Source organism: Shimia litoralis (assembly GCF_005518135.1).
GTDB classification, from domain to species: Bacteria; Pseudomonadota; Alphaproteobacteria; order Rhodobacterales; family Rhodobacteraceae; genus Shimia_E; species Shimia_E litoralis.
Map to the genome: position 1 here is coordinate 1 of NZ_SULI01000018.1, position 57671 is coordinate 57671.

At 54.4% G+C, this 57671-nt stretch carries 48 protein-coding genes and 1 pseudogene (1 of these 49 running past the window's edge); 20 read left to right on the plus strand and 29 right to left on the minus strand.

Annotation, left to right across the window (positions count from 1 at the left end):
- Nucleotides 1–67, minus strand: a pseudogene (locus FAP39_RS17670) (GTP-binding protein); the annotation flags it as partial.
- Nucleotides 68–167: 100 nt separating this feature from the next.
- Nucleotides 168–779: a hypothetical protein gene (locus FAP39_RS13105; RefSeq protein WP_138016852.1), complete on the minus strand. Its 612-nt coding sequence runs from the start codon at nt 777–779 to the stop codon at nt 168–170.
- Nucleotides 780–927: 148 nt separating this feature from the next.
- On the opposite strand from FAP39_RS13105, the gene FAP39_RS13110 reads away from it, so the two are divergent.
- A complete protein-coding gene (locus FAP39_RS13110; RefSeq protein ID WP_138016853.1) occupies nt 928–2310 on the plus strand; it encodes a cytochrome P450 in 1383 nt (460 codons plus the stop codon).
- Nucleotides 2311–2338: 28 nt separating this feature from the next.
- On the opposite strand, the gene FAP39_RS13115 is transcribed toward FAP39_RS13110, so the two are convergent.
- The gene (locus FAP39_RS13115; RefSeq protein ID WP_138016854.1) at nt 2339–4678 is read right to left on the minus strand and encodes a DNA topoisomerase IV subunit A; all 2340 of its coding nucleotides are present in this window, start codon (nt 4676–4678) and stop codon (nt 2339–2341) included.
- 154 nt (nt 4679–4832) lie between these two features.
- Between FAP39_RS13115 and FAP39_RS13120 the strand changes: the two genes are divergently transcribed.
- Together FAP39_RS13120 and FAP39_RS13125 are read left to right on the plus strand one after the other, a co-directional pair.
- Nucleotides 4833–5465 carry an SH3 domain-containing protein gene (locus tag FAP39_RS13120; RefSeq protein WP_138016855.1) on the plus strand — a complete coding sequence of 211 codons (633 nt, stop codon included), beginning with the start codon at nt 4833–4835 and terminating at the stop codon, nt 5463–5465.
- Between the two features lie 58 nt (nt 5466–5523).
- On the plus strand, nt 5524–6357 hold the full coding sequence (locus tag FAP39_RS13125) for an SDR family oxidoreductase (RefSeq protein WP_138016856.1): 834 nt from the start codon (nt 5524–5526) through the stop codon (nt 6355–6357).
- On the opposite strand, the gene FAP39_RS13130 is transcribed toward FAP39_RS13125, so the two are convergent.
- Nucleotides 6354–7388, minus strand: a complete 1035-nt coding sequence (locus FAP39_RS13130; RefSeq protein WP_171006855.1) for an ATP-grasp fold amidoligase family protein — start codon at nt 7386–7388, stop codon at nt 6354–6356. The two genes, FAP39_RS13125 and FAP39_RS13130, sit on opposite strands and share 4 nt — an antisense overlap.
- Before the next feature lie 273 nt (nt 7389–7661).
- On the opposite strand from FAP39_RS13130, the gene FAP39_RS13135 reads away from it, so the two are divergent.
- Nucleotides 7662–7865, plus strand: a complete 204-nt coding sequence (locus FAP39_RS13135) for a twin transmembrane helix small protein (RefSeq protein ID WP_138016858.1) — start codon at nt 7662–7664, stop codon at nt 7863–7865.
- 4 nt (nt 7866–7869) lie between these two features.
- Nucleotides 7870–8442, plus strand: coding sequence for a cob(I)yrinic acid a,c-diamide adenosyltransferase (locus FAP39_RS13140; protein ID WP_138016859.1), 573 nt, complete (start codon nt 7870–7872; stop codon nt 8440–8442).
- 56 nt (nt 8443–8498) lie between these two features.
- Here the strand turns inward: FAP39_RS13140 and FAP39_RS13145 are convergent, their stop codons facing one another.
- Complete coding sequence (locus FAP39_RS13145; RefSeq protein WP_171006856.1) at nt 8499–9287, minus strand: enoyl-CoA hydratase/isomerase family protein; 789 nt, start codon at nt 9285–9287, stop codon at nt 8499–8501.
- Between the two features lie 287 nt (nt 9288–9574).
- On the opposite strand from FAP39_RS13145, the gene FAP39_RS13150 reads away from it, so the two are divergent.
- Nucleotides 9575–10333, plus strand: coding sequence for an electron transfer flavoprotein subunit beta/FixA family protein (locus tag FAP39_RS13150; protein WP_138016861.1), 759 nt, complete (start codon nt 9575–9577; stop codon nt 10331–10333).
- The gene (locus FAP39_RS13155) at nt 10333–11262 is read left to right on the plus strand and encodes an electron transfer flavoprotein subunit alpha/FixB family protein (protein ID WP_138016862.1); all 930 of its coding nucleotides are present in this window, start codon (nt 10333–10335) and stop codon (nt 11260–11262) included. Before FAP39_RS13150 ends, FAP39_RS13155 begins: the two co-directional genes overlap by 1 nt.
- Before the next feature lie 82 nt (nt 11263–11344).
- On the opposite strand, the gene FAP39_RS13160 is transcribed toward FAP39_RS13155, so the two are convergent.
- The 4 genes from FAP39_RS13160 to FAP39_RS13175 are packed head-to-tail and all read right to left on the minus strand — an operon-like array spanning nt 11345 to nt 17260.
- The gene (locus FAP39_RS13160) at nt 11345–12841 is read right to left on the minus strand and encodes a hypothetical protein (RefSeq protein ID WP_138016863.1); all 1497 of its coding nucleotides are present in this window, start codon (nt 12839–12841) and stop codon (nt 11345–11347) included.
- Complete coding sequence (locus FAP39_RS13165) at nt 12841–14451, minus strand: CHAT domain-containing protein (protein WP_171006857.1); 1611 nt, start codon at nt 14449–14451, stop codon at nt 12841–12843. Before FAP39_RS13165 ends, FAP39_RS13160 begins: the two co-directional genes overlap by 1 nt.
- Before the next feature lie 54 nt (nt 14452–14505).
- Complete coding sequence (locus FAP39_RS13170) at nt 14506–16593, minus strand: caspase family protein (protein WP_138016865.1); 2088 nt, start codon at nt 16591–16593, stop codon at nt 14506–14508.
- A 10-nt stretch (nt 16594–16603) separates the two neighbouring features.
- Complete coding sequence (locus FAP39_RS13175; RefSeq protein ID WP_138016866.1) at nt 16604–17260, minus strand: hypothetical protein; 657 nt, start codon at nt 17258–17260, stop codon at nt 16604–16606.
- 162 nt (nt 17261–17422) lie between these two features.
- Between FAP39_RS13175 and FAP39_RS13180 the strand changes: the two genes are divergently transcribed.
- The 6 genes from FAP39_RS13180 to FAP39_RS13205 all read left to right on the plus strand — a co-directional run bounded on the left by FAP39_RS13180 (nt 17423) and on the right by FAP39_RS13205 (nt 25576).
- Nucleotides 17423–18745 (plus strand): S1C family serine protease, encoded by a 1323-nt coding sequence (locus FAP39_RS13180; RefSeq protein WP_138016867.1) that lies wholly within the window; start codon nt 17423–17425, stop codon nt 18743–18745.
- Nucleotides 18746–18773: 28 nt separating this feature from the next.
- Nucleotides 18774–19469 (plus strand): response regulator transcription factor, encoded by a 696-nt coding sequence (locus tag FAP39_RS13185; RefSeq protein ID WP_138016868.1) that lies wholly within the window; start codon nt 18774–18776, stop codon nt 19467–19469.
- Nucleotides 19466–20842, plus strand: coding sequence for a sensor histidine kinase (locus FAP39_RS13190; protein WP_138016869.1), 1377 nt, complete (start codon nt 19466–19468; stop codon nt 20840–20842). Before FAP39_RS13185 ends, FAP39_RS13190 begins: the two co-directional genes overlap by 4 nt.
- Nucleotides 20843–20864: 22 nt before the next feature.
- Nucleotides 20865–22325 (plus strand): patatin-like phospholipase family protein, encoded by a 1461-nt coding sequence (locus FAP39_RS13195; RefSeq protein WP_171006858.1) that lies wholly within the window; start codon nt 20865–20867, stop codon nt 22323–22325.
- A 149-nt stretch (nt 22326–22474) separates the two neighbouring features.
- On the plus strand, nt 22475–24472 hold the full coding sequence (locus FAP39_RS13200; RefSeq protein WP_171006859.1) for a caspase family protein: 1998 nt from the start codon (nt 22475–22477) through the stop codon (nt 24470–24472).
- Between the two features lie 42 nt (nt 24473–24514).
- Nucleotides 24515–25576, plus strand: a complete 1062-nt coding sequence (locus FAP39_RS13205; protein ID WP_138016872.1) for a serine protease — start codon at nt 24515–24517, stop codon at nt 25574–25576.
- Between the two features lie 162 nt (nt 25577–25738).
- On the opposite strand, the gene FAP39_RS13210 is transcribed toward FAP39_RS13205, so the two are convergent.
- The 10 genes from FAP39_RS13210 to FAP39_RS13255 form a co-directional block, all read right to left on the minus strand.
- The gene (locus tag FAP39_RS13210; protein ID WP_138016873.1) at nt 25739–26449 is read right to left on the minus strand and encodes a hypothetical protein; all 711 of its coding nucleotides are present in this window, start codon (nt 26447–26449) and stop codon (nt 25739–25741) included.
- 169 nt (nt 26450–26618) lie between these two features.
- The gene (locus FAP39_RS13215) at nt 26619–30806 is read right to left on the minus strand and encodes a CHAT domain-containing protein (RefSeq protein ID WP_171006860.1); all 4188 of its coding nucleotides are present in this window, start codon (nt 30804–30806) and stop codon (nt 26619–26621) included.
- 172 nt (nt 30807–30978) lie between these two features.
- Nucleotides 30979–31815 carry a DUF6473 family protein gene (locus tag FAP39_RS13220; RefSeq protein ID WP_138016875.1) on the minus strand — a complete coding sequence of 279 codons (837 nt, stop codon included), beginning with the start codon at nt 31813–31815 and terminating at the stop codon, nt 30979–30981.
- 221 nt (nt 31816–32036) lie between these two features.
- Entirely contained in the window at nt 32037–32927 is an 891-nt protein-coding gene (locus FAP39_RS13225) for a lysophospholipid acyltransferase family protein (protein ID WP_138016876.1), read from the minus strand.
- A gap of 7 nt (nt 32928–32934) precedes the next feature.
- A complete protein-coding gene (locus FAP39_RS13230) occupies nt 32935–33213 on the minus strand; it encodes an HPr family phosphocarrier protein (protein ID WP_138016877.1) in 279 nt (92 codons plus the stop codon).
- A gap of 4 nt (nt 33214–33217) precedes the next feature.
- Nucleotides 33218–33610, minus strand: a complete 393-nt coding sequence (locus FAP39_RS13235; protein ID WP_138016878.1) for a PTS sugar transporter subunit IIA — start codon at nt 33608–33610, stop codon at nt 33218–33220.
- A 2-nt stretch (nt 33611–33612) separates the two neighbouring features.
- Nucleotides 33613–34542, minus strand: coding sequence for an RNase adapter RapZ (rapZ, locus tag FAP39_RS13240; protein WP_138016879.1), 930 nt, complete (start codon nt 34540–34542; stop codon nt 33613–33615).
- Between the two features lies 1 nt (nt 34543).
- The gene (locus FAP39_RS13245) at nt 34544–35014 is read right to left on the minus strand and encodes an HPr kinase/phosphorylase (protein WP_138016880.1); all 471 of its coding nucleotides are present in this window, start codon (nt 35012–35014) and stop codon (nt 34544–34546) included.
- A 4-nt stretch (nt 35015–35018) separates the two neighbouring features.
- Complete coding sequence (locus FAP39_RS13250; RefSeq protein WP_138016881.1) at nt 35019–36737, minus strand: sensor histidine kinase; 1719 nt, start codon at nt 36735–36737, stop codon at nt 35019–35021.
- Nucleotides 36738–36745: 8 nt separating this feature from the next.
- Nucleotides 36746–37447, minus strand: a complete 702-nt coding sequence (locus FAP39_RS13255; RefSeq protein WP_138016882.1) for a response regulator transcription factor — start codon at nt 37445–37447, stop codon at nt 36746–36748.
- Between the two features lie 360 nt (nt 37448–37807).
- Between FAP39_RS13255 and FAP39_RS13260 the strand changes: the two genes are divergently transcribed.
- Nucleotides 37808–39406 carry a phosphoenolpyruvate carboxykinase gene (locus tag FAP39_RS13260; protein ID WP_138016883.1) on the plus strand — a complete coding sequence of 533 codons (1599 nt, stop codon included), beginning with the start codon at nt 37808–37810 and terminating at the stop codon, nt 39404–39406.
- A gap of 252 nt (nt 39407–39658) precedes the next feature.
- On the opposite strand, the gene FAP39_RS13265 is transcribed toward FAP39_RS13260, so the two are convergent.
- Nucleotides 39659–40399 carry a class I SAM-dependent methyltransferase gene (locus FAP39_RS13265; protein ID WP_138016884.1) on the minus strand — a complete coding sequence of 247 codons (741 nt, stop codon included), beginning with the start codon at nt 40397–40399 and terminating at the stop codon, nt 39659–39661.
- 61 nt (nt 40400–40460) lie between these two features.
- Here FAP39_RS13265 and gloB point away from each other — a divergent pair, with 61 nt between their 5' ends.
- The 3 genes from gloB (at nt 40461) to FAP39_RS13280 (ending at nt 44675) form a co-directional block, all read left to right on the plus strand.
- Nucleotides 40461–41228, plus strand: a complete 768-nt coding sequence (gloB, locus tag FAP39_RS13270) for a hydroxyacylglutathione hydrolase (RefSeq protein WP_138016885.1) — start codon at nt 40461–40463, stop codon at nt 41226–41228.
- 175 nt (nt 41229–41403) lie between these two features.
- Complete coding sequence (clpA, locus tag FAP39_RS13275) at nt 41404–43725, plus strand: ATP-dependent Clp protease ATP-binding subunit ClpA (RefSeq protein ID WP_138016886.1); 2322 nt, start codon at nt 41404–41406, stop codon at nt 43723–43725.
- Nucleotides 43722–44675 carry a M23 family metallopeptidase gene (locus FAP39_RS13280; protein ID WP_138016887.1) on the plus strand — a complete coding sequence of 318 codons (954 nt, stop codon included), beginning with the start codon at nt 43722–43724 and terminating at the stop codon, nt 44673–44675. The genes clpA and FAP39_RS13280 overlap by 4 nt, the downstream gene beginning before the upstream one ends.
- Before the next feature lie 4 nt (nt 44676–44679).
- Here FAP39_RS13280 and FAP39_RS13285 read toward each other — a convergent pair whose 3' ends face one another.
- The 3 genes from FAP39_RS13285 to FAP39_RS13295 form a co-directional block, all read right to left on the minus strand.
- The gene (locus FAP39_RS13285; RefSeq protein ID WP_138016888.1) at nt 44680–46911 is read right to left on the minus strand and encodes a peptidoglycan -binding protein; all 2232 of its coding nucleotides are present in this window, start codon (nt 46909–46911) and stop codon (nt 44680–44682) included.
- Nucleotides 46912–48099: a biopolymer transporter ExbB gene (locus tag FAP39_RS13290; protein WP_138016889.1), complete on the minus strand. Its 1188-nt coding sequence runs from the start codon at nt 48097–48099 to the stop codon at nt 46912–46914.
- 93 nt (nt 48100–48192) lie between these two features.
- The gene (locus FAP39_RS13295) at nt 48193–48723 is read right to left on the minus strand and encodes a gamma-glutamylcyclotransferase (RefSeq protein ID WP_171006861.1); all 531 of its coding nucleotides are present in this window, start codon (nt 48721–48723) and stop codon (nt 48193–48195) included.
- 66 nt (nt 48724–48789) lie between these two features.
- Between FAP39_RS13295 and FAP39_RS13300 the strand changes: the two genes are divergently transcribed.
- On the plus strand, nt 48790–49785 hold the full coding sequence (locus tag FAP39_RS13300) for a DUF2125 domain-containing protein (RefSeq protein ID WP_138016890.1): 996 nt from the start codon (nt 48790–48792) through the stop codon (nt 49783–49785).
- Here FAP39_RS13300 and FAP39_RS13305 read toward each other — a convergent pair.
- The 6 genes from FAP39_RS13305 to FAP39_RS13330 form a co-directional block, all read right to left on the minus strand.
- Entirely contained in the window at nt 49782–50588 is an 807-nt protein-coding gene (locus tag FAP39_RS13305; RefSeq protein WP_246059147.1) for an extensin-like domain-containing protein, read from the minus strand. The genes FAP39_RS13300 and FAP39_RS13305 overlap by 4 nt on opposite strands.
- 38 nt (nt 50589–50626) lie before the next feature.
- On the minus strand, nt 50627–51553 hold the full coding sequence (locus tag FAP39_RS13310; protein WP_138016891.1) for a prephenate/arogenate dehydrogenase family protein: 927 nt from the start codon (nt 51551–51553) through the stop codon (nt 50627–50629).
- The gene (gene hisC / locus FAP39_RS13315) at nt 51550–52635 is read right to left on the minus strand and encodes a histidinol-phosphate transaminase (RefSeq protein WP_138016892.1); all 1086 of its coding nucleotides are present in this window, start codon (nt 52633–52635) and stop codon (nt 51550–51552) included. The genes FAP39_RS13310 and hisC overlap by 4 nt, the downstream gene beginning before the upstream one ends.
- A 337-nt stretch (nt 52636–52972) precedes the next feature.
- On the minus strand, nt 52973–53593 hold the full coding sequence (gene rpsD, locus FAP39_RS13320; protein ID WP_138016893.1) for a 30S ribosomal protein S4: 621 nt from the start codon (nt 53591–53593) through the stop codon (nt 52973–52975).
- A 239-nt stretch (nt 53594–53832) separates the two neighbouring features.
- Nucleotides 53833–54894, minus strand: coding sequence for a Hint domain-containing protein (locus FAP39_RS13325; protein WP_138016894.1), 1062 nt, complete (start codon nt 54892–54894; stop codon nt 53833–53835).
- 97 nt (nt 54895–54991) lie between these two features.
- Nucleotides 54992–55906 carry a lipid A-modifier LpxR family protein gene (locus FAP39_RS13330; RefSeq protein ID WP_138016895.1) on the minus strand — a complete coding sequence of 305 codons (915 nt, stop codon included), beginning with the start codon at nt 55904–55906 and terminating at the stop codon, nt 54992–54994.
- 257 nt (nt 55907–56163) lie between these two features.
- Between FAP39_RS13330 and gmd the strand changes: the two genes are divergently transcribed.
- Both gmd and FAP39_RS13340 read left to right on the plus strand, forming a co-directional pair.
- Nucleotides 56164–57285, plus strand: a complete 1122-nt coding sequence (gene gmd, locus FAP39_RS13335; protein WP_138016896.1) for a GDP-mannose 4,6-dehydratase — start codon at nt 56164–56166, stop codon at nt 57283–57285.
- Between the two features lie 4 nt (nt 57286–57289).
- A protein-coding gene (locus FAP39_RS13340) for a GDP-L-fucose synthase family protein (protein ID WP_138016897.1) crosses the window boundary here: on the plus strand, nt 57290–57671 show its start. Its footprint extends 554 nt past the window's final position; 382 of the gene's 936 nt are visible here — the first part of the coding sequence; its start codon is at nt 57290–57292; its stop codon lies off the right edge, out of view.

Consider the following 57671-nt stretch of genomic DNA (forward strand, 5'->3'; position numbering starts at 1 on the left):
GGTCAACGTGACCGATGGTACCGATGTTGCAGTGCGGTTTGCTGCGTTCAAACTTTTCCTTAGCCATTTGCCGGCGCCTTCTTCAAGTTGGGGGCCCACCTGGCCCTAAAGTTATCTACCGCGCGCGACATATTGCGTTGCGCGCAAAAAATCAAGGACCACTTGCGCTATTGATTTTCCATTGCTTCTCGTGATCGAGTGTCTTTGTTGTCTTTCCAGCATTTTGACAATTCTGCTGCTGTAGGCGAATCTGTCATACAGGCCCGATTTTCTTCAAGCCACTCTTCGATCTGCGCCGCGACGTTATAGCTGAGGTTTGCCATCTGTTGCTCTTTGGTCATGGTATAGCCTGAGCCCAGCACAGACGCGCCCGTTATTGTTTCAAGCACAATAATTTCTTTGGCTTCATCGTTGAATTTTTTGCCCGCCCGATCATCCCATGCGGTGACCGTGACGATCAGAGCCGACTTGGGCGCCATCAATACCGGAACACCGGGTTGTGCCAGCACATATCCGGCAATATTCACGCCCAAATGCACCATGCGCTCACCTTCGTACCGATCAAGGCGCGCTGCGATTGCAGACTTAACAGAGTTAATCCAGACCTCTTTGGACGCCTCCCGCGATAGGGGGCCTTTGGTCAGTTCGGGCGCGACAACAATATTATGCCCCAGACCAAAGTCACCAAGGTCGACCGCAGGTTCATCCACAGGCGTTGTTGGGACAGCGCAAGAGGCCAGCGTCAAGAGCGCAGTGCAAAGCGCGATTATGCGGATCATGAAACCAGTTCCCCGATGATGTGTTTCTTGCGGCATACCGCATGCGGCACGAGGGTGCAATCTTCGGCCAACATCGCTTGTGAGATGGCACCGGTTTGCTCCAAGGCCTCCGCGTGCCTATGTTCCTAAGAGAGCATGGAGATCCCGAATGCCAACAACATCGCACCCGCAGACTTCAGACAGTGTGTTTCCAGCACACACACCTCTGGTCACCGAACCCTTGGGGCTTTGGGGGTCCTTTCGCGCCGCGCGGCGCAATCTTCTTGGCATTCTGCCAGATCTCGCCGTGCGCCAACCAATGGTCTCTGGCCGTACAGGGTTGCGCTGGCACATGGTGATGGACCCAGACGCCATTCGGCGGATTTTATTAGAGAACGTCGAAAACTATCCAAAGTCTCGCGCGACCAAAAACATTCTGCGCCCTGCCATTGGCGACAGCCTGTTTATTGCAGAAGATGCGCATTGGCGCTGGCAGCGGCGCACGGCGGCCCCGGTTTTTTCTCATCGCAACGTGATGGCTCTTGCCCCCGTCATGTCCGCAGCCGCCCAGCGCAGCATCGCACGCATCCACGAGTCGCAAGGACGTCCGATAAATTTGATGGACGACATGGTGCGCACCACATTTGACGTGATTTCCGAAGTGACTTTTTCCGATGGCGACACATTTGACAGCGCAGCGGTACACAGCGCAATTGACGCCTATATCTCAGCGGCGGGCCGCATTTCGCTGATGGATATGGTTGGGATGCCTGACTGGATACCGCGTCCATCACGCATCTTTGGCGGGCCCGCTGTTCAGCAAATGAAACAAGTGGCGGACCAAGCCATCGAAGACCGCCGAGCGCGCGGCCCAAGTGATGTCCCTGATCTGCTTGATCTATTGCTGGCGGGCGAAGACCCCGAAACCAAGCGGCGCATGAATACGTCCGAGCTGCGCGACAATATTTTGACGTTTATCGTGGCGGGTCATGAAACAACGGCGCTGACATTGGCTTGGTCATTGTACCTGTGTGCCTTTGATCCACAGGTCCAAGCCCGTGCACGCATTGAGGCACAGCAGGCCCTGCAAGGCGACCCGAACGGCATTACAAACCTTCCGTTTCTACGCCAGATCGTGGATGAAGCCCTGCGTTTGTATCCTCCGGCGGGAATCTTGTCGCGCACGGCCCAAGCTCCCGATACGCTGTGTGGCCGAGAGGTCAAAGCAGGCGACACGGTGATGATCCCGATTTATGCACTCCACCGCCACCATCAACTTTGGGAAAACCCGAACGCATTTGATCCAGAACGATTCGCCGATCGCAAAGCCATTAACCGCTATGCGTATCTGCCATTCGGAGACGGCCCGCGCATTTGCATCGGGGCCAGCTTTGCATTGCAAGAGGCCATTCTGATTTTGGCGCACCTGCTGGCGAATTTTGAATTCAGTTTGGTCGAGGATTGCCCGCCCGAGCTCGTGATGATTCTGACATTACGTCCGGATAACGGCATATGGCTACGGGCGCGCCCTGTACACGACGCCTCTGAATAAGGCGCCGCGTGACGATCCACGGCATTCACTAGCGAAACTTGTGCGACCTCGGGAAACCATAAGGCGGTTTTTTACCAACACCGGCGCGCTTGCCAAGCCACTCGCTCAGATCAGGCTCGTGGCGGGTTTTGCCGCCGCCCATTTCCCAGCTTAACCCATCATCCCAGTTAAAGGTCACGACATCAGACAACCCACCGTCCAGTTCGAGCGTCCCTTGGCGGCCACGGGCCATATTGTATTTCTGAATACGAACCCCCTTGCCGCGTCCCATTTCAGGAAGATCTGTCAGGGGGAACACCAAGAACTTGCCATTTTCCGAAACCACCGCGACGTGGTCACCGCTGACCGGAATACAAATCTTGGCCTTTGCATCGTCCTTAACGTTCAATACCTGTTTCCCGGTACGGGTTTGGGCAATCACGTCCTTTTCAGGCACGACAAACCCATCACCGGCGGATGACGCCACCAACAGCTTGCGCTCAGGTGCATGGATAAGGATATCCAGAATTTCAGCTTCGTTGGGCAGATCAACCATCAAGCGCAAAGGTTCACCCATTCCGCGCCCACCCGGCAGGTTGGCCGCCGAGAGGGTATAAAACCGCCCATTGCTTGCGAACACCAGCAAGCGGTCGGTGGTTTCCGCGTGGAAAATGAAACTTGGCCCGTCGCCATCTTTGAATTTCAACTCGCGGGTCAGATCAATGTGACCTGACATCGCGCGTATCCACCCCATTTGAGAACAGACGACCGTAATCGGCTCTTTGTCGATCATCGCTTCAAGCGGGACTTCTTCGATCTCGCCCGCTTCGGAGAACATCGTGCGGCGCGCGCCGCCCTCATAGTTTTTGCCAAATATCTTTTTCGTATCTTTAAGCTGCTCAGCGATTTTGTCCCACTGCAGGCCTTCACTCTCGAGCAAGTCTTCGAGTCCAGCGCGCTCTTCCATCAAGGCATCGCGCTCGCGGACAAGTTCCATTTCTTCAAGGCGGCGCAAACTGCGCAAGCGCATGTTCAAAATGGCTTCAGCCTGAACCTCGGAGAGTTCTCCTGCCCCTTTGGCGGGCAATGGCGACACATAATCATGCTCTGATGTGGCGCGAACGTGATCAAGGCCCCAGTTTTCGGCCATCAACGCCTGTTTGGGCGCATCATCATAGCGGATGATATCAATCACACGATCCAAATTCAGGAAGGCGATAATGAACCCTTCCAGAACCTCGAGACGGTGATCAATCTTTTCAAGACGGAACTGGCTGCGGCGTTGCAGAACTTCGCGCCGATGATCCAAGAAGGCACGCAGCACTTCTTTCATGCTGCAAACCTTGGGCGTAACCCCATCGATCAGCACATTCATGTTCAGACTAAACCGGACTTCCAGATCAGAATTGCGATACATCATCCCCATAAGAACCTCGGGGTCGACGTTCTTTGAGCGCGGCTCGAGCACCAAGCGGATATCGTCTGCTGATTCATCTCGAACGTCCGCCAAAATCGGAATTTTCTTGGATTGGATCAGTTCTGCGATCTTCTCGATCAGTTTGGATTTTTGAACTTGGTACGGAATCTCCGTGACCACGATCTGCCACTGACCCCGCCCTAAATCTTCGACGTTGTATTTACACCGCAAGCGAAACGATCCGCGCCCTGTCGCATAAGCTTGGGCAATATTCTCGGGCGGCTCGACGATCACGCCCCCGGTCGGAAAATCAGGCCCCGGCACATAGTTGAGCAATGTATCATCGCGCACGTCCGGCACTTTGATCATGTGCAGACAGGCGTCGCAAAGTTCGCTGATGTTATGAGGTGGGATATTTGTTGCCATCCCAACAGCGATTCCCGACGACCCGTTTGCCAGCAAATTCGGGAACGACGCAGGCAACACAACAGGTTCGGTCAGTGTGCCATCATAGTTTTCGCGAAAATCCACCGCATTTTCGCTCAGACCATCCAGCATCGCCTCGGCAACGGCCGTCATGCGCGCCTCGGTATAGCGCGACGCCGCCGGATTATCCCCGTCGATGTTGCCAAAGTTCCCCTGACCATCCACCAACGGATAGCGCACGGCAAAATCCTGCGCCAAGCGGGCCATGGCATCATAAATCGCTGCATCGCCGTGCGGGTGATAGTTCCCCATCACATCACCAGAGATTTTGGCCGATTTCCGGAAGCCACCTGTTGAGGACAGTTTGAGTTCGCGCATCGCGTACAGGATACGCCGGTGAACCGGCTTCAACCCGTCACGTGCATCCGGCAAAGCACGGTGCATAATCGTCGACAGCGCATAGGTCAGATAGCGATCGCCGATCGCACGTCGCAGAGGTTCTGTCACTTCGCCCAGAGGCAAATCATCATCTACAAGATCAGTCATAGTATCGGTGTAGACATAAGGCATGTGGCGGTAAAGCAGACACGGGGAAAAAATCAGGATTTTTCCACTCGCACCAAATTCATAAAAATGTGTTATACAGAATTTATTGAGTTTCCACCTTATTCACCCCGACTTTCACTACAAGGTTTCGATTGTGTCGCGTTTTGTTCTTCTTAGTTTTGTCTTCATGGGATGGGCCTTTTACGAGGTCAGCGGAGGTGCTGATTTTAAACCAGAACCTCCTGCGCGACTGGCACGCGCGGCCGCGTCAGGCCAAGTTGCGCCTGCGCCTGAAACGGCTTTGGCCACAGGCGCAACATCGACAATTTCGAACACCTCTCAAGCCACCACTCACACCACCATATCCAACTCGGAAACAACCGCGTCTATTCAATCCGCGTCTCTGAGTTCAACCGTTGCCTTTATCCCCAAGACACGCAGAAACACCTTGTTATCGTTGCCCATACCGACACCGGGCACGACGCCGTTCAGCATTGTCCCCCCGACACAAGCCACACCCACCACTCACGAAACACGCCTGTCGCAGGCGTCGCTTGCCACCCCTCCGACAGACCCCGTCCGGGTTACTGATATTCGACGTGTGCGCGCATCTCGCATCAACATGCGAAATGGCCCGGGAACACGCTACAGCGTTTTGGCCAAACTTTCGCGTGGGGCCACCGTCGAAATCCTGCAAGAACCCGGCAACGGTTGGGTCAAAGTCAAAGTTGTCGAAGGCGGGCGCATCGGCTGGACATCGGCCAAGCTTTTGCAAAAACAGAACTGATTGATTTTACACGCCATGCATTCCATAGCTTTGGAAACAAAATAACCGCAGGCGCGACATGACAGGCAAATCCATTCTCATCACAGGCTGTTCCAGCGGCATCGGTCTTGACGCCGCACAATTCTTACATACGCAAGGATGGCAGGTATTTGCATCCTGCCGACAACAAGACGATTGTGATCGCCTTGAAGCACAAGGGTTCAAGAGCCCACGCATCGATTATGAAGACCCCGATAGCATCCAAGCCGGCCTTGCTCAGGTGCTGAAAGAAACGGGGGGCACACTGGACGCCCTGTTCAATAATGGTGCCTATGCCATTCCCGGCGCGGTCGAAGATTTGCCGTGCGATGCGTTGCGTATCGCATTCGAGGCAAATTTGTTTGGCTGGCATGACCTGACAACCCGCGTCATCCCGATCATGCGCGCGCAGGGCCATGGGCGGATCATAAACTGCTCTTCGGTTTTGGGGCTTGTCCCGATGAAATGGCGGGGGGCCTATATCGCCACCAAGTTTGCACTGGAGGGGCTGACGGATACGCTACGATTGGAAATGCGGGACACTGACATTCACGTTTCTCTCATCGAACCGGGACCAATCACCACCGATTTCCGCATCAATGCAACCAAACAGTTCGAAAAATGGATTGATTGGGAAGCCAGCCCACGTGCGGATCAATATCGCAACAGTTTGCGCAAGCGCCTCTATGCAAAGACCGACAAACCCGACCTTTTCGAGCTGCCATCAAGCGCCGTGACAGCAAAGCTGGCACATGCACTGACCGCCAGACGACCGCGCCCCCGATATTATGTCACCAAGGCCACCTATATCATGGGTGCGCTGCGGCGCATTCTGCCAACACGCCAGTTGGATTGGATACTTGCCAAAAGCTAACGCCCTGCGGTGGCCAACAGGGGATCGCCAGCGTGGTGGCCCCAACTGGTTTCAAGTGGCCAGCCAAGGGCCTTGGCAACCTTACGACCGTGATCAAGGTATTTCGGCAATGTCGACATATCCATCATTGCGCCCATGTCATCAAAGACTCTGGCGGGCACAGGGGGTTCACGCATCGCATGCGTGGTCAATGTCACCTCGCCTAAAATCAGGCGGTCATTCATTTCCAAGAAGTCAATTCGCGCATGAATGAACTGGCGGGCCAAAAGACGTGCGTCCGCCAAAATTTGGTCAAACTTCTCGGGGCGTGGCGTATCATGTTTCGGATGCGGATATCCGGCCATCGCAATATGCTGGGGCTTCCATTCCCCGTCGAAACAGTCCCTTTCGCCCTTATGTCGATCAAATATCGAAATAAAATACGGCTCGCCATGGATGCAAACCAATTTACATTCTCGGCCGAACTTGTCCGAAGGGAGATACTCTTCAAGAACATAGCGACGCGGCAAATCTTTGTAGTGCAACTCTGCATACCGCCTCCAGTGGTCCAGAGACTTCCATTTTTTGATCGCCTTGCGTAGCTCTCGTTCGGTTGTGGGGTCATCGGGCGTATGAACAAGATGCATCGAACTTCCGTCAGACACCTTGAGCACCCAACGATCAGGAAGCTTGCTCCACTCAATCTGGTCCGGATCATCAAACACCTTAATAACCCTGCTCGAAGGCGTTTCAACACCGCTATAATCAAAGAACTTCCGGACCGCGCTTTTGTCAGCGACAAGCGACATGAGCGGGTTGGGGTGCATCAGTTGTAATGCGCGATTTTTCTCAGCAAAACAGTGCGGGTTGGCAAAATCGGGAACACGTCCAAACCCTTGCGCATAGGGATAGGCGACGGCCTCGATCTCGTTCAAAAAGGCATGATCATATACATAGGCCTGTCGGCGGGATGGTGGCAAAAAATGCGCAACAAGCTCCGCGCGGCTTAACCGCTTGCGAATGGGGTGAAGAAACTCTTCTAGCTTATCCAAACTGTTGCCCTTCCAATCCATAATATATCACGACGCACGCCTGTCACGAGAACAATTCAAAGTTATTTCAAAACATATATGTGTTTTTGATTGTATACTCCCACAGGCCGATCAGATGTGACAGGGATCAAAGTTCTCGGAAAATTTGACGCCAACCTTTCAACGCGGTGCCCGAGTTCCCAACTAGGGTTTTAGCGCGAACCCGTGATAGCAGTTTCGATTTTCCATTGGACACGTTAGAACCACGGCAACGCCTGATGAAGGAGAAGAATCATGGCAGATGATCCACTGTTTTATGTTGTCGTTGCATCCGTCGTAGGCGTGTTGATCATTTTGATGATTGGGATTGGCGGTTTCGCCAAAGGCGGAGATTTCAACCGCAAACACGCAAACCGGATCATGCGGTATCGCATCGCAGCACAGTTTGTCGCGATTGTTTTGATTTTGGGTTTCATTTGGATTCGAGGCAAAGGGTAAGCGCATGGTCGTTCTAAACAAAATTTACACACGGACCGGAGACAAGGGCACCACGGCTCTTGGAAACGGCGATCGCGTCGCAAAACATGATGCGCGTGTAAACGCCTATGGAACGTCAGACGAATTGAATGCCGCACTTGGTGTCGCGCGCCTGCATGCCGACACTGACATGGATGTGGCTTTGTCGCGCATTCAGAACGATCTGTTCGATCTGGGGGCCGACCTATGCCGACCAGACCTATCCTCGGATGCAACCGCAGAGTACCCACCACTGCGGATGGTAGAAAGCCAAACCACACGTCTCGAGACCGAAATTGACGCCATGAATGCCTCGCTGAGCGCTCTGCGCAGCTTTATTCTCCCTGGTGGATCGGCTTTGTCGGCGCATTTACATGTGTGCCGTACGGTGGCCCGACGCGCCGAGCGGTTGGCCACCGAATTGTCGACCCAGGAAGACGTGAACCCGCATGCAGTCAAATACCTGAACCGTTTATCAGATTGGTTTTTTGTGGCGGCACGCATTGCCAACGACAATGGCGCATCTGATGTGCTCTGGGTGCCTGGCGCCAACCGCTAAAGATGCGGCCCTTTCTCACGTTCGTCAGAAAGGGCGCATTTTGAACATGGTGGTGATTACCGCCCCTTGAAGACCGGCTTTTGTTTGGTGAAAAACGCTGAAATCGCATTCCCGGAATCTTCCGAGTTCGCGCATTTCATTTGGTATTCGCTTTCCATCAGCGCAATTTGTTCGTGGCTTTGCGTGTGTGCCGCCCGCATGATCTTTTTCGCGTATGACAAACTTAGTGGTGCGCGCTCGGCCAACATGGCCGCCCATTCTGCGGCCTCTGCACGCAAGTCTTCATCCGGAACCACTTTGTTCACCAGACCAAGCTCGCGGCATGTCGCTGCATCAATCATGTCCGCCTGCGCAATCGCGGCAAACGCGCGCTTGGACCCCATATGTTGAAGCAACAACCAACTTAAGCCACCATCAGGCACCAACCCAATGTTTGAAAACGGGGCAAAACACGTTGCACTTTCCCCCATCACTGCCAGATCCGTGGACAGCGCAATAGACAGACCAACCCCGCCCGCAACGCCATTGATCGCGGCAATATATATCTTGGGGCTTTGTGTGATGGCATCAATGATCGGTTTGTAATCACGCACCGAGATATCGAACATACCTTTGCGAGTCGCGAAATCACCAAGCTCTTTTAGATCCGTGCCTGATGTGAACGACGTTCCCGAGCCGGTCAAAATGACCACGCGCACGGCATCATCGGCTTCGGCCTTGGCTTGCGCGGTCAGAATTTCTTGGCGAACCTCAGTATTCATTGCGTTCATGGCTTTGGCACGGTTCAACTGAATTGTCGCGACTTTGCCATCCACAGAATATTTCACATTTGGCTCTTGGGTCATTTGCGTTCCTCCGCTCGCTGCTTCCACAGCATCAAAGTCGTAAAATAGCGGATTAGAAAGCCCAAACGCCATTCGACGTAACGGGACAATTCGCGTATCGTTACGTCAACTCTTTTCAGCTCGGTAACATTCTTGCAAAGAATTTGCTCTCAAAACACAAAACGCGACGTCGCTTAACCCTAACGTGACGATTTTGCGCTGTTTCAGGACCGCGCAAGAATATATCACGTGCGAGAGAGCTTTTGATCGAGTCGTTCTCGGCTCACAAACTAAGGAGTCCTACGCCCATGAAGGTACTTGTGCCTGTCAAGCGCGTGATTGACTACAACGTGAAAGTCCGTGTGAAGGCGGATGGCAGCGGTGTTGATCTCGCCAATGTAAAAATGTCGATGAACCCATTCGACGAGATCGCAGTCGAACAGGCGATCCGTCTGAAGGAAGCTGGCAAAGCTGACGAAGTGGTCGTTGTATCGATCGGCGTCAAGCAATCTCAAGAAACCCTGCGCACCGCGCTGGCGATGGGTGCAGATCGCGCCATTCTTGTTGTCGCGACAGATGACGTTCACACAGACATCGAGCCTTTGGCCGTTGCCAAGATCTTGGCAAAAGTGGTCGAAGAAGAGCAGCCCGGTCTGGTTCTCGCTGGCAAGCAAGCCATCGACAACGACATGAACGCCACCGGCCAAATGTTGTCGGCCCTGCTGGGCTGGTCGCAAGGGACCTTTGCATCCGAGCTGGATATCGACGGTGACAAAGCCGTTGTGACCCGCGAAGTTGACGGCGGCCTGCAAACCATCAACGTGACGATGCCTTCGATCATCACCGTTGACCTGCGTTTGAACGAGCCTCGCTATGCCTCGCTGCCAAACATCATGAAAGCCAAGAAAAAGCCGCTGGATGAGAAATCTGCGGATGACTATGGCGTTGATGTCTCTCCTCGTTTGGAAGTCGTTGGCACCGCCGAACCAGAAGCACGCGCAGCTGGTATCATCGTCGGTTCGGTAGACGAACTGGTTGAGAAACTTAAAGAAGCGGGGGCTGTATAATGGCTGTTCTTCTTCTCGCAGAAGTCACAAATGGCGAATTGGCGTTCGACGCCACAGCCAAAGCTGTCACCGCAGCCAAAGCGCTGGGTGATGTGACCGTTCTGGCTGCTGGCGCATCTGCTGCCGCTGCTGGTGAAGCTGCTGCAAAAATCGACGGTGTTGCCAAAGTTCTGGTCGCCGAAGATGAGACATTGGGCCACCGCCTGGCGGAACCAACTGCAGCGCTTATCGTCTCGCTCGCAGGTGATTACGAGCACATCGTAGCCCCGGCAACAACTGACGCTAAAAACGTGATGCCACGCGTGGCTGCACTATTGGACGTTATGGTCATTTCTGACGCGTCTGGCGTCGTCGATGGCAACACGTTCGAGCGCCCGATCTATGCTGGCAACGCTGTTCAGACTGTCAAATCGTCGGATGCCAAAAAGGTCATCACCTTCCGGACATCAACTTTTGACGCTGCTGGCGAAGGTGGTTCTGCGGCTGTTGAAGCCATTTCGGCCGCTGAAAACCCAGGTCTGTCGACATGGGTTGAGGACAAGGTTGCCGCAAGCGATCGTCCCGAGCTGACTTCGGCTGGTGTGGTTGTGTCTGGTGGCCGCGGTGTCGGTTCCGAAGAAGACTTCAAACTGATCGAAACACTGGCTGACAAGCTGGGTGCTGCGGTTGGCGCATCGCGCGCGGCTGTTGACTCGGGCTATGCACCAAACGATTGGCAAGTAGGTCAAACAGGCAAAGTTGTTGCGCCAGAGCTGTATGTGGCTGTGGGCATCTCCGGTGCCATCCAACACCTTGCTGGTATGAAAGACTCGAAAATCATCGTGGCCATCAACAAAGACGAAGAAGCTCCAATCTTCCAAGTCGCGGACTTTGGTCTGGTGGCCGATCTGTTTACTGCAGTTCCAGAATTGACCGAAAAACTGGGTTAAACCTACTTTTTGGACATATGAATATCGGATAGGCCTGCCATTGCGGCGGGCCTTTTCTTTTTATCTAGGTGAACACCGTACCTTACTGCGGCGCCTGATAAATTGTGCACCCCAAAAAGCCGTGAACGTCGTCACAGTCGGGAGCCATCAACCGAGCATCGAGTCCTGCCGCCGATGCATTATGCGCCGCCAACAAAAATGACTCGAGAATACCATGCGCCTCTTGCTTGGCCGCACGTGCTCCAAAGACGGTATCCTCACGCGTGTTCAAAGCCGCCTGCCGGCTCCACAGGCTGCGCCTCGCATAGTCTAACGTTTTGGCAAATGCATCAGAATACGCCAGAGCACGCGTCGCATCCTTTAGGAAAAACGCCCCATCAGAGAGCATATTTTCCTGATAATATGCCATCAACGCATCCGTCGATGCGATCAAGCCAGCACTGTGGATGGGCCTTTCTTGGCGTATGGCAATAAACGCACGCGCCAGATGAATATAATACTCCGCAGCCAATTGGTTGACGACATCGCCAGTTTCCACAGCGGTATCGCGAAACGCGCCCAGCAGGCGCAGGCTTTTTTCCATATCCCCATCGACCACAGCCGACACCGCCTGCCGCAACATCATTTCGATTTGTTCGTCGTGATCGTCCGCCAATGGGATCGCGGCCTCAAGCGCTGCCGTTTCAATATCGCGCCGCCCGAGATTTGACGCGACGGACGCGAGTTCCGTCAAAATATCAAATGACATTTCGGCAAACTCTGCCGAAAGAGGTTCAGGGCTATTCCAGTCAGGCGCGCCATGAAAATCCCAAGGTGACGTGGTCAGATACCCAAGTGCGCGCAAATACGCATTGGCGCTGTCGACGCCTCTGCCCAGCCCCGTCAAAGCACGCCCATTCAACAACTCAAGCTCGGCATTGAGACGGCGGACTTCACGATCGTCCAACCCCATATCCAAGGGCAACACTGCGGTGCTGGTTAAGCTCAGTACCGACGCAAACTGGTTCTGTTGCAGGTGCGATGCGGCCCGTTCCAGAACGTCGCGCGCAAGGTCTGTCGCGGCACTGTTGAACTTTGAGAGCGTCCCCTGCCCCCAATATGCAGCGTCCGCCTCATAGCTGTCGGCCATGGCATCATCAAATATGTTTCGCAGTTTTGGCGTGATCAAAACAGAAAGCTGATATGCCTCTTGCAGACGGCCCATATCCGCCAACGCATATGACAAAGACACCTGAAGGATCGGGCGAAAATCATCCTGTGACGCGTCCCCTGCAATCAATGCCAACCCTTCTTCTGCGAGGATCAAAGCAAATCCGGGGTTCTTTTTGTAATTGCGCACGACATCGGTCAACATCGCGTAAAAGATCGCAAAATCCGGTGTGATCGTGCCTGAGGCCCGCGCCGTCCGCAGAACATTTGTCAGATACAGGTAAGCGGCCTCGTCCCCCTGCCCCGTCGCAAGCACCTCTTCCAACCCGGCAACGACCGTGTCAAAATCATGTGTTTGTTGTGCGGGCACCGACGTGGCCAAGCAGAAACTCAGGCACCCGGTGCACAGAATTTTTGCAAGTCCGCGCATCAATCCCCCCCATCACCGACAACGACAAACGGGGCCCACGCCGCCGGATGCGCCAAACTTGGATCCGACGTGTCATCCAGCATCAGCTGCATCGAATGCTGCAGTGCCTCTGCCTTGCGTCGGGGTGCACCACTGCCTGCATCTGCCAGATATCCAAATGTCTGGGTCGTCAGCCGCGCGGCAGCATCGTCACGGACCGGCCAGTGAGACACCATAATGGCCCGCGCACCAGAAAACAAAAATGCCCGTGTCAGGCCCGACAGGCCTTCGGCATCCGGTGTTCCGTCGCCCCCCGCGGTGTTGCAAGCCGACAGGACAATCCAATCTGCATCAATGGTCAGTTCTGCAATTTCTGACGCCTTCAGCAAACCATCATTCGCGGGTGTCGCAAGATCAGGCGGGGATAACACCAAGGCTGGCTCAGCAAGCCCCCTAAGCTCGCCAGACAGCAAACCGTGCGTTGCAAACGCAACCACTTTTGCCCTGACTGGCAAAGCTTGCCGCAGGGTGGCTTCGGAGGCTTGAGGTCCCAAGTAGATTTGGCTCGTCTCGGGTCCCAGAATTGCAGACAGCTCACGAATTTCACGACGCGTGTTCGGCAAAGGAGCCAAGGCGCGTATGCTTTCCAAGTCTGCAGTGCCAGCACGATACAAAGAACCGCTGGGCTGTGACATTTCTTGCCCCGAAAAGTCGGGATCACCAAACCCCAAAAAGGCATAATCTTCTTTAACTTTAGGCTCTGATCGTCGCTGAACAATCAATTGCAGGCTCTCGACCGACGGCAAGGTCGTCATGGCGTGCTTTTGAAACAGCCAGCTTGTACGTCGCAGCACTTCTGGGTCATCGTCTTCGCCCGTCAAAGGCCAGTCTGTGACCAGCAACGATAACGGCAACCCCGTCAAAGGCCCATCAACCACGGAGTAGAGATGTTTGACATCCTTGAGGGTCGGTTCAAGCGGACGCAACAATTCGCCATACAATAACCCGGACCACACGCGATCGAACGCGGCCGTTTTGGGTTTTCCAAATTCATCATCCAGCCCAGCAGCGCCTCGCAACAACGTGGCCTGCTGCAGCGACTGACGGATTTGCCCCACGCTATCTGCAAGCGTCACGCGCCCAAGCCCAACCCGATGCCACGCAATGCGGGTTGGCGTTATCGCCCAGACAAAACTGTTTTGTTGTCCAGAAAAAACAAAGAGCATCCCCTCATCCGGCGCAAGCAGCGCCTGCACTTGGTCAAGCGACAAAGGGTGCGGATTTGTGAGTCTGCTAAATTCGGGGAAATTCTGGTCCAGATTTGTGTCGAGATCACGTAACTCGGCATTCAGTCCTTCAAGATCGCCGGCCAGTCGCACTTTGGCATCTCGCGCTTCGCCCGTTTTGTCGGTGCCCGTCGACGCGAGCAAGGTTTCGGTTTTTGAGATTTGATCCACCAGTAACTGGCGCGCCTTGAGCAAGTCGGCAAGAGGTCCGTCACCTACGGCCCGACGTTGCTGTGTTTGACGCAGAGCGCTACCTGCAGAAGACAAAAACCCCCACTGCGCCGCTTGAAAAGCCTCGTCCATCAAGCTTGGCTGAACCGGAACCTGCGCGCGACCTGTTGTCATTGTCCCACACAACAAGACCATCACACCAAAGGTGAACCAAGCCCCGCGCACAGCCTAGTTTTCCACGGGAACTGTATCGATTTCAAACTGAAATATCTGTCCCGCTGGGCCTTCATCTGCGGTGTCATCTCCCAAGGCGACGGCAGCGCGGGTTGTGCTGCCGAACCCAGCCTCCTGAAAGGCTCTGACCACGGCTGACACGCCCGTTCCCCGCGTCACAGCAAGATCGTCTTGTGCCATAAAGCTTAGATTTTCGACGATTGATTGTGGTTTGGCAGGAGACATCACAAGAATCACACGCTCGCGCCCAAAGCTTTGGTCGGTGATGCGCAGCAGCCCCTTTTTCAAACTATCCCCCGGTTGCATGCGCCCAGAGTAAAAATGCGAGATCGAGTAATCGCTGCCGACAAACAGCACGTTTATATCGATTGGTTGGTCTGTGTTGTTTTGCGCCAAAACATGCACCTCGTCCCCAGGAAGCAGTCGCGGCACAGATACGGGTTCAAGGTCACGCAAGGCTTTGTTTTGTTTGTTTCTGGTACGCAATGTGACATCCACATCCAAGTCCGAGCTCCCGTGCCCGGCTCCAATGCGCAGCAAATTCAAAGCCCGTGCGATGTGCATGAAGCTGTCTTCCAAAACGATTGCAAGCTCTTGAGTCGTTTTGCCTTCGAGCCGTACAGACGGCGTTTTGTTCGCAAGCCCTTCCTCGAGCATGCCAGAGGCAGGCAAGAGCCATACATCCTCAGAGCGCGAGCTTTGCGGTAAAACAGCAAGCCGAATATCAGCGGGTTCGCCTGGTGCAACAAAGACAAGGCGTCCGCGTTCCCCCACATCCGCACGCAAAGCCGTAAGCGCATCAGAGACCTTGCGATCCAATACCGCATCTCCAGACGCCACAGGCAGCGCGACTGTCAGGCGAAAATCGGTGTCTTCGCCAAGTTTTCGCAGATATGCGCCGCGCGGAATGCTCGTCGTCTTCACAGGCTCTACCTCGGCAGAAAATGTGTCTGCTGACAGGACGCGAAACGTACCAAGCGCAGCGTCGTCTGCATCGCTTGCTGACGCCATCAAAACAAGTTCGCCACCAACCTTGAGATTATGCAACGCACCTGCAGGAATGGTCATGACATCCCCCGACACATCCAGAGGCCATTGCGCAATTTTGGGGCTTGGGCTGCCTGAAAATACAGTGCTATCCAGATCGCCTTCGAACATGGGCGTTGAGCGCGCCAAGTTCAGCGAAGAATAGCGTCTAAGAATTTCTTGGCCTAACTGCCGATACGTAATACCTGGATTTTGGGTCAACGTTTCAAACAGAACAAACGTGAAAACACCTTGTGACCGGCGACCGGGTTGCCCCTTGGGCATACGTTTCTCAGGGGTGGTTTCATTGGTTTGCGCCGCAAAAAAGGCGACCAAGCTGCCTTGCCCATCCGCAGATAGCGGGCTTTGCGCCCGATCACGCGGATTGGGAACAGCACGGCTTGTGGTTTCTGCCGCATCCATTTTGTCATACGGCACGCCCAGCGCCGAGGCGTCGAGCTTGCGCATGCGGACCTCGTCATCTCCAGTAGGAGCGGCACGTGTTGCTGTGCCGGAATGACAACTGTCAAACACCGCCCAAACCATCGCGCCTTTCGCCTGAAGGCCGCCTATCAACGCGCCAATTTCATCATCCACAAGTGCGTTTTCCACATTTCCGGTGGTGTCATTCCACGGACCGATATCCACCGGAAGAAACAGCTCGTCTAACCCATCCAGTTCAGAATCCGGATCAATGGCAGGTGCCTGAGACCCATGCCCAGAAAAATGCAAATAGACAAAATCACCGGGACTTATGCGCTTTTCCAAGTCGGCAAACGCCTGACGTATAGCCGCCAGCGTGGGAGCGGTGCCACCTTCGACACCATCGGCCAAAAGGGCAATGTTCTGGCTTGCGAATGGGACCGTCGCCGATGTCGTCAGATACCTTGCCACCAAGTCGATGTCATTCGCAGGCCCCTTGAGCCAATATCGCTCGTCCAAGTTCTGATAGGTAGACGCCCCAATAAGGATCGCGTGATTTTCACGCGCGTCTACGGACTGCCCACCAGCAAACCACCCCGCCACGATCAATATCGTCAGAACCAAAATTCGCATCAGCCGCCTCCTAATTCGTAATCAAAGAATACGTGTTTCCTGCATCACCGGTGTTTTCTACCGTGATCGTAAATCCTGCGGTCTGCGCAGGGCGCCAACCGCAATACGCGATGTCGCTGGCATCGGTATCAGAACACACAAGCCAATCCTGGTCATCGTGCACAAATAGATTCAAATCTGAACTCCCGGTGCCTTCGATGTATATTTCGGCATATTCGCCGCCTCTGAGCGCCAGAGATGCATATGAATCGGTGCCTCCAGCCGAAATTGATGTGATGCTGTATACGGGCCCACCTGCGACACCCTTGGACGTTTCTGCGCGCACATCTTCGATCAAGCCAAGCAATGCGGCATCCTCTCCAGCGGCATTTTCTGCAGCATCCAGCATAGATTGCCATGTGCGGAACTGTGCTTGGGGCAACTGCAAAGACGCAGGGTATGGCGAGGTTGGCTCGCGATCAGAGTATTGGACCGCGATGGCTTTGCGCATTTTTGCAGCCACAAGCATAAACAGCGGGTCCTGAGCTTGCACCCCCTGAGAATAGAGTTCAGCCGACAACCGCAAACGGTCCACGGGTGCGCTGTCTTGTGTTTGGCTTTGCGCCATCGCCGGCACCGCCGCGGCGTTCAATACGAGCAAAAGAATAAATGCCGTCGAGGATTTCATGAAAGCCTCCTGCTTTATAATATCCTCTATACTAGAAGCCAAAAATTCCTTCGGGCAACGTTTTTCAGCCACCTAACAGTATTATAACGGCATTTGTCATGTGCGTCTGCGCAGGGTGGCCATTAGGTTGGGTTCGAACTTAAGAATTCAAGGAAGCCCGACTTGCGACAGATTTTCAATATCCTCAAACTCTCGTGCCTTCTGATGGTTTTCGCATTTTCTGCAGCGGCCCATCCGCCTTTGGACAAACCTACCAGTCTCAAACAAGCGATTGCGGCAACGTTTCTGGTGCAAACGAATGATCTTGAACAACGTTTGCTTGGGTCTGGATTTCTATTTGGCGCCACCCGCATTGTGATGACCAACGACCATGTCGTGGGTGCGGAAAGGACCGTGCGGCTGGTCGCGAGCGATGGCCGCACCGCAATTGCCAAGGTCATTTCACGCGACAGGCTACGCGACATCGCAATACTGCAAGTCATGTCGGACACGTTCGACACTGTGCGCCCTATTCAAGTCGCAAAAACCGCGCCTGAACTCGGGCAGGTGATATTTGCCATCGGCGCGCCATACGGCGCAGACTTCAGCCTTTCGCGGGGCATTGTCTCTGCACTCGGACGCCAAATCGAAGCAAATGTTCCCGTTCGGATGATACAACATGATGCCGCCGTAAATCCCGGAAGCTCGGGTGGGCCACTGGTGGACGCCAAAGGACAATTGATCGGCATGAATAGCCAAATCGCCGATGGTTTCAGAAGCTTTATTGGCATCGCGTATGCCATCCCAGCAGGTAACCTTGTCCGGGTGCGTGACGCCATGCATACCACAACACAACCGCCTATGCAGACTCTGGGTTTGCGTGTGCGCCCCGTGTCGCCACGGATTGGTGCAGCCCTTGAAATGGGCCCAGCGTCCGGCATTCTCGTAGATCACGTCATGGCTGGCGGTATCGCCGAGGCCGCTGGCGTGCAGGCCGGAGATATCATGGTCTCGCTGGGGAATCAGCCGCTTACTGTGCCCGGTGATCTGGCGTTTGCCCTTGAACACGTCGCCATACAGGACGTTGTAGATCTCAAGGTGCTGCGCGGAAAACGCATCAAGACGCTGTCCGTTCAGGTATCGCAAAAACCCGACCTCAAGGCAGCCCCCGAAGCGAGGCTTCCATTGGAAACACTTGACTATTCCATGTCAGACATCGGGCTACAGCTAAGTTCTGACGGCCGTATTCTGAGTGTAACACAAAACAGCCTTGCCCATTTCGAGGGCCTCTCGGCAGGAGATCAAATCATTGCGATCAACAGCCAGGACCTTGCGAAAAATGGCGCGCTTCTCGCAGATTTTCGCATCCAACAGCCCGCGCTTGTCCTTGTGGCCCTTTCGGATGGCTCGACACGTCATTTTGTTCTGGACCCATGGCGCAAGCCCGGACGTCTTCGTCCAGTCAGCGGCGCGAATGTTCTTGACGAAGAGATCGTGATCTTTTGATATTTAACAAAGCGGAAAGGTTATCATCATGACACAAGTTTTGATTGTCGAAGACGACCCAGTGAGCAGCCGCGTGTTTGAACGCACAGCCCGCGATCTTGGCGGCGAGCCGACCACAGCAGCGACATATGACCGTGGGCTTGAATTGGCCACGACCGGAAGCTTTGACTTGATCGTGATTGATCGCATGCTGCCCGGCGGTGATGGCGTTGACGCAATCGCAAAGCTGCGCTTAGCCGGATCAAACGCGTTGATTTTGGTGGTCAGCGCACTTGGGCGATCCGCGAACAAAATCGAAGGCTTGGAAAAGGGGGCTGATGATTATTTGGCCAAACCCTTTGACCCAGAAGAGTTGCGAGCACGCATGCAGTCATTGATGCGACGCGTGACAATTCAAACAAGCGACAACGATTTGATCGCATTTGGCGATTTGGAAATTCGCCGCAAGGCAAGAACAGTGCATTTCGGGATCGACCATGTTCCTGTCACGCCAAAAGAATTCGATTTGCTTTGCTTTTTTGCCATCAATGCAGATGCCACCGTGACCCGCATGCAGCTCTTGGAAAATGTTTGGAATTTGCATTTTGATCCGCAAACCAACGTGGTTGATGTGCATGTCGGGCGTTTGCGCCGCAAACTCGAAGAAGCCTCGGGACGTAGCTATATCCAGACCTCCCGTGGCGCCGGATACATGTTTCTGCCGCAAATCGCGGTCTCGGCATGATAGAAATGAAAGGGTTACGCACCTCAGCAAGTCTGCGCGTAACCGTTTTGGTGGCATTGCTGATATCGGGTTTCTCGGTCATCAGCCTCTCAGTCCAGTACCTGCAGGTGCGTTCCGAGCTGGCGAGAAGTCAAATCAACGACCTGCAAGCCGATCTAGATGCCTATAGTGCACTCTATGACCAACGGCGAATTCCGGCATTGCGGCAAGCCATGGAGTTTCGTGCAACGGCACGCCCTACGTACGACTATGTCTATTTGTTGCTAGACAAGAAAGGGCAGGTCCTTGCGGGAAATATCCCCGAGTGGCCAGCAGGCCTTGCCCCCATCGGAAACGGGTTTCAAACCGACCCCATCGCAGAATTCGAGATGACGACGCCCGACAACCATACGGATGCGTATATCGGTGTGGCGCGCGATTTACCCGGCGGGTTTCCACTCTTGGTCGCCCACTCGCTAAGTCGACAAACGCAGCTCTTAACGGATCTGCGAAGGCGGATTTTTTATGTCGCTTTGGGGATGAGCGCACTCAGCATCTTAGGTGGCTGGATGGTCAGCCGCCTTGTCTTGGGGCGGATCAACAGGATCAACCGATTGGCGGACAAGGTCGCACAGGGGGATTTGGATGCACGCATCCCTGGCCCACAAACACCCGACGAGTTCGGCGCGCTCGAAAATCACTTGCACTATATGCTGGACCGTATTGGCGCATTGCAAAAATCCACATCTGACTTGAGCGATGCAATTGCCCACGAGTTGCGCACCCCCTTAAATCGGATACGACAACGGCTGGACGAGCTGGACGCGGATGATGAAACGGTCATCGCGCTTGAGGCCGAGTTGCAATCCACAGTCGCGATATTTGACGCGCTTCTGGACATTACTGCGGCCGAGGCCGCAACCGGAAGTCAGCCCGGACTCAAGCCCGTCTGCCTGTCGGATATCTGCCAAAACGTGTTTGATCTGTACGAGCCATTGGCCGAGGATAGACATCTGGAGATGACCTGCGCGCTGCCACCGGACTTGTGGGTGTTAGGAGATACAAACCTGATTGCCCGTTTGCTCGCGAACGTCTTGGACAATGCCCTCAAATTCACCAGTTCTGGGGATACCGTCCACCTAAGCTTGGTGCCCAGCGGGATGTATTACAACCTCACGCTTTCCGACTCCGGCCCGGGGCTCCCTAAGGGCCTGCAAGACCGCGCCTTTGAAAGATTCACACGGGGCGATCAGGTCGACACAGTTCCCGGACATGGATTAGGGCTCGCGCTTGTAAAGGCCATTGCGCTGCGGCATGGCGCAAAACTTAGGATTGTCCCAGATAAAAAAGGGTTTGCCGTTGAAACCCGATGGCCTAAGCTTGAACAATTGTAACAGGCTGGCCCATTTTTTACTGATGATTAAGTCGCTTTCTCCGATGTCTCGCAACGCCATGGGTGCCCTTGCCCTCACGATTGCCGGATGCGCCGCCATCAACCAGCCAATCAACAAACCCATCTCTGCTGGGCAATCCTCATCATCCGCCGACACCTCGTTTATCCCTGAAAATTTGGACGATAGTGTTTATATCGGCTTGGCGTTTTCAGGCGGCGGCACGCGCGCCTCGGCGTTTGCCCACGGCATGTTGACCGAATTGCAAGCCACCAGCCGATCCAAGTCCAACCCTGACGGGCTGTTAAAACACGTCCGTCTGGTCACTGGCGTCTCTGGTGGGTCGGTCACTGCGGCCTATTATGGCCTGCGTGGGCCAAAGGGGCTAAGCACCTATCGCGACGGCTATCTTGTCAAAGATGGCGAAAAATACATGTCTACATCGGCCTTCAACCCCATCACCCTTTCCAAGGGCATATCGGGCGGGGTGAACAGCCGTGACACCTTTGCGCGATTTATGGACGAAACGATTTTCCATGGGGCAACTTACAAAGAACTGTTGAAAAACAGGGATATCCAAACGTGGATAAATGCCAGCGATATCGCCAACAACGCACCATTCCTGTTCACACCAGAGACATTTGACGCACTGTGTAGTGATCTGTCTCAGCTGCCCATTTCAGAGGCCGTAGCAGCATCCGCTGCGGTGCCTCTTGTCTTTAGCCCGATCGTGCTCAAGTCACATCAAGGCTGTAAATATACCGAACCTGATTGGCTGGTTGCAGCACGCCACAACCCCGAGTCGACCTCGGCAATGCGGGCCTATGCGCAAGCCCTTGAAAGTTATCGAGATCCCGCAAAAGTCCGGTATGTGAAACTGTTGGACGGGGCTGTGACGGATAACTTTGGGACCACAGGTCTTTCCGTAGCACGCGCCAAGGCCAAAAACTCGTATGGGCCCTTAACCGAGCGCCAAGCCGTACAAATCAAGCGCATGCTGTTTCTGGTTGCGGATGCGGGCACACAAAAAGATTACCGCTGGACCCAGAATATCAAAGGCCCCGGCGGGCTTCAGTTGGCACAGTCGATCGCCAGCAGTGCAACGGGGGCCGCAACACGTGTCGGGTACGACGTGATGCGTCTAACACTGCGCAATTGGCACGCCGATCTTATCGATTTCCGATGTGGTCTTTCGCCTGACGATGTGGTGCGGCTGCGTGGGCATTCCGAAAACTGGGACTGTGCGGACGTAAAACTGTTTGTCGGGGACATTTCCTTTGCAGACTTAGATGCGGATATGCGCCGTCAGCTCAACGAAATTCCAACGCGTTTGACGTTGCCCGCACCGCAAGTGGACCTTGCCATTCTTGCAGGACGCGAAAGCACTCGCCGCAGTTCGGAGTTCAACGGATTTCTGAAAAGCCTGAAACAGTCTGCGTCAACCGTGTCACCAAATGCACGGCGCATCACCCCGATCAAGAATTAACGAACATTATGACGGGGCCTGGATGACAAATTCCTTTAACATTCGGCACAGGCTTGCATCATCCCTGTTGCGCATTATCCTTCCTGACCATGGGTAAAGCAATTTTCAGATCACGCCTCACAGTCCCACTTATTGTTATGGCGCCCGCCATGGCCAGTTTTGCCATGCCTGCTGCGGCCGAAACCCACGCCGTGCTTGTTGGCGTTAGCGACTATCTCTATCTGGATGCAGATCTTAAGGGCCCGGCGAATGACGTTGCTTTGATGGCCCAAGCCCTCACCGCACGCGGCGTCCCCCCCGAAAACATCACGATCCTGACATCTGATGGCACGCACCTTGCAGATACGTATTCCATCAAGCCGCCAGAACGGCACAACATTTTGGCCGCGCTTGAGGACCTTGCCAAGGTGACAGCCACTGGCGACACCGCGCTCTTTTACTTTTCGGGGCACGGATCGCAGGCGCCCGACATCGATGGTGACGAACAAGGCGGCTATGACGAGATTTTCCTGCCGTCTGATGCCAAGAATTGGAAAGGCGCGATTGGCGCCGTGGAAAATGCCATAGTAGATGACGAGTTGCGCGAAAAAATGACGGCCATCACCCAAGATGGCGCGCAATTGGTTGGTATCGTGGATGCCTGTCATTCTGGCACCGGATTTCGCGCGATCGGCGCGAAAGGGGTGGCGCGCTATGTCGCCCCGGAAAGTCTGGGCATTCCACAGGCAACCTTGAGTGATGGCACAGTCACACCAACCGCTTTGGATGGTGAGTTTGTCTTCTTGTATTCGTCACAATCCGATCAAAGATCATTTGAATACCCTCTTACCAGCACTGGAGATTCTCCTGCGTGGTACGGGGATTTCACCCGCAGCATTGCTACTGCTTTGCAACACCATCCGGACCTGACCTATGAGCAGTTGCTGGAAGTCACACGCAAGGACATGCGGCGCGCGTCGGCCACAGCGACACAAACACCGGATGCCGAAGGCCCTCTATTGGACACACCTGTTTTTGGGTCTGCGCCGGATACACAAACACGCCTCTCAACCCAGAATGGCACGTTGTTGAGTGGCGCCCTAGATGGGCTGACCGTTGGGGCCGAAATTGCCATTTTCGACTCCCTTGAGGCCGAGCAGAGCTTGGGGACCGCAAGGGTCGTATCGATTACCGCAACAACATCAAAACTGGCCCCCTCTGGAGAGTTCATTATGCCCGAAACGGCATATGCAGAAATCTTGCATCCAGGTGCACCAGAGGCGATGATCATTGCCCCGCCTACCGCGGTGGACACATTTGATGGTTATCACTACCGCCCGCTTGAGGACGCGATCGACCAGATGTCATTGGATGGTGTTGTGCTTTCTGACGTCGACTTTGACGCTGCGCTTTTTTTCACCCAAGGCGGCATTGCCATCACTGGGCCCGATGGTGTGCTTGATCCCCACGGGCCAGAAACGTCACCACGCTTTTTTCCATCCGACGACGGCAACATCACAACAGATTTGCGCGCGTGGATCGAACGGGCCGCACAAGCCTTCACCCTGCGGCGCGCCTTGGCGTTGGCCGAAGGTGGACACAAGGGCTTTAGCCTTGGGCGTGGCGGCGTAAAAATTGACCTAACACGGAAAAAAGGTCAGCTCTCTGGCGCGAAATGCGCGACCAAACCCGCCGAGGAAAGCGCCATCGTATCTGGTGACGCTTTGATCCATTGCGACCAGCTGTGGTTGGAGATCAAAAATCTATCCACCAAAGCCCAAGACATCACGGTGCTTTATATTGACGGCGCATTTCAGATCGATGCCCTTTGGCCTCAGGGCACCCTGTCTAACCGTTTGGCGTCAGGAGAAACCAAACGCCTTGGGTTTCAGATGGAAAATTGGGATCACGACGGCCTTGGCTTAAGTGCTTTTGAAGAATTGATTGTATTGTCTGTCCCCGCAACGGCTGATGGGCCGCGTACTGTTCTCAGCGCTCTGGCAGAGACGAGCACCCCACGAGACACGGACGCCAGCGGTCTTGAAGCTTATCTACGGGCGGCAACATCCCCAGACACGACCACCCGCGCCTTATCTTTAAATACCAAAATCTCACCTCTTAAAGTTCACCGTTTCGGCCTGGAGATATTGCCTCAGGCCACACCCTAAAGCGCGCACCCTCTACGCCGCTCATTTGCAGGAGAAGTATCAATGAAAAAAAAGAGTCTTATCGTAAGTAGCGTCGTACTGTCATTTGTATTGGCGGCAGGCAGTCAAGCGCAGGAATTCAACCCACCGTCGCCGGATGCAACATTGGCGTCCCCTTTTGCATATGCGGAAAGCCAGAAGAAGGCCGAGCACGCCAAAGAGGTCGCAGCAAGCGACAGCGGGTCAAAGGTTATTGGCGGTGAGGTCTCGCGCGAGGGCGCGTGGCCTTGGCAAGTTGCCCTTGTTATTGGTGGGCAAAATCCATCTCCTGACTCACAGTTCTGTGGCGGGTCAATGATTTTGGATAACTGGGTTCTGACCGCGGCCCACTGCATCCACATGGCCGACGACCAAGGCGTGTATCGCGATATCCACCCAAGTCGCTTTGCGGTGGTCGCCGGGACAAATAAACTGGACGGTGGATCAGGTGATATGATCCCGGTCGAGGCTGTCTTCCGGCACCCGTCCTATGATGGCAATGAATTTGATCACGATGTTGCCCTGATCAAGCTCCAGCGTGCGCCACGTGTCCGCTATGAAACCATCAAGGTTCCAGATGCCGAGTTTGGCGATATTCTAGAGCGGCCCGGTGTCACCACGATTGTGACGGGTTGGGGACTGACCGAAGGCGGCAACCACCCTGATCGCCTTCATGAAACGCAGATCCAGATGCTCGATCGTGACATGTGCAACTCTATGTTGCTGGAAGCGCGCGCGACCGAAGCCGTCAAGGGATTTGGTTTCGCGGCACAGGTCTTGGGCATGAACACGGCGACGGCCCAAAGTGCATGGGAAGAATTCATCCGCCACGTTCGTGACCCCCTCACCGCCAACATGATCTGTTCAGGATCGCTGGCGGGTGGCAAGACATCTTGCCAAGGAGACAGCGGCGGCCCATTGGTTGTTCCGCTCAATGACGGGTCTTATATTCAGGCCGGTATCGTGAGCTGGGGATTGTCCAGCGGTAACGGCAAAACATGTGCCGAAGACGCGATCTTTTCTGCATATACGCGCACCGCGAACTATGTGGATTGGCTAAATCAAACGATCCAATCCAACGACTAAGACATCACCATTGACACCTTAGAGCCCGCCCAATGCTTGGGTGGGCTTTTTCATGGCTGTGTACCAACACCAATGTGAACGGACAGAGCTAGTTGGCCAACACAAAAAGGGTGCCCGCTTTCACGGGCACCATCCAGTCTTGGGGAGAGAGGTCGTCTGGGATTAATTGGTCAGCAAATAATAGCTGTTGCGCACGCGGCCCTGGTTCACGACACCGACAAGGAAATACCCATCCCAACGCGGTGTGAACGAGCAATACAGCTGGTCGGAATAGCTCACGTCTTTGCAGATCACATTGCCATTTTCATCAGTTACCAACAGATCAAGATCCGCATCGCCGTCGCCGACAATCGCGAGTTCAGCAAGTGACCCGCCATAGAACGGAACCGAGAACACGTCGGTGCGTCCGGCCCGCAGCCGGCTTAGGGTCCGTGAAGGCCCGCCAATACGACCGCGTGCGCCTTCGGCTTCGGCGTCTTCAATCAAGCCCATCACCGTGGGATCACCCGCAGCAAGTTCCTTGGCAGAGGCCAACATCATCTCGGCGGTCACAGGAGAATCCACGCCATCGCCGCCATCTGCAACTTCGCCGGCACCTTCAGTTGGCTTGTTCTCAACGTCTCTTTCTACATCTTCTACTTCGATCGACATTGTAATCTGTGCTGCAGCCAAAACGGCCAATGCGTTGCCGCTTTCCATACCATAAGAATACAGGTTCTGAGCCATCGCCAATTGCGCGACGGGGCCTTGGGCACCCTGCGCCCCTTGGGTGTGGTTGCTGCCACTTTTATCTTCGGCGAACGCCGCTGGTGCGGCAGCCACAAACAGGGCAGCAGCACATGTCAGCGCCATATTTTTCAATTGGAAGTTCATTTCAGAGCCTTTCACTTTTCAAACGCGTTGCACCAAATTTTCGAGGCGCACAAAACTATAACAAAAGCCTGTCACCTCTCGCGGAAAAAATGAACCCCCTTTTTGGTGACAAAGACCGTTAGTATCCGCTCTTTTTTGGCCACTTCAGGCATTTTACCCTGCCGCAAGGTCAATCGATCGCGCCTTCACCGACCAAGACAAACGGGGCCCAAAAACGCGGATGGCTGTGTCTGTTGTCATCAGAATTGTCCAACAATTCCAGAATTGAAGCCTGTAACGCCTTAGACCGCCCAACTGGCGTTTCGGCCTGTAGATGAGACAACATACCCGTCGTCAAAGCGGAGGTCGCATAGTCATCAACTGGCCAATGTGACACCAATATCGACCGAGCCCCCGCGAAAATAAACGACCGTGCCAAACCGGACAGACCCTCTGCACCCGGTGTGCCATCCCCCGCAGCAGTATTGCAGGCAGACAGTATAATGAGATCAGCAGAGAGCTTGAGTTGCGCAGCTTCGGAAGCAGTCAACAAGGCATCATCAGTTGAGGTCGGCGACATCGGTGGCGTGAAGACCAACGCAGGTTCTTCCAAACCAACGAGCCCCCCCGATACAAGGCCGTGCGTGGCAAACGCCAACACCTGTGTATTGGAAAGATCGCTTTGTTTCACACGTGCCTCGGTCGCATTTGACGCCAAAAAAATGGACTCGGATCCGACCCCCATCACATCGGCTTGGGCGCGCAGCTCGGTCTCTGTAAAAGGAAGAGGCGCCAAATTTGCAACGCGCGACACCTGTTCGTAGACACCTCGGGTCACAACGCCCTCTCCTAATGTCACGCCCTGCCCGTCTAAGTCATCTTGGTATCCTAACACGGGATTCCCAAAGCCGGTGAACGGGTGTTTTTCCGTGGACGGTGACGCCTCGGGGCGTGCGCGCCGCAAGCTTCGTAAACTCGACACGTTGGGCAGCGTGCTCATCGCGTATTTTCGGATCAACCAATCACTTTGGCGCAGATCATCCGCAGATGTGTCCGCCCCTTGTGGGGGCGACGTCAGGAGCACCGCCAACGGCAAGCTGTTCAAGGGCGCGTCCACGACGCTGATCAAATGGTCAATGTCTTCGAGAACATGGGCCACCGGCGCCAAGATATCGAGATACAGTTCATACGCCATAGCACGATCAAACGGCGCCACCGAGGCTACAAACCCTGCATCAAGGGACTCGGCCGAACGGTTGTCAGATGTCACATCAAGCATCGCCCGCAGCGTCCGTACCCGGCTGTCCAGGTCTGCACGGGGAAGGTCCGCACGATGCCAAGCAGAGTGGCGTTTGCCAATAGCCCAAACATAAAGGTAGCTCTCGGTTGACAAGGTCAGCACCATGGCCTCGCGATCCCCCAAAATACTCTGCACGTCGTGTCGCGACATAGGCAATGGATCGGTGAGTTCCTGAAACGCAGGAAACTCATCCAGCAACTTTTGATCTATCTCCGAAATCTGTTTGCGGATCGCGTCAATCTTAGACTGCGTTTCCGCCACCTTTGCCTCTGAAGCTGCCCCATCTTGCAACACAAATTTTGAAAAAGCGCCCTGCAATTGCGCCAAGACATCCGCCAATTCCTGACGCGTCCGCAGCATTCCAGACAGGGCGACATCATTTGCCGCCACGCGTGCGGCAGCCTGTTCCATCGCTTTGCCAGCTGCTGTGGTCGACAGATTCTGGGTTGCCAGAAACGAGTTGTCTCGAATTTCGGCAACCACTGCGGCGTCGGCCTTAAGCGTAGCCCCATATTCCCACCCAATATACGCCTCGTCAGCCACCCTGAGACGGTCGAACTCGGCGTTTGATGCGACCTTGACGCCCGAGCTTTTGGCCAGCCCACGGAGCCGCCCAAAATAGAGTTCGTTAGAACGGCGCACATTTTGGTATGCATCCCCCAACAGGCCCAAAGCAAATTCTGCGCCAACCCGTTCATATAGCAGGCCGGACAGGAGCAAACCCGACTGATACTCAGGAGACGGAATTGCGCGCTCGGCTTGCTCATACAGTAAGAGCGCCTTTTGAGGCTGATCCGCAAAGTTCAACGCATGCCCCAAGGTTTGCATCAGCAACACTTGGTCTTCCGGCGCAAGACTTGCTACGAAATCGTGATCCTGAACATATGGCGCGGCAACGTCGATGGCCTGTTGGTATTCTCCCACTCGGAACAGCGCATAGCAATAATTTGCAAGCACAGCTGCAACGTATTTTGACGAAGCTTCCCCTGTCGAAATCTCTTCAAAGGACTGGCGAAACAATACCATCGCAAGGCGACTATCGCCCATCATTTCCAACATATTCGCCTGACGGACAGTCAGTACAGCAAGCACATCGTTGCGGTAATATTTGCCATTGCGATACATCGCGATCGCCCGGTCAATCGTCTTGAGCGCGTCATCGCTTTGGCCTGTCTCGAATAGAGAATCCGCATAGTTCACCATACCCACAACCTGCCAGATGTGGCCTTCGGGCAACATGGTGGTAAGCTGCTTGATAACACCCGCCAAGACGGATTGGGTGTTCTCCGCGCTCAAAAGCCCCGCAGCCGAGTTCAGTCGAAACATCGTGGCAAGAGTGACCGCCAGATGGGGGGCTTCGTGTGCTTGTATCACCCTCAATGTGCGTTCCAAATGCGCCTCGGCCTCAAGATACGCTCCATGGCGATAGTACGGATCCACCAAACTTAGCATAATCCAAATTCGCCACATGCCCTGTCCCCAACTTTCCGGGGGCATCTCTTTCAAGGTCCGAAACGCCGCAAACTTCACATGTGGCTGATCCGCCAAATCCGCCCACGACATCTGAAGAACCAAACCGATCGCACGGTGCTGGGGCGTGATATCCTCTCGTTGCAAGAAACGGTCCAGTGTGGGCCCAACTGCGTTCCACTGCCACTCGACGCCCCAAACATGCGACATGACATCAATAATATCAAAAATTGGATCGGTTGGCCGAAGCTCGGACTGTTCGGGAACACTTAACTGTCGTGCACGCTTTAGATGCGCTTGCGCTTGTTCTACTTCCCCGATCAGCGCGAAGTATAAAGCCAGATTTATCTCCAGGAGTGACTCGCTCTGGCCTTGAGACTGCAGAGACAACAGGCGGTTTTCCAGATCAACATACTTGCCACGGAAAAAGCCTTCGAGAATAGTTTCGCCATTCGACGACAATCCAAGAGGTTTGGCTGTTTCAACGCCTATTTCTTTCGCGAATTCAAAGGCTTCCGGATCTATTAAGGCAACATCTAAATAGCTACGAATGTTCAAAACCGTTGGATGGGTCGCCGCACGCACTTCTCGCATGGCAGCATAAGCCGCCCGATAGTTTTTCTGCGCAAGCTCAGGATTATCTTGCCGCCGGTATGCATGCCCCATGCCCCGCAAAAAAGTCGCCTTTTGCACGGGCCTTCCGCCACCATTCAACTCGATATCGGCAAGAGCTTGCGAGGCCAATGAAATCGAAGCGTCGTATCGTTTTGTCGACGAATACAGCTCGGCTAGGTTCTGAACAGCCCAGAAATACCCCCTACTGTTCGGGGATACATCTTGTAGGTATGCAATGCGACGTTCGAGTATTTTCTCTGCGTCCTCAAACTGATTGGCTTCAAAATACAGAATGGCGATAAGGCCCAGAAACTTGTCCATTTCCTGATCTGAGACACCATTTGCGGATGTTAAGAACACCTGAAATTCACGCGCTTTTTTCACCAGCTGTATGCGGTCTGCCTTTTGCGTCCGCTCATATTGCAACCCTGCATTCACCAACCTCGCCCGATACAAATCTGACTTTAGGTTCGCAGCGTCAAACAGCGCGACAGTTCGATCAAGCACCTCAAGCGTATCTTTGGCTTTGTTTTGGATCGCGACAAAACTGAGATGATATAGCGCGTTTCGATGATGCAGGGCCACATCTGTGCGCCCTTCAGAGATATCCACGGCACTTCGCAGGACGACCTCTGCTTGACGGTGATCGTTCTGCATGCGCAGGACAAGCCCCAAGATTGCCAGCGCTTCGATACGTGCCGGATCAGTTGTCCAACCGTCGTCTGCCATACCTGCAATAACAGCGGCGGCAAAACGCTCAGATTCGGCATAATCTTTTTTGTGACGGTAATACCGCGCCATCGCCAGATTTGGTAAATAGAGCTCTCTGGTTCCCTGTATCAGGCTTTCATTGTTATAGCTTTTCCAAGAAATTGCTTCGAGAACCTCATAGCTCTCATCCCGCTTGCCTTGCGAAATTAGGGCATCGACCTTGGCAAGCTCGGTCCATATTTCTTGCAGTAAAGCGGCGCGCGTAAGTTCTTGTGCAGACACGGGCGGGCTTGCCAGACTCGCACAAGTGAGGCCTAGCCAAAGCAAAGCTGTCCTAAAAATCCAGAATACGTCCATCACCAAACAATAATTGCGATCAAATATGACCGAGCATACCGCCAGAGAGCATTTTTACAAAGCCTTCCGTCAAAGCGAGAGCTGCAATGCTGCGTCGTCAGCGTAATCTGTTTGATTTAGCCAGATACGGAGCAAGGCTGTCCGCCACTTCGATATGTGCGAGGGGGCCCAGCATCCGTTCCGCAGCCGGTTTTTCCAACGCGCTATGGATCATTCCCGCGGTACCTGCCCGTTGGGCCTCGGAACTGGTGACGACTTCGACAATCTCGTCCACATGGGGGCGCAGTTCGTCCAACATCTTTGTATCAATCAACAACGGGTCCGCTTTCAAATCCACCCCAGTTCCAGCGGAGACAGGTGCGTGATCACTCACCCACAGAAGCACAACAGGGCCAGAAATATGCGTCAACAATAGTTTCATGCGCGCGACCCACGCCGCCTTGAGTTCGTCGCATAACAGCGTAAAGCGATCCGGTGCCCGTGCTAGAAGCGTTCCCAGCATATGGCGGGTAAAGTGGAATTCGGTAAAATCCACATCTCGAAACACCATCCGCATGACGCTTGATGCTTCGACAAATCTATCATTTCGGCGCGGATGGACCTTATAATACCGATTGGACATGTTGTGCGCACCCAAGACCTGAACAATTGTCAGACTCGCGCGCTGCACGGCCTCGAGCACGACTGGTTCAGCCAGAAACACGTCAACACCAGCATTCACATATCCAAAGTTGACACAGCTTCGCCCCGTGGCTTCCTGCAGCAGGACCGGAAATGGTTCTGGTACGAATTTCCCGTAGGTTTCCGTACCCCCCAGAAAAATTACATAGTCACCTGTCAACTCTTGGCGCGGCCCTCGAAACACCAACCGAGACCCGCCATATCGGCACGGCTCATAGTCAAGTTCACCGGCCCCCATTTTCTCATAGGACATAATACACCCACCAATTTATATTCACCCACGATCAGATTCGCGCAAAGCCATTGCCAAATCGCTAATGTGACATCTTGTTCAAAATTTTAGGGAATTTGGTGCACGCGTTTGAAACGTCAATCCGCGATCAAGGCCAACTAAATGCGTGTTTTGACAAGTACTTTGGGCACTGACTTGCACTGCATAAGATGGTTGAAACACACCAAGATAGCGTCAATAGCTCAGGATTGCCCCAAGCTTAAGGTGTGCTCACGTAGCCATGCCATGAAGCCGCGCGGGTCGGTTTCAAGTTGTGCCATCTGCGCGTCCGTCAAGGGCGCGCCAACAACAGGGTTTTGGGGTTTATTGCATGATCGGACGATCTCGTGGAGCAGCAGCCCTTGTCGCAATACGGGCGAAATTTTGTCAGCAATTTGATACCAGCGAGAATTTGATCCCGGGAAAAATATCGGCACAACACGCGCCCCAGAGCGCCGGATCATCTTGGCAGTAAAGACATTCCATTCTTGCTCGACCGCGTCTCCGAACCAAGTATCCGACGACATCACAACCCCCGAAGGAAAGAGCGCCACCACACCATTGTTCTTGAGATGTGCCATGGCGTGCCCGCGCATTTCGACCATTTTGCGTTGTGCCTCGGGGTCGTGGGGAAACGGTACGGGAATCATGAATGACGAGGCGGATTCATCTAATCCGGTAAGAACCGAACGGGTCAAAATTCTATAGTCTTGCCGAACACGCCCAATCAGGTCAGCAAAAATCATACCATCCACCATGCCGTGCGGGTGATTGGCCACGACAACAACCGGGCCATCGGCGGGAATGTTTGCAAGTTGAGCTTCAGGTGTCTGAAGTTCGATCCCCATCACATCCAATGCGCCACGCCAAAAGTTCTGGCCGCGATGCGTCGCGTTCTTCTTTTCGAACTTTTTGACCATGCGTAGAATGGTGATTTTTCCGGTCAACCATTCGATCGCGCGGATGGTATTCCCGACCAGAGCATTGTCGAAGGAATTTGCATAGGTAAGCGTGCGCCGGTCATAGACCTGGCCATCATCTTTGTTTTCGGGTGCAGTACTCGCCACGCCGTTTGTTCCCGTTCTGCGCGACATCGCGCGCCTAGAAGCCCTCACCGAACTTGTCCGCCACCAAAGCCTCGATTGCGTCTGCCAGCGGCCCTGCATCGGGTCCGCTCGTCTGAATGTCAATAGACGTACCTTTGGATGCGGCAAGCATCAACAACCCCATAATACTGTCGCCACATGCGCTCAAGCCGTCCTTTGAGACTTCTGCCGTAGCGTCAAAACCTTCCACCACCTCAACCAGCTTGGCCGACGCGCGGGCATGGAGGCCCTTTTCATTAACTATTTTCAATGAACGAGACGTGAGTGCGGTCATAATTTCAATCCGTATTAATATTTTGGCTGTCTATATATTTGCGCCCAGCTTCCAGACCGGCCCGCACCGCATCGGGCACAAGCATATGACGGCTTTTGGCAAGTTTAATCAGCATCGGCAAGTTCGCACCGTACAAGATACGGCGATTTTCCGGCGTACACGCGCGCAAGCTAAGATTGGAAGGGGAACCGCCAAACATGTCGGTGACGACAACGACGCCCTGACCGCGATCCACGTCGTCAGCTGCTTCACAAATCTCACGCTGTTTGTCACTGCGATCGTGGTCGGTTTCAATCGTGATGGCGCGAATGCCGTTTTGCGACCCCACCACATGTTCAACTGCGGCAAGGTATTCCTTTGCCAAACCGCCATGAGCTACGATCACTATTCCGATCACGCCTATTCGTCCTTATCACTCGCGTTTGGTGCGGATTGGCTTGCCATATAGTTCTTGTGATCCAACTCGCGGTGTCTAATTGACACCTGCCAGCCCTGTTGTGCAAGGGCCTGAGCCAATCTTTCCGCAGTGAAAACCGATCTATGTTGCCCTCCTGTGCATCCGAACCCGATCGAGAAGTGCGATCGGCCTTCACTAACATACGCCGGAAGTAGCATTTGGACGAGGTCGCGCAACCTATCAAAGAACTGGGAAAATCGCTCGTCTTGCCCGACATAGTTCGCCACACCCAAATCCCGACCAGTCATTCCTCGCAAGGCGGGCTCCCAATACGGGTTTCGCAAAAACCGGCAATCGAACACCATATCAATTCCGGATGGGATGCCACGCTTGTAACTAAAAGAATGCACGCCAACGCTAAGTTTCGGTGACCCATCTCCGGAAAAGCACCGCTCGATCTCAGCGCGCAACGCATGCGGCGTCAGATCGCTGGTATCGATCACCAAGTCAGCACGTGTTCTCACAGGCGACAGCAAATCAGCTTCGCGGCGGATGCCTTCTATTGGGCTTTCAGCAGGGGCCATGGGATGCCGCCGACGGGTCTCGCTGTATCTGCGCTCGAGAACACGCATTTCGCAATCAACATAGAGCAGTTCTGGCGCCAAAGCCGGATCGCGGCTCAGCATATCCAAGGCTTCAATCAGGGCACGCTGAGAAAAATCGCGGTTGCGTACATCCAAGCCCAGCGCCAGCGGTTGACTGAGCGGCGGGCCTTTGAATAGGCGCTCGAGAAGCCCCAAAGGTAGGTTATCAATTGCCTCGTACCCGATATCTTCCAGCGCACGAATTGCCGTAGACCGTCCAGCTCCGGATGGTCCTGTCACCAAGACAAGGCGTTGGCGTTGGCGTTGATCGCTGTTTCGGGATGCCATTTCAGGCCCTCCTACCATGGGTCAAAAGCTGGTACACAGCACTTGCAAAATATGGTGCGTTCACTTTGTGTTGCAGCGCTATGTTGTGCCCTAGATACGTCACATATCGCAGGTCTGGAAGGCGGCTTTGCTCTTCTTCGTCCATATTTATTGCGAGCACAACATTCCCGCAAGGCACGGTATCCACATTCAACAGACCGACGCCCCGCGCCTCGATCATACCTTGAATTGGGCTTGGTGCGCGCGCGACTAGAACGCCGTCGATATCCTCGAGGATAGTTCTGTCATCGGCGACCAACTTTGCACCCAAGGCGATCAACTCAAGCGCCAGCGCAGATTTTCCCGACCCGGCAGCTCCGGAAATCAGGGCTGCACGTCCATTGATCACTATGGTCGTGGCATGGACTATGAGCCGCTGATCAAGGTCGCTTGCACCATCCGTCGTGCCAGCAGTCGGAGCCTTGGTGCTCATTTCGTTATACCGACAAACCTACCACGAACCGTGCGCCCAGTGGTTCAGACGTAATGTCAGCATCTGTGGGGCGAATATTCTCGGCCCAGATAACACCGCCGTGCGCTTCGACGATCTGCTTCGAGATCGCGAGGCCAAGACCTGAGTTGTTGCCGAACTGGTCCTCGGGCCGCTGAGAGTAGAAGCGGTTAAAAATCTTGTTGAGCGCCTGATCTGGGATACCAGGGCCCGTATCTTCGACGACGACCAAGACCCGGTTTTCACGGCGTCGAACCCAAATTCTGATCGCATCACCTTCTTCACAAAAGCTTACGGCATTGGTGATCAGGTTGACAAAGACCTGCGCCAATCGTGCTTCTAGGCCGCGAATTTGGATCGGATTTTCAGGCAGATCAGCAATAAAATCTATGCCTTTTCCCTTGGCGTCTTCACCAAGGTACTGTGCGAGGTTTCCGATCATTTCCAGCAAGTTGAATTGCTCTTCGTCTTCTTTGACGAGCTCGCTGTCCAAACGAGATGCATTCGAAATGTCACTGACCAGACGGTCCAGACGGCGAACGTCATGTTCGATAACATCCAAAAGCTTTTCGCGATGCTCTTCCTTTTTGACCATTCTCAAGGAGCCCACCGCCGAACGCAGGGACGCGAGCGGGTTTTTGATTTCATGCGCGACATCAGCCGCAAATTGTTCGTTGCTGTCGATGCGGTCATAGAGTGCTGAGACCATCCCGCGCAATGCGCCGGACAATCGGCCGATTTCATCTGGGCGCGCGGTCAGGTCTGGAATACGAACCCGCCCCGGATTCACGTTTCGGCTGTCGCTGTCACGCCCAATTTCGGCGGCCGCAGCCAAATCTGAAAGCGGGTTGGAAATGGTGGACGCCAAAACCATTGAAAGGCCAATCGAAACAACGGTGGCGATCACAAACATCTGTAAAACACGTTCACGCTCACTGCGCACCATCTGATCAAGCTCGCCAGCAGCACTTGTCAACACCACCACGCCGACGGTGGTGCCATTTTGCGCAATTGGCGTTGCGACGGCAAACACGGTGCTCTGCTCTGGACCACGTAATGTGGTTAGAATCTCGCCACTGTCCGCCGCTTGTTTTGATAGAGACGCAGCCTGACTTTCGATGGTCGGCAGATCGTACTCGACAAGGTCTTCTTCGCCAGCAATTTTACCCCAGACCCAGTTCATCGCGCTGGTAAACGGGGTGCCCTTGGGCCTCTCGGCAAGCATTTGCGCGGCTTCAGCCTCGGCAACGCCTTGTTCGGTTCCAATAAGGCTTTGACTGGTATCGTAGATATAGACGTGCGTCCCCTTGCGAAGCGGCAGCTTATCCAACGTGCCAGAAACGTTGACGCCGTCACCTGTGGCCAGATTGACAGGCGCGCCTGTTGGCATCTGTGCTTCAAAGGCTCCTGCGATCAACCGTGCCTCGGTCATCATGCCCGACGCCCGCTGAACGGCCAGACTGTCCCTTGCCGAATTCAGATATAGAATTCCCGCAACCAACACGCAGAGCGCAATCAGATTAAAGGTAATGATCTTCCGGGTAAGAGGCGAACGGCTCAACGGCAGCAGTCGGCGGCGCTCTCGGCGCCCGCGCAACTCGCTCTCGACGTTAGCCTCGGGCGCGACCCAGTCATCCCCCAACACCACATCTCCGTCCCGACCTTGGGCCATGTCGCGCACATCCATCCTTTCGGCCAACGCCATATCACTCGTTACTCTTCGTTATATCTATAGCCGATGCCATATAGGGTCTCAATCGCAGAGAACTCAGAGTCGGCTGTGCGCATTTTCTTGCGCAAACGCTTGATGTGGCTGTCGATTGTACGGTCATCCACATACACTTGGTCGTCATAGGCGACATCCATCAACTGATCGCGGCTTTTCACGAATCCCGGACGTTGCGCCAAGGCCTGAAGAAGCAAGAATTCGGTCACAGTCAGCGTGACATCATTGCCTTTCCAGCTCACCGAGTGACGAAGCGGGTCCATGACCAGCTCACCGCGCGACATAATTTTGGTTTCTTCGGTGTCCCCGACGACATCACCTTCAACGGCTTCCTGACGGCGCAAAAGGGCGCGAATACGCTCGACCAACAGACGCTGCGAAAACGGTTTTTTCACATAATCGTCTGCGCCCATGCGCAAACCGAGGACCTCGTCGATTTCGTCATCTTTCGAGGTCAGGAAAATCACTGGCATTTGCGTTTTTTGGCGCAAGCGCTGCAGCAAATCCATCCCGTCCATACGAGGCATCTTGATGTCCAAGACGGCCATATCCGGAAGCTTTTTGTTAAATGCATCCAGCGCTTGTTGGCCGTCATTGTATGTTTCGACTTCGAAACCCTCTGCTTCGAGGGTCATGGAAACGGATGTCAGAATATTCCTGTCATCGTCCACCAAAGCGATCTTCGACATTGGTTGGTTCCTTATACTGCTCTGTATGCCTGTTTTTTACGTCATTATGGGCCTTTCGAAGGGTTTTAATCAATCCCAAAACGCGAATCAGCTAACAATCACCTTCAATTTCAGCAACTTTCTCCTAAGCAATGGCTAAAATGACTCACCAATTTGCCGAATTATCGACCATTCGCTGCGTTGATGGCGCTAACGCGCATTTGGTTGCGCTAACTGCGCCAAAGCGTCCTGTTCTTTCACGGAAACGTCATGCTAAGACCCGCCTCATTAGCCGAACTTGGGCTGATCCACACAGGCATTCATCCCGTGTGCGTGACCATAGACCGCCGCCTCAGACGACGCGGCTACAGGAGTTTGAATATGACATTTGGACGGGTAAACCCGCAATTCCGCCTAGAAGATCAAGGGATCGAAGGGCTGGGCAATGTCTTTTACAATCTTATGGAGCCCGCGCTGATCGAAGCCGCGCTCAAAAAAGGTGAAGGCACACTGGGCAACGGAGGCGCCTTCTTGGTGTCGACCGGAAAATTCACTGGCCGCTCTCCCAAAGACAAACACGTGGTGATGACGCCAAGCGTCAAAGACACGATTTGGTGGGAAAACAACGCTGAAATGTCACCTGAAGGTTTCGACAACCTCTATGCCGACATGGTCGAGCATATGAAGGGTGGCGACTATCACGTTCAGGATCTCGTAGGCGGCGCAGACGCGCGCCATTCGATCAACGTGCGGATGGTCACAGAATTGGCATGGCACGGTCTGTTTATTCGCACCATGTTGCGTCGTCCCGATCGCGAAGACCTGAATGACTTCATCGCTGATTTCACCGTCATCAACTGCCCAAGCTTTCAAGCAAACCCTGAGCGTCACAACTGTCGTTCGGAAACAGTGATTGCCTTGAACTTTGACAAAAAGATGATCCTGATCGGCGGCACAGAATACGCGGGTGAGAACAAAAAATCTGTCTTCACGTTGCTGAATTACTTGCTACCTGAAAAAGGCATCATGCCGATGCACTGTTCGGCAAACCACGCCAATGGGAACCCAGTCGATACTGCTGTGTTCTTTGGCCTGTCAGGTACTGGTAAAACCACATTGTCCGCAGACCCCGATCGCACATTGATCGGCGATGACGAACATGGCTGGTCTGATAACGGCACCTTCAACTTTGAGGGCGGTTGTTATGCCAAAACAATCAACCTAAACCCCGAAGCCGAGCCGGAAATTTATGCGACGACGTCTAAATTCGGTACCGTCATCGAGAACATGGTTTACGATGAAGAAACCAAAGAGCTTGATTTTGAAGATGATAGCCTGACAGCGAACATGCGGTGCGCATACCCATTGCATTATATTTCGAACGCATCGGAATCTGCGATTGGTGGGCATCCAAAGAACATCATCATGCTGACGTGTGATGCGTTCGGCGTACTGCCTCCCATCGCGCGTTTGACCCCTGCACAGGCTATGTACCACTTCTTGTCTGGCTTTACGTCAAAGGTTGCAGGCACTGAGCGCGGCGTGACCGAGCCCGAGCCCACATTCTCGACCTGCTTTGGCGCTCCGTTCATGCCCCGCCGCCCAGAGGCATACGGTAACCTGCTGCGTGAGAAAATCGCGACCCACGGCGCAACCTGCTGGCTGGTCAACACTGGCTGGACCGGTGGTGCATACGGCACAGGATCGCGGATGCCTATCCGCGCCACGCGCGCGCTGCTGACTGCTGCATTGGAAGGCAGCTTGGCAAATGTTGAATTCCGTAACGATCCGAACTTTGGCTTCGAAGTACCCGTCGCTGTACCAGGCGTTGCCGAAGTGCTTTTGGATCCACGCCGGACTTGGGACGACAGCCAAGCCTATGACGCACAAGCCGCGAAACTGGTCGAAATGTTCTCGCAAAACTTTGAACAATACCTGCCGTACATTGATGCAGATGTAAAAGCCGCTGCAATCGGCTAATAGGCTGGGCACATTACCATTTGAAGCGCCGTATCTCAGAGAGGTACGGCGTTTCTCGTTTTGGAAGGCGCGCACGCAGATAGATCAAACGCAGACTAGGATTTCTCGATTTTTCTTTTTTGCTGCACGCTCACTCTGCGGACGCTCAGCCTCAAAACACAGAACGGTATGATCAATATCGCCAAGCGCGATGCCCAAGTAGGCAAGGCTCGCATCACTTCACCATCAAATGTCGCCTCCAACGCCATCCAGCTAGACTGGAGCGACCTCGGGCTTAGGCGCCAATACCGCCAAGGGCTTGCGCACCGCTTCGCGCAATCCCGTCCCTGTGGGGGCATGCACGCGCTTGCTGGCTTCGACGATTAAGACACCGCCTGACATAACTGGCGATACGGTCTTGCCAATACTTTCCCACACGGCTCCCGTCTTTCGCCAAAACCGTTTGTGCGATGGCGGTTGATACAAGGTCGTGCGGTGGCGTTCCGGCATAAAGCCGTGATCCCGAAGCTGCGCCTCTAGTTGTCCGGTCGAATACGGCCGTCCAAACCCAAATGGAGTATTATCACTCCTAGACCATAGACCAGCACGATGCGGGACAACGAACACGGCTTTACCGCCAGGACCAAGAACGCGGTATGCTTCAGAGAGTAAATCCGACGGGCTCTCGCATGTTTCGAGCCCGTGCATCATGACAAGGCGATCCACATGCCCTGTTTCAATTGGCCAAAGTGTTTCTTCGCACAGCACGGACACGTTCTGCATGCCCGCAGGCCACGGCATGACCCCCTGCGGAGACGGCATCAATCCGGTCACCCGCCGAGCTTCGGCCAGATAGGGCCGTAACAATGGCACAGCAAACCCGAAACCAGTGACCGTCATGCCTTTGACTGACGGCCACAGCTCAAGCAATTGGTCACGCACTGCCTTTTGCGCCGCACGCCCAAGGGTGCTGCGATAATAGAAATTACGAAGATCCTGTACATCAAGATGCATTGCGCCTGCCCGCGTGATCAGCAAAACTATGTGTAACATAGCAACGTGAAAGCGAAAATCCATGCCTCTTGAGATCGCAACCATACCGTGCCTGTCGGATAACTATGCTTTTTTGATCCACGACAAGCTCAGCGGCGACACCGCCATCATTGACGTGCCCGACGCGGCCCCAGTTCACGACACCCTTGAGAAACTGGGATGGACGCTGACGCATGTCTTGCTGACGCATCACCACTGGGATCATGTGGATGGCCTCGCCGCCCTGCTGAAACAGCATCCGGCCACAGTGATCGGCGCCAAAGCTGATGCACATCGACTTCCTGCTTTGGATATTGAAGTCGCAGAAGGCGACACGCTGACATTTGGCGATGAAACTGCCACGGTTATCGATGTCTCAGGCCATACGGTTGGGCACATAGCATTCTATTTTGAAAAATCGGGCATGGTTTTTACCGGTGATAGCCTAATGGCGCTTGGCTGTGGGCGCTTGTTTGAAGGCACACCGGACATGATGTTTGCCAGCCTTTCAAAATTGGCCAAGCTACCAGAGACCACACTTGTGTGCTCGGGGCATGAATATACAGCCTCCAACGGGCGCTTTGCCCACACGATCGATCCCGACAACACAGCCCTGACGACACGTATCAAAAGCGTCGCGGATGCAAGGGATTTGGGCCGCCCCACAGTCCCTTCCCTACTTTCAGAAGAGCTTGCGACCAATCCGTTCCTTCGGTGTGGTGACCCCGACCTTCAGAAATCCGTGGGCATGAGTGGGGCAGACCCCGCGGCTGTATTCGCCGAGATTCGGGCAAGAAAAGACAATTTTTAGATGTGTTCTCACGCGTGTTGGACGCCCAATTCACGAACTTTAAGGTATTTGTGACCAAAAATGTGAAGAAAGGCCTTGAAGACCGGCGCATATAGACCGAACTTTATATCTATGAGGACATGGTTGTCGGGCGCTTTGGCTCCCACGACCCAAAACTAGAAGGAGCACGAGAGCAGTGCCTTCATTCTCGACAACACTTGAACAGGCCATCCATGCCGCACTTGCCCAAGCAAATGCGCGCAAACATGAGTTCGCCACGCTAGAGCACCTATTGATGGCCTTACTCGAAGAGCCCGACGCAATTCGTGTACTTCGCGCTTGCAGCGTGAATATTGATGAGCTGCGGGCCGCATTGGTGGAATACATCGATGATGATCTGTCAAACCTTGAGACAGATATTGAAGGATCAGAAGCCGTTCCAACCGCCGCGTTCCAGCGCGTCATTCAACGCGCCGCCATTCACGTTCAGTCCTCAGGGCGCACCGAGGTTACTGGCGCCAACGTATTGGTGGCAATGTTCGCCGAGCGCGAGTCAAACGCGGCCTTCTTCCTGCAAGAACAGGATATGACGCGATATGATGCCGTGAACTATATCGCGCATGGTGTCGCCAAGGACCCCGCCTTTGGTGAGAGCCGCCCTGTCTCTGGCGCATCCGAATTCGAAGAGGATCAAGGTGCAACTGTCGAAGGCGAGAAAAAAGAAAGCGCTCTGGCCAAATACTGTGTGGATTTGAATGCCAAGTCACGCTCTGGCGATATTGACCCATTGATTGGCAGAGACACTGAGGTTGAACGCTGTATTCAAGTTCTGTGCCGCCGCCGCAAGAACAACCCGCTGCTTGTTGGTGATCCCGGCGTTGGGAAAACTGCTATTGCAGAAGGACTCGCTCGGAAAATTGTAGCTGGTGAGACACCCGAAATTCTGGCCAATACGACAATCTTTTCGCTCGATATGGGGGCCCTTCTGGCTGGCACTCGGTACCGTGGTGATTTTGAAGAACGTCTCAAAGCGGTTGTAACCGAATTGGAAGAACACCCCGATGGTGTCTTGTTCATTGATGAAATTCACACTGTGATCGGCGCGGGGGCCACATCGGGCGGGGCAATGGATGCTTCGAACCTGCTCAAGCCCGCATTGCAAGGCGGCAAGCTGCGCACGATGGGGTCAACAACTTACAAAGAATTTCGCCAGCATTTCGAGAAAGATCGCGCGCTCTCTAGACGTTTCCAAAAGATCGATGTGATGGAACCTTCGGTGCCGGACACAATCAAAATTCTCAAAGGTCTCAAAGAATATTTTGAGGAACACCATGGGGTGAAATATACTGCGGATGCCATCAAAACTGCTGTTGAGCTATCGGCGCGTTATATGAATGACCGAAAATTGCCCGACAAGGCGATTGACGTCATTGATGAAGCCGGGGCTGCGCAACATCTGGTTGCCGCCAGCAAACGTCGCAAGACCATCGGGACCAAGGAAATTGAAGCCGTTGTCGCCAAGATCGCTCGTATCCCGCCCAAGAACGTGTCCAAAGACGACGCCGAAGTGTTGCGTGACCTAGAATCATCTCTGAAACGCGTTGTGTTCGGGCAAGACAACGCCATTGATGCACTATCCAGCGCCATCAAATTGGCACGGGCAGGATTGCGCGAACCTGAAAAACCCATCGGAAACTATCTCTTTGCTGGTCCAACAGGCGTCGGCAAAACCGAAGTCGCAAAACAGCTTGCTGATACCCTTGGTGTAGAGTTGCTTCGGTTTGATATGTCCGAGTACATGGAAAAGCACGCGGTATCGCGTCTCATCGGTGCTCCTCCAGGATATGTCGGATTTGATCAAGGCGGGCAACTGACTGACGGGGTCGATCAACACCCGCATTGCGTGCTCTTGCTTGATGAGATCGAGAAAGCACACCCCGATGTCTTCAACATTCTTCTACAGGTTATGGATCACGGCACATTGACCGACCATAACGGACGATCCGTTGATTTTCGGAATGTGATTTTGATCATGACGTCGAACGCGGGTGCCGCGGAGCAAGCCAAGTCTGCTATCGGGTTCGGGCGTGATCGTCGTGAGGGAGAAGACACCGCTGCAATCGAGCGCACGTTTACCCCAGAGTTCCGCAACCGTCTTGATGCGGTCATTTCGTTTGCTCCGCTGCCGAAAGACGTCATCATGCAGGTCGTAGAGAAGTTCGTTCTGCAACTTGAAGCACAGCTTATGGACCGTAACGTCACGATTGAACTGTCCGACAAAGCTGCGGCGTGGCTGGGTGATCGTGGTTATGACGAGAAAATGGGCGCGCGCCCGTTGGGACGCGTCATTCAAGAACACATCAAGAAACCATTGGCAGAAGAACTGCTATTTGGAAAACTCGCCAAGGGTGGTGTGGTCAAAGTCAGCACTAAGGATGGCAAGCTGGTTCTAAAATTTGACGGTCCGGACAAGCCGCGCCTCACCAAGAACAAGCCACCTTTGCTCACTGCGGAATGATCCGCACGGGTCTCACGCTACTCGTTACACTTGCCGCCGTTCAGGTGGCAAGTGCCCCCGAATTTGAGAACCCTGTCGACTGCGACATAGGAACCACGTGCTATATCGAAGACTATTTCGATCACGACACGACCTCTGCGAAACAGGATTTCATGTGTGGCCTCAATACCCGTGACGGCCATGGCGGGACTGATTTTGCCGTATTGTCGTTTGAAGCAATGCACGCCGGTGTGGATGTATATGCCGTCGCAGATGGAACCGTCATTGGTGTTCGTGACGGACGGCCCGATAGCAAAACTGTAGACCCAGCATCCGAATATGCCTGTGGCAATGGCGTACACATTGATCACGGAGATGGTTGGCGCACGCAATATTGTCATCTAAAAAACGCCAGCGTAGCCGTCGACGTTGGTGCCCAAGTCAGCGCGGGCACGGTATTAGGTCAAATCGGATTGTCCGGCCGAACCAATCATCCGCACCTACATCTCTCGGTGTTCAAAGACGGTGAAAAGGTCGATCCATTTGCCCCGTGGGGGACGCCCTCATGTCAGGGCGATGCTGACGGTGGGCTCTGGAAAACACCGCCGCAGTATTATGCCGCTGGCGTAAGTCGTGCCGGTTTTTCGACGCAAATTCCATCGTTAGGCGACGTTCGTAGCGGCACCGCCAAAGTCGACACCATTCACGGGAACGACCCGATCGTTCTCTATGCCTTGTTTTACCTTGCAAGACCCGGTGACATATTGCGTGTTCAGGCCACTGGGCCAAACGGCACCATATTTCAAAAAGAGTTGGCGCAGACAGACCCCAAGCGCACCCAAATGCAGGCATATGGGCGCAGGGCCCCTTCAGAGGGATGGCCGGAAGGGCGCTATCATGGGCGTGTCATGCTTGTCCGTGATGACCAAATTATCGGGCTGCGCCATACAGACGTCATCATCACGCACTGACGCCCTATCTCTCTGTAATTTTCAACTCGATCCGGCGGTTTTTGGCGCGGGCTTCCGGAGAATTCTCAGGATCAAGTGGCTGATATTCTCCAAATCCGTTCGCCGCGAGGCGATTGGCCGGGATTCCCAAATCTTCAGACATAAAACGCACAACTGAAAGTGCACGACCTTGGCTCAACTCCCAGTTATCTGCATATTTTCCTTGGCTGAAAAAGGCTTGGTTATCTGTGTGGCCGTCAACACGGATGATCCAATCGATCCCCGAGGGAATGTCATCTGCGATACGCTGCAATATCTCTGCAACCTTTGCGATCTCGATCTGACCTTCGGGCGACAACGACGCGCTCCCCACATCAAAAAGAACCTCGGACGAGAACACAAATCTGTCCCCAACAATTTTGACGCCGTCCTCTTTTGCCAAGATTTCACGCATCCGGCCAAAAAACTCCGACTTAAACTTTTCAAGGTTTTTCGCCTCGGCTTCAATCTTGATGCGCGCGGCTTCTTCCAATTCCCGGCGCTTGCGCTCTTCTGCGGCGGCGCGCGCCAACGCGGTATTCAAATCGCTCCCCAAGGTTTCGAGCTGCACCTGCGCCACCTCGTCTCGGGCTTTGGCGTCATCAAGCACCCCCTGCAAGGCCGACAATTGCGCACGCAAGGCGGCAACTTGTTGGTTAAGTAGGGTCACCTGTCGCTGACCTTCCAGAGATCGGGTTTCTTCCTCGGCCAACGCCTTGCGCGCAGATGCCAGCAAGATTTCTTGCTGCTGCGCCGCAGTTAACACCTCTTGCTCGGCCAACTCGGCAGCTTTTTGCGCGGCCAATGCCGCCGCAAGCTGTTGCGTCACATCCGTCTGATCGGCAACCTTAGCTTCCGCCACAAGCTTATCCGCCAAGGCCGCTGCCAATCGTTTCTGTAACTCGGCCTCGGAACTTGCCTCGGCGCTTAGCGCTTCTTCTGCGAGACGCTGCGCAGCAAGCGCCGCTGCAAGCTTTTCTTCCAAGCTCGCCACGATCAACTGCAAACCAGCCCCCGTTTCATTTGCCCTGCGCACATCGGCTTGCGCAGCAAGCTTTGCCTCCAACGCCTGCACCAATCGGGCCTCCAGAGCCGCCAAATCTGCCTGCAAACGCCCCGCTGTGTCTTGGGATTGCGACTTGGCCAACTCAAGATCAGCTTCGGACGCTGCCAGTCTGGCCTGAATATCCTGAATTTCGGCCTGTGTGTGTTCCAGCCCCAAAACGGCGGCAAGCAGCTCGGCTTTCACAGACGCGATTTCGGCATCCTTTTCCCCGGCTTCCACGCGCAACGCCTCAAGCGCCAACACAGTTTCAGTCAGATCACCCTGAACCGCCTGTCCAGACACAAGGGCCGCAGCAAGCTTCACATCCAGATCGTCGCGCGCAGTTTCCGCTGCAGCAAGCAACGTCAAAAGATTTTCTGCATCTTTGCGCTGTGCCTCCAAGGCCAACGTCATCGCTGTGAGTTCGGCATCCGCATCCGTAAGCTTTTCGCGCAGCGCTTCTGCAGCAGCCGCTTCGGCCAGTCGCGCGATTTCCTCTGCACTGAGCGATGCCTCAAGATCTTTGACACGCGCGGCAAGCTCGGACTGCGTTTCTTGCCCCTCTGAAACACTCTGATTGAGATCCGCAATCATCGCCTCAAGCGCTTCACGTTGTGCGGCCGCCAGACGCGCGGCTTCGACCCCGGCATCAATTTCGGAGCGCGCCTGCGCCAGCGCCAAATCTAACGCGTCTTGGTCGCTCAATAGCTCGGCGCGCTCGGCCTCAAGATCCGAAATTGTCCCCAATGCGGTGTCGCGTGCGGCCAAGAGCGCTGCGACCTGTGCCTCGAATCCGGTAATCTTTGCATCAGCTTCGGCAAGTGCCGCATCCTGAACCGAGCGTTCTTGTGTCAGCGCGGCAATACGTGCGGAGAGTTCATCAGCCTGTGAGCGCGCCTCGGTTAAGGTCGAACGTAAGCCACCGACCTCTTGTTCCAAGGTATCATTTTCTTGGCGTTCCAGACCCAGCGCATCAGCCAGTGCAGCCACTTCGGCAGACAAGGCATCAAGTTCGCTTTCTTGGCCGGTAATGGTTTCGCGCAGAACAAATTGAACCACCATGAAGATGGTCAAGACGAACATCAAAACCAACAGCAGCCCAGTCATGGCATCGACAAAGCCGGGCCAAATCGACGCCTGAAAACGTTGTCCGGTCCGCCGAGACAGGGCCATCTATCCGTCCCCCTGCCCTTCGAATTTGGACGTGCCATCCCCTTGGCGCATAATCCGCCCAAGCGCGGCAAGGTCCGTGCGAATTTCTGCCATACTCTCTTGGCGGCCTGCAGATATTTCTTCGAGAATGCGCAGCATCTGCACATCAATCGAGCGCAAACGCATTCTGCTTTCGGCATCAAGACCTTCGTGCTCGAGTCGGCTTTCCAATGCGTGAAGCAATTTTTCCTGCCCATCCGCCACGCGCAACAACGCATTGGTTGTGGGGGCTTGGGCTTCCATCCGGTCCGCGAGCTGGAAGATTCCCTCGACGAGTGACCCGAGCTTGGCATCTATCTCTGCACGGCTGGTCTCGGATTGTACAAAGGTGGCTTGAATGGTTTCGATTTGCAGGGCCATGTGGTCCATCATGCCCGCCATGGCCGTTTGTTCGATGCTGCCTTCGCCTTCGGATGTAGAAAACCCGACCCGCGTGATCGAACTTAGCCATTCTTCCAATTCTCGATAGAATCGGTTTTGGCCATGCCCGGCGAACAACTCAAGCAACCCGACAATAAGCGAGCCCGCCAACCCCAAGAGCGACGACGCAAACGCAATGCCCATGCCGCCCATTTGGCTTTGAAGCCCCTCTTGAAGGCGCTCAAAGACATCTGCGCCGCTTTCGCCATCACGTGGCGCCAGATTGCCGATGGTTTCAACAATCGCAGGCACCGAAGTGGCCAGCCCGTAGAATGTCCCCAACAGGCCCAAAAAGATCAGAAGATTGACCAGATACCGCGTGATTTCGCGGCCCTCGTCAATCCGCGTCGCAACCGAGTCCAAGATTGAGCGCGTCGAGGTGGCGCTGATTTGACTACGCGCACCGCGGCTTCTCAACAAGGCCGCAAGTGGAGCCAACAGTTGTGGAGGCATAATTGCCTCGTGCCCGACAACTTGGTGCGCAAATCCTTCGATCCATCGAACAGATGAAATCAGAGACAAGACCTGTGCAAAACAGGCCACGACTCCAATGACGAAGACCAATACGATAAACCCGTTCAAATAGGGGTTGGCGATGAACACAGGTAACACGCTGGGCAAAGCCAAATAGGCCAAAACCCCAGTCAGCCCCAAAACCACCAACATCAATACGATTTGGCGAAACGGGTGTGAAAAATGTAGCTCGGCCTCGCGCTCCGGCTGATCCATGTGGCCAGCTCCTGACACTTGTTTTTCTTGGCTCACCCTACTGCCAAGCGATGCCTGTGCCAAGGACTTATCCTGAGCGCAAAAATTGGCGGTCTATGTGCCCGTGAGCATCCGCACACGTGCCGACAACCAGTCAAGATCGTCATCCTGAATGCCCAACTCAATCAGGTGCGATGCCGTATTGTGCAGATACTCGGTGTTTGGCCCTCGGCCCCCAACTGCGGTAGCGATGATCTGGGCCTGCTCTTCCATCTCGAGATGACAATATTGTACGTGATTGGGGTCAATCACATAGGTCACGGCTTCGACGATGCGCCCATCCGCAAGCGTAATATCCAACATCTTTTCCAGATATGCCGAAGAGATCAATTCGCGCTCACGCAAATACGCCAATGTCTGGTCTTGCAATTCAGGCGCAACCGAAAGAGCAACCCCCTGACAATGCGCACCGTCTTGTGCATCAAGAGCAAGCACAAGACCTGGTTGTTCTTCGGTCCCGCGATGATGAATAGAGCGCATGCAAAAACTGCGGTGCCACTCGGGAAGTGATGCAATCATGCTTTCTTGATATTCAAACCCCGGATTCCACAAAAGAGACCCATATCCAAACACCCACATTGTCATACCTCTGGCCCTCGCAGTTTTGCGCGTTTAAACACCAAACCAGCTATCGGGAAAAGGGCCTGCTGGATGAAACGCTTACTGATCCTCATTATTGTCGCCTCTGTGGGCTGGTCTGCCTATTGGTTTATCGGGGCAACAGGTGTCAAAACCGGATTTTCGCGATGGTTTGAAAGCCGCCAATCCGAAGGATGGCTGGCCGAATATGATGATCTGTCTGTGAAAGGGTTCCCGAACCGGTTTGATACGACGTTTACATCGTTGTCGCTGGCTGATCCCGACACCGGCGTGGCGTGGACCCTGCCATTTTTCCAGTTGTTCAGCCTCAGCTATAAACCCCATCATATAATCGCCGTTTGGCCCCATACCCAGACCGTGGCCTATCCAGACCAAAAGATTGACGTCTCCAGCACAGACATGCGTGCGTCTCTAGTTGTCGGGGCTTCAACTCTGCTTCCTCTGGAGCGCAGCAACCTCGTGATCCAAGGCCTGTCGGTGACGTCTTCTGCCGACTGGCAGTTCAAGGCCGACAACATTTTGCTCGCAGCGCACCACGAGCCGGACACAGAGGCGACCTATCGCATCGCGCTTCAGGCAGATCAAATCGTACCACCTGTCGGCATTCGGCTTGGAACAGACAATACTTTGCCCAATGCGCTAAGCACTATTAAAGCCGATATCATCGCAAGCTTTGATCAGCCTTGGAACAGACACGCCGTTGAGGTTGCCCGACCGCAACCCACATCAATCGACGTGCGTCTGGCGAAAATGGCATGGGGTGATCTTGATCTGCAAGCCGCGGGCAAGGTCAGCATAGACAATGACGGCATCCCAACTGGCGACATCACCATCCGCGCGACCAACTGGCGGCAGATTATCCAAGTTGCGCGTGGCTCTGGCCAAATTCCCGCAAGTGTTATGGATGGGGTCGAGCAAGGCCTATCTCTGTTGGCTGGCATTTCTGGCAACCCCAAGACGCTGGATATTCCACTGGAGTTTGGCAACGGCATGACACGGCTTGGCCCCATTCCAATTGGCCCGGCGCCGCGCCTAAGGCTGCGTTAACGGCAATAGGGACCATTTCCGTACTTGGCGATGTCAAAGTGGAAATGGTCTTTGTGATATTTGTCCGCATTTGGACCCAAAACAGTGCCAAACGGTCCGCATGCCGATTTGTGCATCTTCTTAAGGATGCGGCCCTTTTTGCCACCGCCCCAGTCGTTCAGCACTGAAATCCGGTTGCCGTTTTTCAACTCGAACGCAGAAATGTCGATTGCGCGGCCTTTGCCATGTTCGGAAATTTTCGCACCCTTGCGGGAATTGCGTGTTCGGCAGGAATATCCGGCAGCAACCCTGATCTTGACGACACCGCCGCCATACCGCCCGACGGCTTTGTCCATGCCGCCATCGACCCATTTTTTCAAAGCTTTGGCCGTGTCACATTCCATCACCGCTGGCGTGCTTAGCGCAACGCCAGAAACCGAATACAGTTTGATAGCCCCCTTACGAATACCACATCCGCTTAGCTTACCCGGAACGCTGCCAACCTCTGCACCTTGAAGCTTGCGATCTTTGCACACCTTTCCAATACCAGCGTCCGCAGCGCCTTTGCGCCGTGCCGCAACAATGGGCTCGGCATCTCGTGCAGGTGCCACTGCTGCACGCGCAGTAGACGCCGTGGCGGCTGTGGCGGCAGCAGTTTCGGCGGCGGGCGCCTTAACTGGCGCCTTGGCTCCGGCTGTGACCTTGGCAGGACGTAGAACAGGGCGCACCGACGTCTCTGGAGCCAAACTTGGCAAGGCCGGCGGGAATACGTCTTCGCGTGAAACAGGGCGCAAAGAGGAGCTTGGCGCATTTGCGAGTGCCACTGTGGCCACGAGAAACAAGGGTATTGCGACCCGAGCAATCAAGGTTTTGGCGCTCCGCGACCAAAATCAGGGGCATCAGTGTCCTGACCGGCTTCGATAATGCCGCGGCGAATAGCGCGCGTGCGCGTGAAATAATCAAACAGATGGTCGCCATCACCAGTTCGGATGGCCCTTTGCAAGGCAAACAACTCTTCGGTAAAGCGGCCCAAAATTTCAAGCGTGGCTTCTTTGTTGTTCAAAAACACATCGCGCCACATTGTCGGGTCAGAGGCTGCAATACGGGTAAAGTCACGAAATCCCGCAGCAGAATATTTGATCACTTCGCTGTCGGTGACACGGCGCAGATCGTCCGCCACGCCAACCATGGTATAAGCAATCAAATGCGGGGCATGCGACGTCACAGCCAGCACAAGGTCATGATGGTCCGCATCCATTTCGGCAACATTCGCGCCAATCCCCTCCCACAGCGCTCTGAGCTGGGAAATTGCGTCAGGATCGGTGTCCTCTGTGGCGGGAACAATAATACACCAGCGGTTGTCATATAGTTCGGCGAAACCAGATTCCGGCCCTGAATGCTCTGTTCCTGCCAAGGGGTGGGCTGGAATAAAATGGACATCCTCCGGCAAATACGGCGAGACGGCGTCGATCACCGATCGCTTTACAGAGCCGACGTCGGAGATCGTCGCACCTGATTTGAGAGCTGGGGCAATATCGCGTGCGACGGCCCCCATTGCCCCCACTGGCACGCAGAGGATCACAAGATCAGCGTCTTTGACGGCCTCTTGAGCGCTCTCGCACACACGGTCACACAAACCAATTCTACGGGCAGTTTCGCGCGTTTCAGGTGAACGAGCATATCCCGTCACTTCGGTCACAAGGCCACCGCGTTTGATGGCCCAGTACATTGAAGACGCAATAAGCCCGAGACCAATGAGTGCCACGCGCCCATAAATTGGCTGTGTCATCTGGCGCCGCCTTTGAATTGCCCAACGGCATGTGCGACGCGCCGACAGCTGGCTTCGTCTCCGACGGTGATCCGCAAACAGTTCGGCAAGCCGTATCCCGCAACGCGGCGGACAATCAGCCCTTGGGATTTCAAATAATCGTCACAGGCCTCGGCCTCTTGCTGATCTGAAAAGCGCGCCAAAATAAAGTTGGCTGTCGATGTATCAGAAGGCACACCGTGCTCGGCCAATGCTTCGGCCAACCATGCCCGCCATTTGGCATTTTCCTGACGGCATTTTTGCACATATGGCAAATCTTTGATCGCGGCTTCGGCTGCGGCCAAGGCTGGCGCGGTCAAATTGAACGGTCCACGCACCCGGTTGAGCACATCAATAATCGGCTTTGGCCCATAGCCCCAACCGACCCGTAATCCGCCCAGACCGTAAAGTTTGGAAAACGTACGCGTCATCACAACATTGTCGCGCATATCAACGAGGGACGCACCGCCGTCAAAGCCTTCAACATAGTCGGCATATGCACCATCAAGAACCAAAATAGCCTGTTCCGGCAATCCTTCGGCCAAGCGCGCGACTTCGTTCCCCCCGATCATTGTACCCGTGGGGTTGTTGGGGTTGGCGATGAACACAAGCTTGGTGTTCTTGGTGCACGCGGCAAGGAGGGCGTCAACATCCGTGACCCGATCACACTCAGGTGCCACAACAGGCGTGGCACCTGCAGCGAGTGCGGAGACCCGATACATGGAGAACCCGTGTTCAGTATACAGAACCTCGTCACCTGGCCCGGCAAATGCTTGGCAGAGAAATGCAATAATTTCGTCAGACCCAGCACCCATAAGAATGCGATCAACATCCAGCCCATGAACGTCGGCAATCGCGGTACGCAGAGACAAATGTTCAGAAGATGGATAGCGGTTCAGCTCGTACCCTGCCCGACGATGCGCCTCGACGGCTGCTTCGCTTGGCCCAAGGGGGTTTTCATTCGACGACAGCTTGACCACATCAGTCACGCCGTCGATCGTGGACTTACCACTGACATACAACTCGATATCCAGAATACCCGGTTGTGGTACGATATGTGACATCAATACATCTCCTACTATGGGTCGGGTTCTAGCGCCCGCTTGAGAGGTTTGAAAGATTCTAAATCAGCTTTGCGCCAAGTTGCGTTTTTGCGGTCACGCATCGGGTTTTTGAATTGACCACACGAGCCCCCTTGAGCGCTACACAACGTCCTATACGTGGCGCATCCCCCGAGAGCCGTGCGAGTTCCGGCATTCATACGCGAAAAAACGCCCCTTAATGAAATTTTGGCCAAAGACGTGAGATCGTGGGGCACAGGAAACTGCGACCCACACAAAAAGAAAAGCCCCCGAAAATCGGAGGCTTTCCAAAATCTTGCAACATATGTTGCAGAGACAATTAGTTTTTGGCGTAGAATTCGACCACGAGGTTTGGCTCCATCAAAACTGGGTAAGGCACATCGCCCAAACCAGGAGTGCGTACAAACGTAGCAGTCATCTTGCTGTGATCGGCTTCGATGTAATCAGGGACATCGCGCTCGGCCAGTTGAACGGCTTCCATCAAAACAGTCAGCTGTTTGGATTTATCACGAACTTCGATCACGTCACCTTCTTTAACACGGTAAGAAGGGATGTTCACTTTTTGACCGTTCACTTTGACGTGGCCGTGGTTCACGAACTGACGTGCAGCAAATACGGTTGGAACGAACTTGGCGCGGTATACAACTGCGTCCAAACGGCGCTCGAGCAGACCAATCAGGTTCTCACCTGTATCGCCTTTAACACGCTCGGCTTCACCGTAAATGCGACGGAACTGTTTTTCGGTCAGATCGCCATAGTAGCCTTTAAGCTTTTGCTTGGCGCGCAGCTGAATGCCGAAATCTGACATTTTGCCTTTGCGGCGCTGACCGTGTTGACCGGGGCCATATTCACGACGGTTTACTGGGGACTTTGGGCGGCCCCAGATGTTTTCGCCCATGCGGCGGTCAATTTTATACTTGGCAGACGTACGTTTAGTCACGGCTGATATCCTTCTTTTGGTCGACGCCCATTTCGAATGAGCGACTATGAAGGGCGTTGTCCTCTGGTCGAGACCTGACAGGGATCCCCTTGCGGGGGCCACCAACACCAATGAAGTCGCGCTTATAGCTGTGAGCACACCAGAGTCAACACCTCAAAGATCATCCCACGCGCAAACGGGTCCAAGGATATAAAAAAGGGCCCAAAGGCCCTCTTTGTGTACCGAAAAATGGTATCTAGCTATGCGGCTTCGTACTGAAGAATCGCAGCCTCGGATGCACTAAGGTTGCGCCGGGCATATCCGCCATAACTATTTGTATCATATTCCAGATCAGGCATCATCCCAATCAGACGCGCACGGTCGCTTTGCTCCAGTGTTGTCATCGCAGCGTTAGCGGGGTGAAAGCTTTCTGTTTCGACACCATTTGCCCAAAGCACCTGATGGCTTGGCAACATCAAATGCACATATGTCACTTCGCGCACAGCCGTATCGACTGTGATGGTGCTCCCGTTGACCAAATCCTCTGCGGACACCAGCACCTCGGACGTATTGAACAAGGCCTGCGCAGTCGCCCCCTGAACCAGAACCCGATGACTTGGCGACACCAACAGCTCTTGGTCTGGGCGTTCAATGCCCAGCGCCCCAGCCCGAAAACGTACAGGGCGCAATTTTGGCAATGCAAACAACCGAGCCCCCGACATACGTCGGCTGCCAATCCAGCAAATTTCCTCTGCACCGTTATCTTTGGTCTGAACCAGATCCCCCTCGCGAAGGTCTTGAACCAACCTTGGTCCGGTCGGGGTTTGAATCATCGTACCCGGTGTAAAGCAAATGACCCCACCCGTGGCCGGCCCCATTGGGTTGGCCTCGATGGCGTCCATGGAATGATGCACAACCCAAAGCTCGGTATCACTTGGTGGAACCGCATCCAAAAACATCAACAACGGGGCACTTCCGGCGACATCAATCACCGTGACCGAATAGCTTTGCGCCCCATTCGTGACCACGAACCCGCCTTCCAGCAACGGTTCATCCAAATCCGTTTCATCTAACTTAGGAGAATTTTTTACAGCTTCCCCAACCAGTCGACGCACCATACGCGCCGCCCGCTTGCGGATGTTTGCCTCACCTTCCGCCTGATCGAGTCGCAAAAGCTCTCCGGGTCCGTCCACACGAACGGAATCCCCATGCCATGACCACACCGCGCCCGTTTCGAGCGACTGCACCGGTGCTGCCGATTGACCGTCTACTTCTGTTTGCGACCAGGAGATGACAAACGTGCCTCGAAAGCCCGTCTTCATTGCCCGATAACCTGCCATTTAGTTTTTTTATTACGGTTAGGATAACAGACGAGATTCGCTGTGAAAAGTGTTAATGCAGAAAAGCTTAACAGTGTGTCTAAAATTGTAGATCCAGTCGCAGCGCGCCAACAACCTGTTCGTCTCTCTGGCCCACAAATTCTTTACTCAACCACGTAAGCCCATAGAACACCGCGCTTTTTTCACCTTGCCAATGTACACCCGCACGCACACGACTGCGGGCGTCCGACAAAGCATACCCGCGATCTTCGGGTAAATATGCACTGTCATACACTTTCGCGATATCCGCACCGACAATCCAGCTAAAGCCTTGGGATGCCCGCTTGATCGTCCGATAGCGATGTCCTGTAACCGGATCGCGCACCAAAAGGTCGGCCGTCCCCACATCACCAAACGTTAAATCAAACCCGACACGCGCAAAGGTTTCTACGCCAGCACGGAACTCGGCAAAGGGTCGCACTTCTGTTTGTGATCCAACAGTCCAATCTTTTGCAGCTTCGAATGTCATGCTGGGGCGAACTTTGTTCCCGATCTGCGCATTCAACGTTGCATTTGACGGGGGTGGTGTACCAAGCAATTTATGTAGCCCCGTTTGGATATGATCCAATTGTGTTTGGGGCCCCAGAACAACGATATCCCCACCCAGACTAAGATCCAGCCCCTGCGACATCCAATGCGTATGCACACCGCCAGATAGCGCCCCCGCCCACGGGCGATCCCCCGCAGCGGGTGTTACGATGTCTTCGGGAGCAATAATTTCACCCAAGATGCGAAACTCGAGAATTCCCCCGAACTCGGATGGGGCGCGGCCCTGCCAATCTTGGCCAAACACATAGCTTGAGGCGATCGAGCCTGTACGCCAACGATCTTTGCCATCGCCAATCAGGTCATTCACAAACAATCGGCCGTGTCCGAGCTGATGCGTATCCTGCGCCGCCGCTGAGGTGAACAGCGTCAAAGAAACCAATACAAAAGAAACAATGCGCCCCAACATACCAAACTCCGTGAATGCCTGTGATGCGCATTTCCTACCTCCCGACTAAGGCGAAAACCAGTGCCACATGCCCCTGCCCCAAGGCATTTTCATGATCTATTCGGGCGAAAATGCGGCGCACATCGACCTGCGACACCTCGCAAGTGTCATTGGGCAATTAGGCCTCGACCCTTGCACGCGCCCCTTGTGGATGGCATTTGTATCTCGTGGCCGAGAACGTCAACTTTCGGGCAGCACAACAGAGATCGGCAGGCACCATGACAAAAAAAGCACTTATCACCGGCATTACAGGCCAAGATGGCTCTTATCTTGCGGAATTTCTGTTGGAGCAGGGATATGAGGTGCATGGCATCAAACGGCGCGCATCGTCGTTCAACACTCAGCGTGTTGATCACATCTTTGAAGATCCGCATACTGATAATGCGCGCTTCATGCTGCACTATGGCGATTTGACAGACAGCTCGAACCTGACCCGCATCCTGCAAGAAGTTCAACCAGACGAAGTTTACAATCTGGGCGCCCAGAGTCACGTCGCGGTAAGCTTTGAATCTCCTGAATATACCGCCGACGTCGATGCCATGGGCACGTTGCGCTTGCTCGAGGCAATTCGTTTCTTGGGAATGGAAAAGAAAACCCGGTTTTATCAGGCGTCCACTTCGGAACTTTATGGCCTCGTGCAGGAAACACCTCAACGCGAAACCACGCCGTTTCACCCGCGCAGCCCCTACGCGGTGGCCAAGATGTACGCCTATTGGATCACGGTGAACTATCGCGAAGCTTACGGCATGTACGCCTGCAACGGCATCCTGTTTAACCACGAAAGCCCGCGCCGCGGCGAGACGTTTGTCACGCGCAAAATTACCCGCGGGTTGGCCAATATCGCCCAAGGTCTGGAGCCGTGCTTGTACATGGGCAACATTGATGCACTGCGCGATTGGGGCCACGCCAAAGATTATGTGCGCATGCAGTGGATGATGCTGCAACAGGACACGCCAGAAGACTTTGTCATCGCGACCGGCGTGCAATATTCGGTCCGCCAGTTCATTCAATGGTCTGCCCAAGAGCTTGGCATTACCTTGCGGTTCGAAGGCGAAGGCCTCACCGAACAAGCCATCGTCGACAGCATTTCAGGTGATAGCGCACCTGCCCTCAAGGTGGGCGATGTTGTCATGCGTATCGATCCGCGATACTTCCGCCCTGCCGAAGTCGAGACCTTGTTGGGCGATCCGACGAAAGCCAAAGAAAAACTTGGCTGGGTTCCAGAGATCACCGTTCAGGAAATGTGTGCCGAAATGGTCACCGAAGACCTCAAGGCGGCGCGACGTCAACGTGTGCTGGTTGATCATGGTTATCAAACACCTGTCGCCCGCGAGGACTGATATTATGGGGTCTAAACGCACTTTGTTTCTGACTGGTGGCGCCGGCATGGTTGGACGCAACATTCAGGACCACCCTGCCGCTGCAGACTGGCATATCCTTGCCCCGCGCAGCGCAGAATTGGACCTGACCGATGCCGATGCGGTGACCCGCTTTGTGGACACCCACAAACCCGATCTTGTGGTGCATGCCGCAGGGCGCGTGGGGGGCATTCAGGCCAATATGGCGCATCCCGTCGCGTTTCTTGAGGAAAACACCGCGATGGGTCGCAACGTGATCATGGCAGCCCACCGCGCGGGCGTGCGCGATTTTCTTAACCTTGCATCGACCTGCATGTATCCGCGCGCCGCGGCCAACCCTCTGCGCGAAGAGATGATCTTGACTGGCG

Coding starts and splice junctions, on each gene's coding strand:
- FAP39_RS13105 (WP_138016852.1), bottom strand. CDS start 779: ATGATCCGCATAATCGCGCTTTGCACTGCGCTCTTGACGCTGGCCTCT.
- FAP39_RS13110 (WP_138016853.1), top strand. CDS start 928: ATGCCAACAACATCGCACCCGCAGACTTCAGACAGTGTGTTTCCAGCA.
- FAP39_RS13115 (WP_138016854.1), bottom strand. CDS start 4,678: ATGACTGATCTTGTAGATGATGATTTGCCTCTGGGCGAAGTGACAGAA.
- FAP39_RS13125 (WP_138016856.1), top strand. CDS start 5,524: ATGACAGGCAAATCCATTCTCATCACAGGCTGTTCCAGCGGCATCGGT.
- FAP39_RS13135 (WP_138016858.1), top strand. CDS start 7,662: ATGGCAGATGATCCACTGTTTTATGTTGTCGTTGCATCCGTCGTAGGC.
- FAP39_RS13140 (WP_138016859.1), top strand. CDS start 7,870: ATGGTCGTTCTAAACAAAATTTACACACGGACCGGAGACAAGGGCACC.
- FAP39_RS13145 (WP_171006856.1), bottom strand. CDS start 9,287: ATGACCCAAGAGCCAAATGTGAAATATTCTGTGGATGGCAAAGTCGCG.
- FAP39_RS13150 (WP_138016861.1), top strand. CDS start 9,575: ATGAAGGTACTTGTGCCTGTCAAGCGCGTGATTGACTACAACGTGAAA.
- FAP39_RS13155 (WP_138016862.1), top strand. CDS start 10,333: ATGGCTGTTCTTCTTCTCGCAGAAGTCACAAATGGCGAATTGGCGTTC.
- FAP39_RS13160 (WP_138016863.1), bottom strand. CDS start 12,841: ATGCGCGGACTTGCAAAAATTCTGTGCACCGGGTGCCTGAGTTTCTGC.
- FAP39_RS13165 (WP_171006857.1), bottom strand. CDS start 14,451: ATGACAACAGGTCGCGCGCAGGTTCCGGTTCAGCCAAGCTTGATGGAC.
- FAP39_RS13170 (WP_138016865.1), bottom strand. CDS start 16,593: ATGCGAATTTTGGTTCTGACGATATTGATCGTGGCGGGGTGGTTTGCT.
- FAP39_RS13175 (WP_138016866.1), bottom strand. CDS start 17,260: ATGAAATCCTCGACGGCATTTATTCTTTTGCTCGTATTGAACGCCGCG.
- FAP39_RS13185 (WP_138016868.1), top strand. CDS start 18,774: ATGACACAAGTTTTGATTGTCGAAGACGACCCAGTGAGCAGCCGCGTG.
- FAP39_RS13190 (WP_138016869.1), top strand. CDS start 19,466: ATGATAGAAATGAAAGGGTTACGCACCTCAGCAAGTCTGCGCGTAACC.
- FAP39_RS13195 (WP_171006858.1), top strand. CDS start 20,865: ATGATTAAGTCGCTTTCTCCGATGTCTCGCAACGCCATGGGTGCCCTT.
- FAP39_RS13200 (WP_171006859.1), top strand. CDS start 22,475: ATGGCCAGTTTTGCCATGCCTGCTGCGGCCGAAACCCACGCCGTGCTT.
- FAP39_RS13205 (WP_138016872.1), top strand. CDS start 24,515: ATGAAAAAAAAGAGTCTTATCGTAAGTAGCGTCGTACTGTCATTTGTA.
- FAP39_RS13210 (WP_138016873.1), bottom strand. CDS start 26,449: ATGAACTTCCAATTGAAAAATATGGCGCTGACATGTGCTGCTGCCCTG.
- FAP39_RS13220 (WP_138016875.1), bottom strand. CDS start 31,815: ATGTCCTATGAGAAAATGGGGGCCGGTGAACTTGACTATGAGCCGTGC.
- FAP39_RS13225 (WP_138016876.1), bottom strand. CDS start 32,927: ATGTCGCGCAGAACGGGAACAAACGGCGTGGCGAGTACTGCACCCGAA.
- FAP39_RS13230 (WP_138016877.1), bottom strand. CDS start 33,213: ATGACCGCACTCACGTCTCGTTCATTGAAAATAGTTAATGAAAAGGGC.
- rapZ (WP_138016879.1), bottom strand. CDS start 34,542: ATGGCATCCCGAAACAGCGATCAACGCCAACGCCAACGCCTTGTCTTG.
- FAP39_RS13245 (WP_138016880.1), bottom strand. CDS start 35,014: ATGAGCACCAAGGCTCCGACTGCTGGCACGACGGATGGTGCAAGCGAC.
- FAP39_RS13250 (WP_138016881.1), bottom strand. CDS start 36,737: ATGGCGTTGGCCGAAAGGATGGATGTGCGCGACATGGCCCAAGGTCGG.
- FAP39_RS13255 (WP_138016882.1), bottom strand. CDS start 37,447: ATGTCGAAGATCGCTTTGGTGGACGATGACAGGAATATTCTGACATCC.
- FAP39_RS13260 (WP_138016883.1), top strand. CDS start 37,808: ATGACATTTGGACGGGTAAACCCGCAATTCCGCCTAGAAGATCAAGGG.
- FAP39_RS13265 (WP_138016884.1), bottom strand. CDS start 40,399: ATGCATCTTGATGTACAGGATCTTCGTAATTTCTATTATCGCAGCACC.
- gloB (WP_138016885.1), top strand. CDS start 40,461: ATGCCTCTTGAGATCGCAACCATACCGTGCCTGTCGGATAACTATGCT.
- FAP39_RS13280 (WP_138016887.1), top strand. CDS start 43,722: ATGATCCGCACGGGTCTCACGCTACTCGTTACACTTGCCGCCGTTCAG.
- FAP39_RS13285 (WP_138016888.1), bottom strand. CDS start 46,911: ATGGCCCTGTCTCGGCGGACCGGACAACGTTTTCAGGCGTCGATTTGG.
- FAP39_RS13290 (WP_138016889.1), bottom strand. CDS start 48,099: ATGGATCAGCCGGAGCGCGAGGCCGAGCTACATTTTTCACACCCGTTT.
- FAP39_RS13295 (WP_171006861.1), bottom strand. CDS start 48,723: ATGACAATGTGGGTGTTTGGATATGGGTCTCTTTTGTGGAATCCGGGG.
- FAP39_RS13300 (WP_138016890.1), top strand. CDS start 48,790: ATGAAACGCTTACTGATCCTCATTATTGTCGCCTCTGTGGGCTGGTCT.
- FAP39_RS13310 (WP_138016891.1), bottom strand. CDS start 51,553: ATGACACAGCCAATTTATGGGCGCGTGGCACTCATTGGTCTCGGGCTT.
- hisC (WP_138016892.1), bottom strand. CDS start 52,635: ATGTCACATATCGTACCACAACCGGGTATTCTGGATATCGAGTTGTAT.
- FAP39_RS13325 (WP_138016894.1), bottom strand. CDS start 54,894: ATGAAGACGGGCTTTCGAGGCACGTTTGTCATCTCCTGGTCGCAAACA.
- FAP39_RS13330 (WP_138016895.1), bottom strand. CDS start 55,906: ATGTTGGGGCGCATTGTTTCTTTTGTATTGGTTTCTTTGACGCTGTTC.
- gmd (WP_138016896.1), top strand. CDS start 56,164: ATGACAAAAAAAGCACTTATCACCGGCATTACAGGCCAAGATGGCTCT.